The organism is Pseudomonas sp. YNh (assembly GCF_037993085.1).
Taxonomy (GTDB): Bacteria; Pseudomonadota; Gammaproteobacteria; order Pseudomonadales; family Pseudomonadaceae; genus Aquipseudomonas; species Aquipseudomonas putida.
This window is the reverse complement of sequence record NZ_JBBMRJ010000005.1, coordinates 1-57,671: the sequence shown is the minus strand read 5'-3', so window position 1 is coordinate 57,671 and position 57,671 is coordinate 1. Positions and strand designations below refer to the sequence as shown.

Annotated in this window: 46 protein-coding genes, 1 rRNA gene and 2 pseudogenes (1 of these 49 running past the window's edge); 18 read left to right on the top strand and 31 right to left on the bottom strand. The window is 64.7% G+C overall.

Going from position 1 to position 57,671, the window contains the following annotated elements:
- A protein-coding gene (locus WF331_RS06100) for a sigma-54-dependent Fis family transcriptional regulator (RefSeq protein ID WP_174370493.1) crosses the window boundary here: on the top strand, positions 1-51 show its final stretch. The gene continues 1,698 nt to the left of window position 1, outside the view; only the last 51 of its 1,749 coding nucleotides appear in the window; the start codon falls outside the window, past its left edge; its stop codon occupies positions 49-51.
- Positions 52-144: 93 nt separating this feature from the next.
- Here WF331_RS06100 and WF331_RS06095 read toward each other — a convergent pair whose 3' ends face one another.
- The 3 genes and pseudogenes from WF331_RS06095 to WF331_RS29250 all read right to left on the bottom strand — a co-directional run.
- Positions 145-1,833, bottom strand: a complete 1,689-nt coding sequence (locus tag WF331_RS06095; RefSeq protein WP_059395697.1) for a putative bifunctional diguanylate cyclase/phosphodiesterase — start codon at positions 1,831-1,833, stop codon at positions 145-147.
- A gap of 13 nt (positions 1,834-1,846) precedes the next feature.
- A pseudogene (locus WF331_RS29255) lies at positions 1,847-2,332 on the bottom strand (methyl-accepting chemotaxis protein); the annotation flags it as partial.
- A gap of 750 nt (positions 2,333-3,082) precedes the next feature.
- A pseudogene (locus WF331_RS29250) lies at positions 3,083-3,412 on the bottom strand (PAS domain-containing protein); the annotation flags it as partial.
- Between the two features lie 455 nt (positions 3,413-3,867).
- Between WF331_RS29250 and WF331_RS06085 the strand changes: the two are divergent.
- The 4 genes from WF331_RS06085 (at position 3,868) to WF331_RS06070 (ending at position 7,889) form a co-directional block, all read left to right on the top strand.
- Complete coding sequence (locus WF331_RS06085; RefSeq protein WP_016485879.1) at positions 3,868-5,181, top strand: C4-dicarboxylate transporter DctA; 1,314 nt, start codon at positions 3,868-3,870, stop codon at positions 5,179-5,181.
- Between the two features lie 44 nt (positions 5,182-5,225).
- Positions 5,226-5,930, top strand: coding sequence for a FadR/GntR family transcriptional regulator (locus WF331_RS06080; protein WP_284363848.1), 705 nt, complete (start codon positions 5,226-5,228; stop codon positions 5,928-5,930).
- Between the two features lie 16 nt (positions 5,931-5,946).
- Positions 5,947-6,615 carry a GntR family transcriptional regulator gene (locus WF331_RS06075; protein ID WP_016500574.1) on the top strand — a complete coding sequence of 223 codons (669 nt, stop codon included), beginning with the start codon at positions 5,947-5,949 and terminating at the stop codon, positions 6,613-6,615.
- A 212-nt stretch (positions 6,616-6,827) separates the two neighbouring features.
- Positions 6,828-7,889, top strand: coding sequence for a hypothetical protein (locus WF331_RS06070; RefSeq protein WP_016500575.1), 1,062 nt, complete (start codon positions 6,828-6,830; stop codon positions 7,887-7,889).
- On the opposite strand, the gene WF331_RS06065 is transcribed toward WF331_RS06070, so the two are convergent.
- A complete protein-coding gene (locus WF331_RS06065) occupies positions 7,886-8,314 on the bottom strand; it encodes a PACE efflux transporter (protein WP_016500576.1) in 429 nt (142 codons plus the stop codon). The two genes, WF331_RS06070 and WF331_RS06065, sit on opposite strands and share 4 nt — an antisense overlap.
- 102 nt (positions 8,315-8,416) lie before the next feature.
- On the opposite strand from WF331_RS06065, the gene WF331_RS06060 reads away from it, so the two are divergent.
- Positions 8,417-9,295, top strand: coding sequence for a LysR family transcriptional regulator (locus WF331_RS06060; protein WP_284363852.1), 879 nt, complete (start codon positions 8,417-8,419; stop codon positions 9,293-9,295).
- Between the two features lie 142 nt (positions 9,296-9,437).
- Positions 9,438-11,324, top strand: coding sequence for a methyl-accepting chemotaxis protein McpA (mcpA, locus tag WF331_RS06055; protein WP_016500578.1), 1,887 nt, complete (start codon positions 9,438-9,440; stop codon positions 11,322-11,324).
- A 110-nt stretch (positions 11,325-11,434) separates the two neighbouring features.
- On the opposite strand, the gene WF331_RS06050 is transcribed toward mcpA, so the two are convergent.
- The 3 genes from WF331_RS06050 to WF331_RS06040 form a co-directional block, all read right to left on the bottom strand.
- The gene (locus WF331_RS06050) at positions 11,435-12,499 is read right to left on the bottom strand and encodes a YkvI family membrane protein (RefSeq protein ID WP_284363855.1); all 1,065 of its coding nucleotides are present in this window, start codon (positions 12,497-12,499) and stop codon (positions 11,435-11,437) included.
- Between the two features lie 94 nt (positions 12,500-12,593).
- Positions 12,594-12,971, bottom strand: a complete 378-nt coding sequence (locus WF331_RS06045; RefSeq protein WP_016500580.1) for a RidA family protein — start codon at positions 12,969-12,971, stop codon at positions 12,594-12,596.
- Positions 12,972-12,983: 12 nt separating this feature from the next.
- Positions 12,984-14,120, bottom strand: coding sequence for an NAD(P)/FAD-dependent oxidoreductase (locus WF331_RS06040; protein ID WP_340622733.1), 1,137 nt, complete (start codon positions 14,118-14,120; stop codon positions 12,984-12,986).
- Between the two features lie 115 nt (positions 14,121-14,235).
- Here WF331_RS06040 and WF331_RS06035 point away from each other — a divergent pair, with 115 nt between their 5' ends.
- Together WF331_RS06035 and WF331_RS06030 are read left to right on the top strand one after the other, a co-directional pair.
- The gene (locus WF331_RS06035; RefSeq protein ID WP_049275195.1) at positions 14,236-14,829 is read left to right on the top strand and encodes a helix-turn-helix domain-containing protein; all 594 of its coding nucleotides are present in this window, start codon (positions 14,236-14,238) and stop codon (positions 14,827-14,829) included.
- Between the two features lie 105 nt (positions 14,830-14,934).
- A complete protein-coding gene (locus tag WF331_RS06030) occupies positions 14,935-15,720 on the top strand; it encodes a sulfite exporter TauE/SafE family protein (protein WP_016500583.1) in 786 nt (261 codons plus the stop codon).
- Between the two features lie 3 nt (positions 15,721-15,723).
- Here WF331_RS06030 and WF331_RS06025 read toward each other — a convergent pair whose 3' ends face one another.
- From WF331_RS06025 to WF331_RS06005, 5 genes are all read right to left on the bottom strand, one after another.
- On the bottom strand, positions 15,724-16,263 hold the full coding sequence (locus WF331_RS06025; protein WP_016500584.1) for a histidine phosphatase family protein: 540 nt from the start codon (positions 16,261-16,263) through the stop codon (positions 15,724-15,726).
- A 111-nt stretch (positions 16,264-16,374) separates the two neighbouring features.
- A complete protein-coding gene (locus tag WF331_RS06020) occupies positions 16,375-16,713 on the bottom strand; it encodes a DUF3325 domain-containing protein (protein WP_041167796.1) in 339 nt (112 codons plus the stop codon).
- Positions 16,710-18,230: a PepSY-associated TM helix domain-containing protein gene (locus tag WF331_RS06015; protein WP_284363862.1), complete on the bottom strand. Its 1,521-nt coding sequence runs from the start codon at positions 18,228-18,230 to the stop codon at positions 16,710-16,712. The genes WF331_RS06020 and WF331_RS06015 overlap by 4 nt, the downstream gene beginning before the upstream one ends.
- Positions 18,227-18,514 (bottom strand): hypothetical protein, encoded by a 288-nt coding sequence (locus tag WF331_RS06010; protein ID WP_016500587.1) that lies wholly within the window; start codon positions 18,512-18,514, stop codon positions 18,227-18,229. Before WF331_RS06010 ends, WF331_RS06015 begins: the two co-directional genes overlap by 4 nt.
- A gap of 50 nt (positions 18,515-18,564) precedes the next feature.
- Positions 18,565-20,805: a TonB-dependent siderophore receptor gene (locus WF331_RS06005; RefSeq protein ID WP_174370483.1), complete on the bottom strand. Its 2,241-nt coding sequence runs from the start codon at positions 20,803-20,805 to the stop codon at positions 18,565-18,567.
- Positions 20,806-21,094: 289 nt separating this feature from the next.
- Between WF331_RS06005 and WF331_RS06000 the strand changes: the two genes are divergently transcribed.
- Positions 21,095-22,378, top strand: a complete 1,284-nt coding sequence (locus WF331_RS06000) for an arsenic transporter (protein WP_284363867.1) — start codon at positions 21,095-21,097, stop codon at positions 22,376-22,378.
- Positions 22,379-22,450: 72 nt separating this feature from the next.
- Here WF331_RS06000 and WF331_RS05995 read toward each other — a convergent pair whose 3' ends face one another.
- The 7 genes from WF331_RS05995 to WF331_RS05965 form a co-directional block, all read right to left on the bottom strand.
- The gene (locus WF331_RS05995) at positions 22,451-23,527 is read right to left on the bottom strand and encodes a BKACE family enzyme (protein ID WP_049275186.1); all 1,077 of its coding nucleotides are present in this window, start codon (positions 23,525-23,527) and stop codon (positions 22,451-22,453) included.
- Between the two features lie 63 nt (positions 23,528-23,590).
- Positions 23,591-25,231: a fatty acid--CoA ligase gene (locus WF331_RS05990; protein WP_041167797.1), complete on the bottom strand. Its 1,641-nt coding sequence runs from the start codon at positions 25,229-25,231 to the stop codon at positions 23,591-23,593.
- A 43-nt stretch (positions 25,232-25,274) separates the two neighbouring features.
- A complete protein-coding gene (locus tag WF331_RS05985; protein ID WP_049275183.1) occupies positions 25,275-27,800 on the bottom strand; it encodes an efflux RND transporter permease subunit in 2,526 nt (841 codons plus the stop codon).
- Positions 27,801-27,830: 30 nt separating this feature from the next.
- Complete coding sequence (locus WF331_RS05980) at positions 27,831-28,907, bottom strand: WD40/YVTN/BNR-like repeat-containing protein (protein WP_016500595.1); 1,077 nt, start codon at positions 28,905-28,907, stop codon at positions 27,831-27,833.
- Positions 28,908-28,970: 63 nt separating this feature from the next.
- Positions 28,971-30,329 (bottom strand): DUF1329 domain-containing protein, encoded by a 1,359-nt coding sequence (locus tag WF331_RS05975; protein ID WP_016500596.1) that lies wholly within the window; start codon positions 30,327-30,329, stop codon positions 28,971-28,973.
- Positions 30,330-30,362: 33 nt separating this feature from the next.
- Entirely contained in the window at positions 30,363-32,228 is a 1,866-nt protein-coding gene (locus WF331_RS05970) for a DUF1302 domain-containing protein (RefSeq protein WP_061203057.1), read from the bottom strand.
- Between the two features lie 82 nt (positions 32,229-32,310).
- Positions 32,311-32,877: an RBBP9/YdeN family alpha/beta hydrolase gene (locus tag WF331_RS05965; RefSeq protein WP_016500598.1), complete on the bottom strand. Its 567-nt coding sequence runs from the start codon at positions 32,875-32,877 to the stop codon at positions 32,311-32,313.
- Between the two features lie 244 nt (positions 32,878-33,121).
- Here WF331_RS05965 and WF331_RS05960 point away from each other — a divergent pair, with 244 nt between their 5' ends.
- Positions 33,122-34,177, top strand: a complete 1,056-nt coding sequence (locus WF331_RS05960) for an AraC family transcriptional regulator (RefSeq protein ID WP_016500599.1) — start codon at positions 33,122-33,124, stop codon at positions 34,175-34,177.
- Positions 34,178-34,195: 18 nt separating this feature from the next.
- Here WF331_RS05960 and WF331_RS05955 read toward each other — a convergent pair whose 3' ends face one another.
- The 10 genes from WF331_RS05955 to WF331_RS05910 form a co-directional block, all read right to left on the bottom strand.
- A complete protein-coding gene (locus WF331_RS05955) occupies positions 34,196-35,206 on the bottom strand; it encodes a YeiH family protein (RefSeq protein ID WP_016500600.1) in 1,011 nt (336 codons plus the stop codon).
- Entirely contained in the window at positions 35,203-35,865 is a 663-nt protein-coding gene (locus WF331_RS05950) for a DsbA family oxidoreductase (protein WP_016500601.1), read from the bottom strand. Before WF331_RS05950 ends, WF331_RS05955 begins: the two co-directional genes overlap by 4 nt.
- Positions 35,862-37,196: an MFS transporter gene (locus tag WF331_RS05945; protein ID WP_016485854.1), complete on the bottom strand. Its 1,335-nt coding sequence runs from the start codon at positions 37,194-37,196 to the stop codon at positions 35,862-35,864. Before WF331_RS05945 ends, WF331_RS05950 begins: the two co-directional genes overlap by 4 nt.
- Before the next feature lie 97 nt (positions 37,197-37,293).
- Positions 37,294-38,142 (bottom strand): TauD/TfdA dioxygenase family protein, encoded by an 849-nt coding sequence (locus WF331_RS05940; protein WP_016500602.1) that lies wholly within the window; start codon positions 38,140-38,142, stop codon positions 37,294-37,296.
- A gap of 13 nt (positions 38,143-38,155) precedes the next feature.
- Entirely contained in the window at positions 38,156-39,136 is a 981-nt protein-coding gene (locus tag WF331_RS05935) for a quinone oxidoreductase family protein (RefSeq protein WP_016500603.1), read from the bottom strand.
- A 157-nt stretch (positions 39,137-39,293) separates the two neighbouring features.
- Positions 39,294-40,052 (bottom strand): SDR family NAD(P)-dependent oxidoreductase, encoded by a 759-nt coding sequence (locus WF331_RS05930; RefSeq protein ID WP_340622732.1) that lies wholly within the window; start codon positions 40,050-40,052, stop codon positions 39,294-39,296.
- Complete coding sequence (locus tag WF331_RS05925) at positions 40,049-41,227, bottom strand: acyl-CoA dehydrogenase family protein (protein WP_340622731.1); 1,179 nt, start codon at positions 41,225-41,227, stop codon at positions 40,049-40,051. The genes WF331_RS05930 and WF331_RS05925 overlap by 4 nt, the downstream gene beginning before the upstream one ends.
- A gap of 30 nt (positions 41,228-41,257) precedes the next feature.
- Positions 41,258-41,977 (bottom strand): histidine phosphatase family protein, encoded by a 720-nt coding sequence (locus tag WF331_RS05920; RefSeq protein ID WP_084966942.1) that lies wholly within the window; start codon positions 41,975-41,977, stop codon positions 41,258-41,260.
- Positions 41,970-42,332, bottom strand: coding sequence for a DUF6285 domain-containing protein (locus WF331_RS05915; RefSeq protein WP_016500607.1), 363 nt, complete (start codon positions 42,330-42,332; stop codon positions 41,970-41,972). Before WF331_RS05915 ends, WF331_RS05920 begins: the two co-directional genes overlap by 8 nt.
- Positions 42,329-43,378, bottom strand: coding sequence for a phosphotransferase family protein (locus tag WF331_RS05910; protein ID WP_174370470.1), 1,050 nt, complete (start codon positions 43,376-43,378; stop codon positions 42,329-42,331). Before WF331_RS05910 ends, WF331_RS05915 begins: the two co-directional genes overlap by 4 nt.
- 275 nt (positions 43,379-43,653) lie before the next feature.
- Between WF331_RS05910 and WF331_RS05905 the strand changes: the two genes are divergently transcribed.
- The 7 genes from WF331_RS05905 to WF331_RS05875 all read left to right on the top strand — a co-directional run bounded on the left by WF331_RS05905 (position 43,654) and on the right by WF331_RS05875 (position 55,441).
- Complete coding sequence (locus WF331_RS05905) at positions 43,654-46,311, top strand: LuxR C-terminal-related transcriptional regulator (RefSeq protein WP_284363880.1); 2,658 nt, start codon at positions 43,654-43,656, stop codon at positions 46,309-46,311.
- Between the two features lie 111 nt (positions 46,312-46,422).
- Positions 46,423-48,210 carry an acyl-CoA dehydrogenase C-terminal domain-containing protein gene (locus WF331_RS05900; protein WP_284363882.1) on the top strand — a complete coding sequence of 596 codons (1,788 nt, stop codon included), beginning with the start codon at positions 46,423-46,425 and terminating at the stop codon, positions 48,208-48,210.
- 172 nt (positions 48,211-48,382) lie between these two features.
- Positions 48,383-50,485 carry a 3-hydroxyacyl-CoA dehydrogenase NAD-binding domain-containing protein gene (locus tag WF331_RS05895; protein WP_340622730.1) on the top strand — a complete coding sequence of 701 codons (2,103 nt, stop codon included), beginning with the start codon at positions 48,383-48,385 and terminating at the stop codon, positions 50,483-50,485.
- A gap of 33 nt (positions 50,486-50,518) precedes the next feature.
- A complete protein-coding gene (locus WF331_RS05890) occupies positions 50,519-51,703 on the top strand; it encodes an acetyl-CoA C-acyltransferase (protein WP_016500612.1) in 1,185 nt (394 codons plus the stop codon).
- 15 nt (positions 51,704-51,718) lie between these two features.
- Positions 51,719-52,492, top strand: coding sequence for an SDR family NAD(P)-dependent oxidoreductase (locus WF331_RS05885; RefSeq protein WP_049275167.1), 774 nt, complete (start codon positions 51,719-51,721; stop codon positions 52,490-52,492).
- Positions 52,493-52,522: 30 nt separating this feature from the next.
- On the top strand, positions 52,523-54,163 hold the full coding sequence (prpR, locus tag WF331_RS05880) for a propionate catabolism operon regulatory protein PrpR (RefSeq protein WP_284363887.1): 1,641 nt from the start codon (positions 52,523-52,525) through the stop codon (positions 54,161-54,163).
- 75 nt (positions 54,164-54,238) lie between these two features.
- On the top strand, positions 54,239-55,441 hold the full coding sequence (locus tag WF331_RS05875; RefSeq protein ID WP_284363888.1) for an MFS transporter: 1,203 nt from the start codon (positions 54,239-54,241) through the stop codon (positions 55,439-55,441).
- 10 nt (positions 55,442-55,451) lie between these two features.
- Here WF331_RS05875 and WF331_RS05870 read toward each other — a convergent pair whose 3' ends face one another.
- Together WF331_RS05870 and rrf are read right to left on the bottom strand one after the other, a co-directional pair.
- Positions 55,452-57,260 (bottom strand): ABC transporter ATP-binding protein/permease, encoded by a 1,809-nt coding sequence (locus tag WF331_RS05870; RefSeq protein ID WP_174370464.1) that lies wholly within the window; start codon positions 57,258-57,260, stop codon positions 55,452-55,454.
- A 281-nt stretch (positions 57,261-57,541) separates the two neighbouring features.
- A 5S ribosomal RNA gene (gene rrf, locus WF331_RS05865) occupies positions 57,542-57,657 on the bottom strand.
- Between the last annotated feature and the right edge of the window lie 14 nt (positions 57,658-57,671).

Here is a 57,671-nt window from a genome sequence, read left to right as displayed (position 1 = left end):
CGGCTCGGGATCAGCCGCACCACGCTGTACAAGCGTTTGCGGGCGCGATGAAGCCATATTTGCACCAATGCTGCACTTGATCGCGTTCATTCAGCCAATTTGGCTGTTATTGCATCCAGGTCAGTCAGAGCGGCTGATTGCCGCTCAAGGGTCGCGCCACTGCACCGGCTGGCGGTAGGTCTGTGCCCAAGCTTGCACTTCACTGGCCGGCATCGGCCTGGCGATGCAATAGCCCTGCGCCAGCTCGCAGCCCAGGCCCATCAACACCCTGCCGTGCTCCACACTCTCCAGGCCTTCGGCTACGACCTCGCGGCCGAAGGCTCGCGCCAGGCCGATCACCGCGGCGGTCAGGGCAAGGTCATCCTGGTCGTGCAGGATGTCCCGCACGAACGATTTGTCGATCTTGATCGTCTGGGTCGGCAAGCGTTTGAGGTAACTCAACGACGAGTAACCGGTGCCGAAATCGTCCAGCGAAAAGCGCACGCCCAGCGCACGACAGGCGTCCAGGCAGCGGCTGACGTGCTGCAGGTTGTCGATGGCCACTGACTCGACGATTTCCAGGTCCAGCCGCGACGGGTCCACCTGCGGGTACGCTGCCAATAGCTGCTGCAGGCGCTCGGTAAAGTCACTGCGCTGTAGATGCCGTGCAGCGATGTTCACGCTCAATGACCAAGGCTGCCCCTGGCGCCCCCAGGCCTGCAGCTGGCTCAGGGCCTGGCCGATCACCCATTCGCCGATTTCGACGATCAGGTCGGTCTGCTCAACCCAGGGCAGAAAATCGCCGGGCGGCACCACGCCACGGCCTGGCCGCTGCCAGCGCAGCAAGCCCTCGAAACCTAGCACCTGGCCACTGCGCAGGTTGACCTTGGGCTGGTAATACAGGCACAGCTCGTGGTTGTTCAGGGCCCGTCGGACCCGCGCCACCGTCTGGTGGGTGGCCTTGAGTTCCTGCTCCTGCGATACGTCGAACAAGTGATAGCGGTTGCGCCCACGCTGCTTGGCCACATACATGGCCTGGTCGGCGTGGCGTACCAGCGTATCGGCATCTTCGTCATCCTGGGGGTACAGGGTCACGCCGATGCTGGCGCTGAGCGACAGCGTGTGTTCGCGTACCACACAGGGCGCCGCCAATGCCCGCAACACCCGCCTCAGGGCTGCATGCAGCTGGCGCTCATCATCGACATTGCGCAGGATCAGCACGAATTCGTCACCCGACAACCGGGCCACGGCATCAGCACCGCGCAAGATACTCTTCAAGCGCTGCGCCACCTCCACCAGCAGCAGGTCGCCCACGGCATGCCCGTAGCCGTCGTTGACCGCCTTGAAGCCATCCAGGTCGAGCATGCACACCGCCAGCGAGATGTCTTCGCGGCGCGAGTAGGCCAAGGCCTGGTTCAGCAGGTCGGACAGGTAGGCGCGGTTGGGCAGGCCAGTGAGCACATCGTGGCCCACCCGCCATTGCAAGGTATGCAGCAGCTGGCGCTTCTCGGTGACGTCAAAGCGGATCGACACATACTTGCGCACCTGGCCAGTCAGCGGGTCGACCAGTGGCACCATGGTGCTGTCGACCCAATAAAGCGAACCGTCCCGGGACCGGTTGCAGATTTCGCCCTTCCACACCCGCCCGGCGGTCAGGGCCTGCCACATGCCGACGAAGAACGCCGGCTCGTGCAGGCCGGAGTTGAGGATACGGTGGTTGGCACCCAGCAGTTCCTCGCGGCTGTAGCCCGAGATGCTGCAGAACTGCTGGTTGACGTACGTGATGTTCCCACGCAGGTCGGTTTCGGAAAAGATCGCGGCCGCGTCCACGGCCGCACGATAGTTATCATCCATGAAGCATCCTGCCTTAGCGGTTGAAGCGCTCCACCAGGGCGCGCAAGCCGACGCACACCTGTTCCAGTTCGGCCCCGCGCGAGGCGGCAGCGTTGGCGCTTTGAGCGCTGTGCTGGGCAATGCCGGCCACGCCATTGATCTGCCGCGAAACGTCCTCAGCCACTGCCGACTGCTGCTGCGAGGCGGTGGCCATCTGTTGGCTCATGTCACTGATACGCTGCACCGCATCACGAATGCCATGCAGTGCTTCGCGGGTTTCCTGTACCTGGGCAACACCCTGCTCTGCGCCCGTGATGCCCTGGCTGGCAATTGCCACGGCTTCCTCGGCGCCACTGCGCAAGGTGTCGATTATGGCCTGGATGTGCAGGGTCGACTGGCGGGTCTTGTCAGCCAGCGCCCTCACCTCATCGGCGACCACGGCAAAACCACGGCCCTGTTCGCCCGCACGCGCGGCTTCAATGGCTGCGTTCAGGGCCAGCAGGTTGGTCTGCTCGGCAATACCGCGGATCATCCCGGCCGCCTCGGCGATGGCACCGGTCTGACCGGCCAGGTGGCTGACTGCCTGGTTGATCTGGGTCACCGTGCTGGCCAAGGTGCGAATGGCCGCGCCGCTGGCATCGGCCACCTGGCTACCCTGTTCGGCCAGCTGGTGCGCCGTGTGGGCTTCGGCCGCAGTCAACTGCACGTGGTTGGCCACTTCACCGATGGAGGCCGCCATCTGGTTCATTGCCGTGGCGCTCAGGTCGGTTTCTGCGCGCTGCTCCAGCAACGCTGCCTCGGTGCTGCGTGACAACTGCCCGGCATCGTGGGCCGCCACGGCCATTTGCCCGGCCAGGTCGCTCAACCGCGTCAACGCAGTTTTCAACCGTGCCTCTTCGCTGATCAGCATCAGTTGCAGCTGCCCGGCAGCGCCAGGCAGGTCGCTGTAAGTCAACGCCGCGACCGGGTCGGCGAAGGTACCTTCGGCCCCCTCGACCACCTGCTGTATCTGGCGGCCGAGGGCGTTGCGTGCCCACAGGCCATACGCCATGAACAACCCCACGGTCAGCCCCTGTCCCACCAGGCCAGGCCACAGCTGGTTGGCGCCCAGCGCCAACAGCCCACCGGCCAGGGGCAACGCCAGGGCCTGCACCAGCAGGCTCAGCCGCCGCGGCGCCGACAGTACCGCCTGGCCGGTACGCATCCGCGCATACAGGGCCTCGGCGCGGGCGACCTGCTCACGCGTGGGGCACACCCGTACCGACTCATAGCCAACAACCCGCCCGCCTTCGAGGATAGGCGTGACGTAGGCGTTGACCCAGTAATAGTCGCCGTTACGGCAGCGGTTCTTGACGATGCCCATCCAGCTCTTGCCAGCCTTCAGGTAGCGCCACATCAACTCGTATACCGCCGGCGGCATGTCCGGGTGGCGCACCAGGTTGTGCGGGCTGCCGATCAGTTCGGCATCGCTGTAGCCGCTGATGGCGGCGAATTCAGGGTTGCAATAGGTGATCAGGCTGGCGGTATCGGTAGCGGAAATCAGCCGCTGGCCAGAGGGAAAACGTTGCTCGACCGGGGTTACCGGCAGGTTGAGGCGCACGATGAGACTCCATTCAAGGGGGTGCCAGGCGCCTGCTGCGAGCCTTTGCGGGAAAAAAATCCGTAAAAGCGCTCTTGGTGACTGCCCGGTCAGGCGCGGGATTCTACGAGTCCCGCCACATAAAGCAAATAAACCTTACGGATCATGGCGTTATCGATGATTCAACGTTCCCGGCCGCGCTTGGCAAGCTGATTGCAGCGGTATTCCCGGCAGTGGCCGGGCCCTGCACAAACGCGTACGGGATCCCCACACGGCACGCACCGAAGTAGAGCCTGGCAAGCCAAATTGCACCACAACTGGTCAGACCGGTAAGGCCAAAAACCCTTGCAATGTAGGATTTTTCGCGCTTTTATGGCTTCGCGCTGAACAAACCGGTAAGACCACAATAATTAAGTCCTGCGCTCTTTCGCCCCGTGCGGCTACCGAAGCAAGGACACCGATCAGAGACTCCCCCCATGCTCAAATGGTGCTCGCGTTCGATATTCCTGCAAGTCGTGCTCGGCCTTGCCCTCGGCATCGCCTGCGGTCTCAGTTTTCCCGACCTCTCCCTGCAACTCAAACCCCTCGGCGACGGCTTCATCAAGCTGATCAAGATGCTCATCGGCCTGATCGTGTTCTGCGTGGTGGTCAGCGGTATCTCGGGCGCGGGCGACCTGAAAAAGGTCGGGCGCATCGGCCTGAAGTCGGTGATCTACTTTGAAGTGCTGACCACCCTGGCGCTGGTGATCGGCCTGGTGTTCGCCTTCAGCAGCGGCATCGGCAGCGGTGCCAACATCCACCTGGACCAGTTGTCCAGCGCCGATGCCAACGGCCTGGCCGAGCGCGGCCAGCACATCCATGGCGCCACGGCGTTCTTCATGGACCTGATCCCCACCTCGGTGGTGGGTGCCTTCGCCGACAACAACATTCTCCAGGTGCTGCTGTTCTCGGTGCTTTTCGGTAGCGCACTGAACCTGGTGGGTGACTCGGCCGCTGGCATCTCAAGGCTGATCAACGAACTGAGCCATGTGATCTTCCGCATCATGGGCATGATCGTGCGCCTGGCCCCCATCGGCGTGTTCGGCGCAATCGCCTTCACCACCAGCAAGTATGGCCTGGAGTCGCTGCAGCACCTGGGCGGGTTGGTGGCACTGTTCTACCTGACCTGCGCCGGCTTCGTGCTGATCGTGCTGGGTACGGTGATGCGCCTGTCGGGCCTGAAGCTGCTGCCATTGATCAAGTACCTGCGTGAAGAGCTGACCATCGTCCTTGGCACCGCGTCGTCCGACGCCGTGCTGCCACAGATCATGCGCAAGCTGGAGCACCTGGGCATTGGCAGCTCCACGGTCGGCCTGGTCATCCCCACCGGCTACTCGTTCAACCTCGACGGCTTCTCCATCTACCTGACCCTGGCCATCGTGTTCATCGCCAACGCCACCGGCACACCGCTGGAAATGACCGACCTGCTGACCATCCTGCTGGTGTCGCTGGTGACTTCCAAGGGGGCTCACGGCATCCCAGGCTCGGCGCTGGTGATCCTCGCCGCCACCCTGACAGCCGTGCCGGCGATTCCGGTGGTGGGCCTGGTGCTGGTGCTGGCGGTGGACTGGTTCATGGGCATCGGCCGGGCATTGACCAACCTGATTGGCAACTGCGTGGCGACCGTGGCCATCGCTCGTTGGGAAAAGGACATTGACCTGGAGCGCGCGCAGAACGTGCTCGACGGCAAGCTCGGCTTTACCCCGACGCCGCGCAAACAGCCCAACACACATCATCAACAGGAATTTTGACCGAAAGTGGCCGGCGATGACGCCGGCCCTTGCAGGAGCGAACCGTGATCAGCTCATCGACCGTCGTCACCTCAGTGGTGGAAAAACTGCGCCAGGCCCTGGCCCGGGGCCAATGGCGCACCGGCGACATGCTGCCGGGCCAGCGTGAGCTGGCCGAACAGCTGGGCATCAGCCGCCCAAGCCTGCGCGAAGCGGTGACCGTACTGGAAACCCTGGGCCTGGTACGCTCGCTGCCGGGCAAGGGCGTACTGGTACTGGACGCCGACGCCGTCATCCCGGAACCAGGCATGGACACCAGCGCTTCGGCCAGCCTGGCCGATGTGCTGGAGCTGCGCTACACCCTCGAACCCTTCATCGTCGGGCTGGTGGCGCAGTCGGCCAACAGCCAGGACGTCGGCCAGTTGCGCCTCACCCTGATGGACATGCGTGAAGCGCTGGAGGCCGATGACAGCGAAGCCGGGGTAAAAGCCTACATCGCGTTCCATGAGGCGTTGTTCACCCTTACCACCAACCCGATCTTCCAGAGCGTGGTGCAGCAGACCGGCAATGCCTTGAAGCAAAGTGCCGACATGCTGCGCAATTCGCCGGAACACCTGGCCGCGCGGCTCAAGGAAAACGAAGCCGTGGTACGCGCCATTCGCGAACGCAACAGTGCCCAAGCCAGCGCCCAGATGCGCCAGCATATTCTGGCCGAAGGCCAGCGCATGGGCATCCCGTTGAACATCCCGGACGACCACCCGCGCCCATGACCCCAGGAGAGCGACCATGAACGCCGCCCCCCACCTGCCAGCCCTGCTGGCTGCTGGCGAAACCCGCCTGTCGGCCGAGCAGATCTACCCTCGGCTGTTCGACGCCATTCTCGAACAGCGCCTGCCACCGGGGGCCCTGTTGCCCGAGCAGGCGCTGGGCCATGCCTTTGGTGTCAGCCGCACCGTGATTCGGCGTGTACTTGGGCGCCTGTCCGACCAGCAGGTGGTGGTGCAGCGCCCCAGCCACACCGCGCACCTGGCCGCGCCCGACCCGGACCAGGCGCGCCAGGTGCTCAGTGCCCGGCGCCTGGCCGAAACCACACTGATCACCCTGGCTGCCCAGCGCGCCCGGCCGGCGCAGGTGCGCCAGCTGCGGCAACTGGTGGACCGCGAACGCCAGCACCATGAAAGCGGCGAACGTTGCGCGGCGATCCGCCTGGGCGGCGAGTTTCACCTCAAGCTGGCGCAGGTGGCAGCCAATGCGCCACTGGCGCGGTTTCTCAATGGCCTGGTTCCCATGACCTCGCTGATCATCGCCCGCTACGAATCGCCGTGCTGCGACCACTGCGCCTGGCAGGAACATGCGGCGATCATCGATGCCGTGGAGCAAGGCAATGCCGAGGCGGCGCTTGGGCTGATGCACAAGCACCTGGACCGCCTGGAAGAAAAGCTCGACCTGAAATAGCGGCTCATGCTGACGCGGTTCCTGTAGGAGCAGCCTCGTGCTGCGAAGAGGCCATAGCTGGCGAAGATGATCTTTTGCCTTGCCGGCCTCTTCGCAGTACAAGGCTGCTCCTACAGGGGCCGCGGTGGCCGGGCGATGGGCTGCACAGCAGCTCCAATAACCCCACCCTATACTGCGAGAACCACCCCAGCCTCTACCAGGGAGGCGGTTGCGTGAGTTCTCGAATCCCTCTGCTGCTGTGCCTTCTACTGGCGCTCGCCGGTTGCGCGGGCAAGCGCCCGCCTGCCCCGCCACCCCCTGCGGTGCTCACGCCTGCCGCCTGGCAACGCATCGACCAGGAACTGATCGATGCCTCGGTCGGCGCCGCCGGTTCGGCCAACGACTATGCCCGGCGCTCCATGCGGGTGTGGCGGGAGCAGGTACAACAGCGCACTGAAAGTGACTTCATCCCCTGGTTCACCGGCTACTGGACCCAGCAGTGGCTGACCCTCAAGGTGGCCTGGTACAAACTGGACAGTGGCAAAGGCCGGGAACCTGCGGAAAAGCGCTTGGCCCTGTACCTGCAGGAGCAGTACCACGAGCGGGTGATCGAGCCGGTGGCCGAACAGATCAACCCCGAGGGCATCCGCGACCGGGCCTGCGAGCTGTACCTGCAACTGTTCGGCCAGCAGCTGCCAGCCATCATCAGCCGCTACAACGCACCGCCCGAGCAGCTCAGCCAGCGCCTCAACCGGATCCCCGCCATCGCCCTGGGGCCACCGGATGCCCGCAATGCCAGCCTGTATCAACTGCTACGGGCCAAGCCGCTGGACCAGCAGCCGGCCTGGCAAGCCATGCGCCAGCACCTTCACCAACTGGCCAGCAAAGGCCCCGGGAAGACCGATGTCGGGCTGAATTCGGTGGCCACCCAGGCGAGCGACAAGCTCGGCGCTACCCTGGCCCCACGCGGCATCGCCAGCGCCGTGGCATCGGCAGTCGGGAAAGTGGCAGGGGCCATGATTTCGATCGCCGCGGCCGGCTACGGCATGATGACCCATGACCGCGAGCAGCCGCAGATGGTCGAGCAGTTGCGGGTGATCCTCAACGTGGCACTGAACCAGGAATGGCAGGAGTTGATGGAGAACCGCCAGAGCGGGGCAATGGCGGGGGTGTATTACCTGTCGGGGCAGGTTGAGGACAGCTTGCTGGCCAGCATGCCGCGGCCAGCCGAGCAACCGGCTGAGCAGCAGGTGAAGCAGCAGCAAGAACCTTTGATCATCCGCCTGCCGCCTTAGGCGGTAGCCATGGCCGAGCTGGGCAGCCCAAACACCCGGTCAAACGCCCAGTTGTAGGCAAAGGTGTAACACGGCACCAGAATGATGAACGCCATGTCCACCAGCAGCGCTTCAACCAGCGTCATGTCCAGCCACCAGGCAATCAGCGGGATCAGGTACACCACCAGGGTCAGCTGAAAACCGATGGCATGCGCCACTCGGCGCCCCACGCTGCGACCGCGCTTGGCCTGGCGGCTCTCCCAGTGTTCGAACAGGGTGTTGTAGACCAGGTTCCAGAGCATGGCGATGGTGGTGATCATGACCGCCAATGGCCCGGTATGCGACGCCTGGGTGTCCGACAGGTAGGCCAGCCCGAGGGTCGACATGCACAGCCCGATCAGTTCATAGAAAGTCACGTAGACCAGTTTGCGTTTCAGTCCCTGCACCCGGGGTTACCTCCAATGACAATAGCGATGGGGCGCGATCATGCTTCATCGTGCTTGACAGCAAAAGTCAGTAGCTGTCAGATCTACTGACAGGAGGCTGCCATGAACTTTTCCAGCGACAACATCCAGCTGTTTCTTGCCGTGCTCGACCGCGGCTCGTTTTCCGCCGCCGCACGCGCCCTGCAGCGGGTGCCCTCGGCCGTGAGCATGGCCATCGGCAACCTTGAGGCCGAGCTGGGCTACAGCCTGTTCGAACGCGGCTCACGCGAGGTCCGGCCTACCGCAAAGGCCTTGGCCCTGGAGCCACACGCCAGGCTGATTGCCGAACAGCTGGGGCTGCTTCAGGTACATGCCCTGGAGCTGTCCCAGGGGCTGGAAAGCAGCCTGAGCGTGGCCGTTGTGCCGGACATCGACCACCGCCCGTTGCTGGCCGCCATCGCCAGCCTCGGCGAGCGCCACCCGTTGCTGGACATCGCCCTGCTCAGCGCCCCGCACGAAGAAGCCCTGCATCTGCTGGACAGTGGGCGGGCCGACCTCTGTGTGGCCTTTGCCGGCCTGCAGGTCGATGCCCGCCGAGGCTTCCAGCACATCGGCATGGAGTCGCTGGTGGCGACGCTGTCGCCCACCCACCCAGCCTTGCGCGAGGGGCGCATCCACTACCTCGAAGACCTGACCCGGGTGCGCCAGATTCTTGTACGCAGCCGCGACTTGCCACTGGCCGACCCGCGCCCGCTGATTGGTGCAACGCATTGGTCCACCGACAGCTTCGACCTGGCATTACAGATGGTCGAAGCCGGCCTGGGCTGGGGCGACCTGCCGCTGTCGCGGGTCGCGCCGCTGCTGGCCAGCGGGCGCCTTGTACGCCTGGATTTTCGCAATACGCGCAACGAGTTGCAGCTGCCGGTACACATTTTTTGGCGCAGACAACAACCGCTGCAGCAGGCTGCACGGCTGTTGATCGAACAGCTGGCGAATCAGTGACTGCCGTCTGTCGAAACGCCCCTAAGAAATTACTGTAAGTGCTTCAATCTTTTACCTCTTGGGCCGATATCCCGGTCGACAGGCCCCGCATCGCGTCATGAGCGTGCTGCGCCCTCCCCTCATTGGCTCAAGGTCTCGAAACATGAACCTGAAATTTCGCCACAAGATCCTGCTCAGCGCCTGCGGCGTCGTGGTCCTGGCATTTGCCCTGTTCACGCTCTACAACGACTACCTGCAACGCAACACTATTCGCCAGAACATCGAAGCCTCGGTGCAGCAGTCCGGTGCACTGACCGCCAGCAGCGTGCAAAACTGGATGAGCGGGCGCATCCTGGTGCTGGAAAACCTGGCCCAGGACATCGGCCAGCAAGGTGCCGGCGATACCTTGGCCGGGCTGATCGAGCAGCCTTCCTACACGCGCAATTTCCTGTTCACCTACCTGGGCCAGGCCAACGGGGTGTTCACCCAGCGCCCGGACACCCAGATGCCTGCCGGTTACGACCCCCGCCAGCGCCCGTGGTATGGCGCCGCCGCCAACGCCGGGCAAACCGTGCTGACAGCCCCTTACCAGGGCGCCGTCGGTGGCCTGATGGTGACCATCGCCACCCCGGTGAAGAGCAAGAACAATGGCGAACTGCTGGGTGTGGTCGGTGGTGACGTGACCCTCGACACCCTGGTCGAAATCATCAACTCGGTGGATTTCGGTGGCATCGGCCATGCCTTCCTGGCCGACGCCAATGGCCAGGTGATTGTCAGCCCAGACAAAGACCAGGTGATGAAGAACCTCAAGGACATCTACCCCGGCAGCAATCTGCGGGTTGCCGCTGGCATGCAGGATGTCACCCTGAACGGCCAGGACCGCATCATCTCCTTCGCCCCGGTGGCCGGGCTGCCGTCGGCGCAGTGGTACATCGGTCTGTCGATCGACAAAGACAAGGCTTACGCCGCGCTCAGCCAGTTCCGCACCTCGGCGATCATCGCCATGCTGATTGCCGTGGCGGCCATCGCCGGCCTGCTCGGCCTGCTGATCCCGGTGCTGATGAGCCCGCTCACCACCATGGGCCGCGCCATGCGCGACATCGCCGAGGGTGAAGGTGATCTTACCCGCCGCCTGACCGTGCAGAACAAGGACGAGTTCGGCGAGCTGGCCACCTCGTTCAACCGCTTTGTCGAGCGCATCCATGCCTCGATCAGCGAAGTGTCTTCGGCCACCCGCCTGGTGCATGACCTGTCGGAGAAAGTGGTCAGCGCCTCCAACGCCTCGATCAGTGGTTCTGAAGAACAGAGCATGCGCACCAACAGCGTGGCCGCCGCCATCAACGAGCTGGGTGCCGCCACCCAGGAAATCGCCCGCAACGCCGCCGATGCCTCGCAGCATGCCAGCGGCGCCAGTGAGCAGGCCCACGGCGGCCGTGAAGTGGTCGAGGAAGCGATCAGCGCCATGACCGCCCTGTCGCAGCGCATCAGCGAATCCTGCGCGCAGATCGAAACGCTTAACGCCAGCACCGACGAAATCGGCAAGATCCTCGACGTGATCAAGGGCATCTCGCAGCAAACCAACCTGCTGGCCCTGAACGCCGCCATCGAGGCGGCCCGTGCCGGTGAAGCTGGCCGTGGCTTTGCCGTGGTGGCCGACGAAGTGCGCAACCTGGCGCACCGCACCCAGGAATCGGCGGAAGAAATTCACCGCATGATCACCAGCCTGCAAGTAGGCTCGCGCGAAGCGGTGCACACCATGAACACCAGCCAGGTGTCCAGCGAGCAGACTGTGCAGGTGGCCAACCAGGCCGGTGTGCGCCTGGCCAGTGTGACCCAGCGCATTGGCGAAATCGATGGCATGAACCAGTCGGTGGCTACCGCCACCGAAGAACAGACTGCCGTGGTCGAGAGCCTTAACCTGGACATTACCCAGATTAACGCCCTGAACCAGCAGGGTGTGGAAAACCTCAACGACACCCTGCGCCATTGCGACCAGCTGGCCCAGCAGGCCGGGCGCTTGAAGCAACTGGTGGGCAGCTTCAGGATTTAATTGCCTGAGGGCGCTTTGCGCCCTAATCGCGACACAAGGCCGCTCCCACAAGTACCGCGTTATACCTGTGGGAGCGGCCTTGCGTCGCGATCGAACTCCTCAGCAGCCCCTTATGCCAACGCCGCCTTGGCGGCCCTGCCCCGCCGCACCCAGGCCAGCAACACCGCTGCCATGAGCACGAACCCCAGGTAGCCAAAGAACGGGTACACCTCCCCAACCAGGCTGATGAACCCCACCAGGCTGCAACCAAACGCCACCACCCCGGTAACCACCGAGCCCCAGCGGAACTTCGCCGTGCCCGCCGGAAGCAGCCGTGAAAGGAACGAGAACAACGTACCCACCGCGGTGTTGACGATCATGCCGAAGATGATCAGGCACATCACTAGCCCCAGCAGCGGCGACACCTCGCTGGCAATCGACAGCATCGGCATGGGCAAGTCGGCCACGCTGTCCAGGCGCGACAACAGCCCCGCGCTCATCACCAGCATCAGGCCACCCAGCGCCGCGCCACCGAGCAGGCCACCCCACATTGCGGTTTTCTCGCCCTTGGCCGAACCGCCCAGTATGGCCAGGATCGGCGCACCAGCCACAATGTTGTAAGACACATACAGGAACGCGCCCAGCAGCCAGTGGCGGGTGCCGGCTTGTTGCTGGCTGGCCAGGTGATCCAGCGCGGCGAAGCTCTGGTCGCGGGTGAATACGGCATACAACGCGATTGCCGACGCCACCAGGATCAACAGCGGGGTGATGGCGCCAATGGCCAGGATCACCTTGCGCACGTCAAGGCACACGATGCCCACCACCACCATCGTTACCAGCACGCTGCCGGTCAGTGCCGGAATGCCGAACTGCTGCTCCAGCAGCGCACCACCGCCGGCCAGCATGACCACGGTGACAGCGAACATGAAAAAGGTGATCAGCCAGTCGACGAACAGGCCCAGGTGGCGGCCGCAGATGGCCTGGATCACATCCTTGTGCGATGTGGCCTGCTGGCGGTTGCCCAACGCCGCCAGGGCCATGCCGAGGAAGGTGAACAGGGCGGCGCTGACCAGCGCGCCGACCAGCCCCCACACGCCGAAGTCGACAAAGAACAACAACAGTTCCCGCCCTGAAGCGAACCCTGCCCCCACGATCACGCCGACAAATGCGCCGGCAATCTTCAGTTGCTCTTGCATGTGAACCTCTGGATTTATTGTTGTTGTCTTACTGCCACCCCATATCTCTTGTAGGCGCAGCCTTGCGCTGCTCCTACAAAAGCTTCGTGCCTGGTTACTCGTCGCCGACAAACGCCTGCACTTCAATCTCCACGTCCACCCCCAGTGCCAACGCCGAGGCCACAGTCGAACGCACTGGCAGCGCCGCGCCGAAGAACTCTTTGTAGACCTCGTTGAAACCGGCGAAATGGCTCATGTCCGACAGCCATACCGTGGCCTTTACCACTTGGTCGAAACGCGCGCCGCACGCTGCCAGGCTTTCGGCGATGCGCTCGCAGGCGGCGCGGGTCTGGGTCTGGATATCACCGCGCACCACTTCGCCGCTGGCACTCATCGGCACCTGGCCGGAGAGGAACAGGAAACCACCCGCCTTCACCGCACGGGAAAACGGAAACGGCAGGCTGCTGGGGAAACGCTGGATGTCATTGCTCATGAGATGCTCCTTTCAGGATTGCTGGAAACGGGCCGGGGACAGGCGCTCGGGCGCCACGCCCTGGCTGACAAGACTAGGGCACAGGTGTTGGCCAAGCAGCAAGTCGGCGGCCAGGCGCGAGGCGCCGGCGGCGGACTGGATGCCATAGCCACCTTGCGCCGCCAGCCAGAAAAACGCGGGGGCGTGCGCATCGAAACCGATCACCAGGTCACCGTCGGCAACGAACGAGCGCAGCCCGGCCCAGGTGTGGCTGGGGCGTCGGATCGCCAAGGTGGTCATGGCTTCGATGTTGTAGATGCCCAAGGCGACGTCGAGCTCTTCGGGCGCGGCGTCCTGGGGTTCCACCGGGTCGGCATTGGCTGGCGACCCCAGCAACTGGCCGGCGTCGGGTTTGAAGTAGAAGCTTTCGTCGACGCCGATCACTGCCGGCCAGCGGGCGAAGTCCTGGTCTGCCGGGCCGGGGAAGGTGAACGCGCTGCGCCGGCAAGGTTGCAGGCCGATGCGCGCCACGCCGCACTGCTCGGCCACGCGGTCAGCCCAGGCGCCAGCAGCGTTCACCAACTGACGGGCCTGCACCCGGCTGCCGTCACCCAGCTCCACCTGCCACAGCCCGTCCAGGTACGAGGCCTGGACAAGCTCGGCGTTGCAGCGCAGCTCTCCGCCGGCGGCGCGTAAACCGCGCAAGAAGCCTTGGTGCAAGGCGTGAACATCCAGGTCCATGGCACCCGGTTCAAGCACTGCGCCGGCCAGGGCTTCGCAACGCAGGCTGGGCACCAGGGCCAGGGCGGCGTCACGGTCAAGCAGGCGGACTTCGGTGCCATTGGCCAGGTTCTGCGCATGGGTCTGCTCAAGCAGCTCGCGCTGCTCCACGCTGGCCACATACAGGCAGCCGCGCGGTTCCAGCAGCGGATGCTCACAGAAGCCTTGTGGCGGCGTTTCGTAAAAGGCCCGGCTGGCGCGGGTCAGTGCCTGGATCTGCGCGGTGCCGTAGGCCTCCATGAACATGGCCGCCGAGCGCCCGGTGGAGTGGTAACCAGGCTGTGATTCGCGCTCGAGCAGCAGTACGCGCTGCTGGCCCGCCAGGCGATAGCCCAGCGACGCACCGGCAATGCCGGCACCGATGATCAGGGTGTCGTAGGTTGGGGTCATGCACGCTCCTGCCAGGCTAATTATCATTTATGAGAATTCTAATATATGAGAATTTAGAAATACGCAAGTGTCCAAGGTAAGATGCCCGACCCACGCCGTATGCCGAGAGCCCTGAATGCCCGCTGCCCTACCCCTGCTTGACCGCACTGTAGTCGGCCAGCGCCTGCGCCAGGTGCGCAAGGCGCGCCAGATGACACTCAAGCAATTGTCCGAAGCCAGTGGCGTACCGGTGTCCACCCTGTCGAAGATGGAGCTGGCACAAGTCTCGGTCAGCTACGAGAAGCTGGCTGCCGCCGCACGGGCGTTGAATGTCGACATTGCCCAGTTGTTTCGCGCCGGCGGTACGGTCACCACCCCGGTACCGGTGACCGTGGTGGTCGACTCGCTACCTGCAGCGGCGGGGTACTCCACCGGCACCTACGACTACCACCCCATTGCTGGCGACTTCCCCGAGCGGCGCATGACCCCGGCCTATGCCCGCATCATCGCCCGCGAACGGGGCCAGTTTGACGACTTTATCCGCCACCCCGGGCAAGAGTTCGCCCTGGTGCTGAGCGGGCGCGTGCGCATCGAGTTCGAAACCGGGGAAGCCGTGAGCATCGGGCCGCAGGAAACCGCGTACTTCGACAGCCAGGTAGGGCACATCTACCTGTCGGAAAGCGAGGATGGCGGGGACGCGCATGTGATGGTGGTGATGACCGATCGCTGAAGGCGCCCGGTTATAACCTAATAACGAACAAGTCTATTTGGCTATAAAAAAATCTATATGCTGGCTGCATCCGATAACGGGCAAAGATGGGCAGTCGAGTAGCGTATGGATGTAGGTTCTTTCGGTTTCACCATTGCGGGCCTGGTCGTGGGTTTCATCGTCGGCATGACCGGCGTCGGTGGCGGCTCGCTGATGACCCCGATCCTGTTGTGGTTTGGCATCAGCCCGGCGACGGCCGTCGGTACCGACCTGCTCTATGCGGCAATCACCAAGGCCAGTGGCGTCTGGGTGCATGCGCGCCACAAGAACATCGACTGGAAGATCACCGGCCTGCTCAGCCTGGGCAGCGTGCCCGCCGCAGCGCTGACGCTGTGGTTCCTCAACACCCTGCACACCGACACCTCGGCGCTCAACGCCATCATCAAGCAGGGCCTGGCGGTGGTACTGATCCTGACCGCGCTGGCCATCCTGTTCAAATCGCGCCTGCAGGCTTTCGCCAGCCGCCATGCCGGTGACCACTACCACCTCAGCGACCGTAGCCTGAACACCCTTACCGTGTTTACTGGCGTGGTACTGGGGGTAATGGTTACCCTCACCTCCATCGGTGCTGGCGCACTGGGTACGGTGGCGCTGTTCCTGTTGTACCCGTTTCTGGTCACGCGCCGCCTGGTCGGTACCGAAATCGCTCACGCCGTGCCGCTCACCCTGGTAGCAGGCCTGGGCCACGCCGGCATGGGCAACATGGACTGGTCGTTGCTGGGTTACCTGCTGCTGGGCTCGCTGCCGGGCATTTACCTGGGCAGCCACCTCACCGGACGGATCTCCGACCGCGTGCTGCGTCCATGCCTGGCGGCGATGCTGCTGCTGATCGGCTACAAGCTGGCGTTCTGACCTTCAGCCCAGGCGCAGGCGCCACTGCCCGGTAAAGCTCAGCTCAAGGCGCGAAAGCGGCAGCACGTCGATACGCTGGCTGGCCTGCATCGGGCACCCCAACACCTGTACCAGCACGGCGCGCATGACCATCGGGTGAGTCACCGCCAGCCACTCACCCGGCGTGTCGAAAGCCGCCAGCCAGCTGGCCACACGCTGGCATAGCGCAGCAAACGACTCCCCACCATGGACCGCACTGGCCGGGTCCTGCAGCCAGTCTGCCAACGCCTGCGGTTGTTCAGATTGCAACTGCTTCAACGGCAAACCCTGCCAACGCCCCAGGTCGCAATCGGCCAATGCCGGCTCGCTCTGCGCCAGCCCCGACAACCACGCCGCCGTCTCGCAGGCTCGCCGCTCTGGCGCAGTCAGCACCTGCATGCCGGGCACGATGGCGTCGGGGTGTTGGGTCAACGGCAAGATGCCGTCATCTGCACGGTGCAGGCGCCCAGTCTTCTGGGCCTGGGTCAGAGCATGGCAGATCAGGGTCAGGCGGACGGCTTTCACCGGGGCTCTCTCGCAGCGGGCAGGGGCCCATGGTTTAGCATGCTGCGAGGCTTTTGGCTGCAACAATGTCGCCGCCCGCACAAACGCGTATACATTGCAGGCCCGTTCAGTTCAGAGATGGGTAACCACCTGCACCAAACCCCACACCGGCAGCGCCCCCACCAATCCCACCGCCAGCCGCGGCCAGTACGGCAACAACATCACCAGCACCAACCCCGCCAGCGACAGCACGCCGAACCAGGCCACCGGCCCCATGGCCCAGCCCCAGGCCTGGGCACATAGCTTCAGGCTCGCCAGCAACGCCAACCAACCGGCACTGCGCAGGCCGATCCTCCACGCGCGCGGGCAGGTGCGATTCCACACCTGTTTGTAATGCCGCTCCAGCCCCTGGCACAGCCCGAGCATACCGGCATAAGCGAACAACACTGCGCCTGCAATCCACATCATCATGCCTCGGCCTCCTGTCGCCGCCCTGCCCGGGCCTTCTGCTGCACCGGTTGTGCTTGCCGCACCCGCCAGGCCACCAGCCCAACCAACACGCCCAGTACCAAGGCACAGGCCGCTACGCCCAGGCGCATGGCATCTTCGAGGCCGCCAAACGCACCCAGGCCGATGCACAGCAACGCCGTCAGCAACAGTTGCTCGGCCCATGCCCGGCGTGCCGGCCTGACACCCGCATGCAACAGCGCCAGCAGCCATACACCAAAGAACGCACGTACTTCCCAGCTCTCCCGCTGTGCCAGTTCCACCGGCAACAAGCGGCTGGCCCACAGCAGCCCGACACACGCCAGCAGCAAACCGCTGATGAAGCCCACGTTGCACACCTCGGCCACCCGGTACCAGCGCCGTGCCGAAGCATCGGCAGTGGCGCTGGCATACTTGCGCCCGCGCTTCACGCAGAACAGCACCAGGCCGCTGGCGATCATCAGGCAGCTGACCAGCCCGCACACGAAGTACAGCCAACGCATCGGATAGCCGCCGAACTGCGCGAAGTGCAGGCCAACCATGACCCGCTGGGTCAAAGGCACCGCGCGCCACTCAGGCACGTCGCTGAGCAATTGCCCGCTGACGCCATCGAAGACCATGGCTTGCCCCTTGGCCAGCGCGATGCGGTTGCCCAGTTCGGGGCGGATTTCGACGCGCGCCGCCGCCGTGTTCGGGTTGCGGATATTCAAGCCGCCAATCGGCCCCAGCCGGGCCTCGGCCTGGGCCAGCAGCGGTGCTACGTCCACCAGCGCGGCCGGCTGCCTGGCCAAGCCACGGGGCTGTTCCACGCGAGCATTGCCTTGGGCCTGGAAGTAGGCGCGTGCGTCGCCGGCAAAGAGCGCATCGACCCCGGCGGGGATGTAGATGAGCATGAAGATCACCAGGCCGGTGTAGGTGATCATCAGGTGGAACGGCAGCAACAGCACCGCACTGGCGTTGTGGAAATCCAGCCACGAGCGCTGGCCCTTGTTCGGCCGGAAGGTGAAGAATTCCTTGAAGATCTTCTTGTGGATGACGATGCCGGTCACCAGTGCCGCAAGCATCACCAGCGCCAGCGCACCGACCACGAAAATACCCCAGTTGCGTGGCAGGTCGAGGGTGAAGTGGAAGCGGAAGAAGAAGTTGCCGCCGACACTGTCGCGCACCTCGATGGCCTCGCCGGTGCGCGGGTCCAGCTGCACGCCACCGCCGTGGCGGCGCTCGCCGGTAGAAACGCGCAGCCCTGGCGCGCGCTCGCTCGGCAGGCTGATACCCCAGTTGCCAGCCTGTGGTTCATGGGCCTGCAGGTAGTTGATAGCGCGCCGGGCAGCGTCGGCCTGGGACACCTGGGTGGCCGGGATTTCCGGCTGCATCCAGTGGTTGAGCTCCTTGTCGAACACCGCCAGGGTGCCGGTGACGAAGATGGCGAACAACAGCCAGCCGAAGATCAGCCCGGCCCAGGTGTGCAGCCAGGCCATCGATTGGGTGAAAGTGTTCTTCATGCCAGCCGCTCCATTACCTGCGGCCAGAAACCGATCAGGGCAAGGGGCGCAGCCAGTGCCAGTGGCGCCCAGGCGCGCAGGGCATCACGGCAGGCGAAGGCCCAGAGGATGGCGACGGTGTAAAAAATGAACGACGGCAGGGTCGCAACAATGACCGCATCGGCCGCAGATAGCGGCAGGATGCGGGCCAGGCAGGCACTGGCGGCGTAGCTGAGGGCGTAGCCGCCGAGCAACGCGGCGGCGCTGCGGGAGAGTAGTTGTAGCCAGGCAGGGGCTTTGATCATCGGAGGGTTCCTTGAGGTCCGGCGATTGGGCCGCATAGCGGCCCCTTGGATCAGAAGTTGATATTCAGCGCGGCAAACACCGCCCTGCCCGGCTGGTTATACGTGTTGGCCCCCGAACTGCTGGCGTTGCCGCCACGCAGGATCTGCTTGTCGAACACGTTGTTCACGCCCACCCGCACGTCGTAGTTGGCGTTGAACTTGTACCCCGCGCTCACGTCCACCAGGCCATAGGCCTCGACGTCCTGCTGCGCGGCCTGGTCGTAGTCTTGCTGGGTGCGGTAGTTGTAGGTCGGCGACTTCTGTTTACCGAAGTAAGTACCCGCCACCTGGAACGACAGCTGCTCGGTGGCGCGCCAGTCCAAGGTGGTGTTGACGGTATATTCCGGGATCACCGACAGCGGTTCGCCAGTCTCGCGATTGTCGTTGTCGAGCATCCAGGTCAGGTTGGTGTTCCAGTCCAGGGTCGGCGTCAGCTCGATGAAGAAGTTGCCCTCGATACCTTCCACCCGCGCCTTGCCTGCGTTTTCCCACTGGGTCACGCGGCGGCCGCTGTTGATGGCATAGAGCACATCGGTACCGCCGATGATCTTGTTCTTGTAGTCATTGCGGAAGTAGGTGGCGCTGGTACGCCAGGTGCCGCGGTCGTACAGCAGGCCAATCTCCTTGTTGACGCTGATTTCCGGCTTGAGGTCGGCGTTACCCTGCAGGTAGCAACCACCGGAGTTGGTCTGCTCCACACTGCAGCCGTTACCGCGGCTGTACAGCAGGTAATTGGGGTTGGACTGGTACAGGTTTGGCACCTTGTACGCGCGAGCAATGCCGCCTTTGACCGACAGCGCCTCGGTGAGCTTGTGCGACAGGTTCAGGCTGGGGCTGAAGTTGTCGCCAAACATCTCGTGATGGTCAAAACGCAAGCCAGGCGTCACCGTCGTGTCGCCGATGACGATATTGTCCTCGACGAACAACGCGTAACTTTTGGCGGTCATCTTCGATTCGCTGCGGTCGAAACCGCTGATCGCGTCATTGCCCGAGCCACTCGGGTCGAAGCTCTGCGGACGGAACGAGCCCTGGTCGTTGAGCGACTCGTACAGGTACTCGCCCCCCAGGGTCAGCACATGCTCGGTGCTGCCCAGGGCGAACGGCAAGTTGACCTCACTGTTCAAGCGCGTGTTGCGCAACCGCGACATCGCCGCGCCGCTGTCGTTGATCGCCCCTTCCGGGCCACCGGCCAAACCCTCGTTGAGGCGCCAGTTGCGCACGTATTCGTAGGCCAGCGTGGTCTTGCTGGTACCCCAGGTGAAGTCGCCCAGGTGGGTCAGGTCGTAGGTGCTGCGCTGCATGACGTTGGTTTCGTGGCCATACAGGCTGGAAATCAGTGCGACGTCGCTGCCGCCGTTGCTGTTCATGGTGTCGCCAGCATAGATATTGCCCTGCCGGCTGTAGCCTGCACTGGCTTCGAAGCGGTGCTCATCGTTCAGCTTCCAGCTGAGCAGGCCGTTGATGTCCTTGTTGCGCACACCCTCACGGCCGGCAACCAGTGCGCTGTTGGCGTGGCTGGCGTTGATATCGAGGTCGTCAGCGTCAGTCTTGGCCAGGCCGCCGAACAGCCGGAAACCAAGGTTATCGGTGAGGCCGCCACCGAGGTTGAAGTTGGCGCGGCGGCTGGCACCCTCGGCACTGTCTTCCGGCAACTGGGTGAACAGGCTGACGCTGCCCTTGAGCTCGTCGGTGGGGCGTTTGGTGATGATATTCACCACCCCACCCATGGCGCCGGAGCCGTAGCGAGCGGCGGCCGGGCCGCGCAGGATCTCGATACGCTCAACTGCCTCGGCGGGCACCCAGTTGGTTTCACCCCGGGTATCACGGTCACCGTTCCAGCCATAACGCACCGCGTTGCGGGCGCTGGAGGGCTTGCCATCGATGAGGATCAGGGTGTTTTCCGGGCCCATGCCGCGCAGGTCGATCTGGCGGTTGTTGCCGCGTGCGCCGCTGGCGCTGTTGCCGGTCAGGTTGACGCCGGGCTCGCGGCGGATGATATCGGACAGGTCATTGGATGGCGGGTGGCGCTTGATGTCGTCGGCGGTGATGATCGACGAACCCAAGGCCTGACGCGCCTCGCGCTCGGCGGTGATCAGGGTGTCCTGAATCACCAGCGCGTTGTCGGCAACCGGCACTTCCAGCACCTCACCCGTGCGCTGCTCTTCAGCCTGGGCCGCGGTGGCGACCATGGCCGGTGACGCCAGCGCAACGAACGCCAAGGCCAGGCTGTTGGGTGAAGTTCTGCACTGCATGGGTACATCTCCTGCGATTCATGAGCGAAACGGCACATCCCTGTCGGAAACCGGGAGCTCTCGCCCACCGGCCTCGCAAACACAGTCTGGTGGCCAACAGGGGTGGTAAATATAGGGAATCGCGAATGAGAGTAAATCGTATTTACGAAGTTTACATGTTTGTAACCGAACTTTGCTGAAGCGCGCGGTAGAGCGCCGTATTCCCGCTCACACAGAATCCTGGTCATGCTGGAGTAATTGGCTCCTGCACTGGCTACAATTGCCTTCCTCTAACCCGAGCCATCTGTTCATGCTCCCAGCCACGCTGATTTTCCTGTTCACCCTGACCCTGGTCATCTGGCAACCCAAAGGCCTCGGCGTCGGCTGGAGCGCCACCTTCGGTGCGCTTCTGGCCCTGCTGTGCGGTGTGGTGTCACTGCACGATATCCCCACCGTCTGGGCAATCATCTGGAACGCCACCGCCACCTTCATCGCCCTGATCGTCATCAGCCTGTTGCTGGACGAAGCCGGTTTCTTCGCCTGGACGGCGCTGCATGTGGCGCGTTGGGCCCGAGGCGACGGGCGTCGCCTGTTTGCCTTCATGGTGCTGCTGGGGGCAGCGGTATCCGCGCTGTTCGCCAACGATGGCGCAGCACTGATCCTTACCCCCATCGTCATGTCGATGCTGCTGGCGCTGCGCTTTTCCCCCACGGCAACCCTGGCCTTCGTGATGGGCGCCGGTTTTATCGCCGACACCGCAAGCCTGCCATTGGTGGTATCGAACCTGGTAAACATCGTGTCGGCGGACTACTTCGGGCTCGGCTTCAACGCCTACGCCGCCGTGATGGTGCCGGTGAACCTGGTGGCGGTAGCGGCCACGCTGCTGGTGCTGTGGCTGTATTTTCGCCGTGACATCCCGTTGCGGTACGCCACCGACGACCTGCAGTTGCCTGCCCTGGCAGTGCGCGATCGCGCCACGTTCCGTGCGGGCTGGGTGGTACTGGTGGTGTTGCTGGCCGCGCTGTTCGTGCTGGAGCCGCTGGGCATCCCGGTCAGCGCGGTGGCCGCGGCCTGCGCCGCCGTGCTGTTTGCCGTGGCCGCCCGCGGCCACGTGATTTCAACCCGCCGCGTGCTGCGCGAAGCACCGTGGCAGATCGTGGTGTTCTCGCTGGGGATGTACCTGGTGGTGTACGGACTGCGCAATGCCGGCCTGACTGACGCCCTTGCCGGGGTACTGGACTGGCTCGCCGGGCATGGGCTGTGGGCGGCTACGCTGGGCACCGGGCTGATTGCGGCGCTGCTCTCGTCGCTGATGAACAACCTGCCCAGTGTGCTGATCGGCGCCTTGTCCATCCATGCCAGCGAAGCCCAGGGCGTGGTGCGCGAGGCGATGATCTACGCCAATGTCATCGGCTGCGACCTGGGGCCGAAGATCACCCCGATCGGCAGCCTGGCCACGTTGCTGTGGCTGCATGTGCTGGCGCGTAAAGGGGTGGTGATCGGCTGGGGGTATTACTTCAAGGTCGGCGTACTGCTGACCGTGCCAGTGCTGCTGGCGACCTTGGCGGCCCTGGCACTGTGGTTGAGTTTTTGAGGTTGCCGAGCAGCTGGCTCCAATCCTTGGAGCACAGCTTCAGCCAGCGCAAAACCTCTCTTCAACCAATACTCAGTTGCCGTCAGCGGTTTCAGCCGTCTTGCGCAAGAAGCCCTGCTGGCCACCGTTGCGGTTTGGCGCGAAACCATTGGCCTGCAGGCTCTCTTCGACGGTGTCGTAGAACACGCCGATCTTGCTGATTTCACGAGCCTCTTTGGCGGTGGCGATCGGCCGACCGAACTCGCGCGAAATGCGCACCAGCTGTTCGATCTGCTGCACCGTGGACATCTTCTCGGTCTGCGCCTGGTTCCACAGGTTGTCCTCGATGCCGCAGCGCACGTGCAGGCCCATGGCGATGCCCATCATGTTGATCGGCAACACGTTGCGCATCGAGCTTTCCACGGTGAGCACGGCGCCGTCCGGCACGGCCCGCACGATGTTGGCCAGGCTGTAGATGTTCGGTACGTCCATGCCGCCGCCGATGGCCACCCAGTTCATCACCAGCGGGCCTTTGTAGATGCCACGACGCATCAGGCGCTCGACCGACTCGAAACTGTTCAGGTTGTAGCACTGGAAGGCACTCTGGATACCGGCGGCGCTCAGGCGGCGCACGTGCTCCTCGACCCAGCCGGGCTGCGCGGGCACGGTCATTTCCTTGTAGGCCTCATACACCGCCGGGTCTTCCATCGAAGTCCCGCGCACATCCTGGTAGCCCCAGTGCTCGACCACGTTCATCTGCGAGGTGTTGACCGTCACCGTGACCTGATCGGGCTTGGGGTCGAGTTCGGCCAGCATGTGGCGGGTATCGTCGCTCAGCCACTTGGCCGCAGCGCCTTCGGTCTCAGGGGCAAAGCTGATCGAGCCACCCACCTGGATGATCATTTCCGGTACCGCTTCACGCACACCGGCAATCAACTCGTTGAACTTGGACAGGCGCTTGGAGCCCTTGCCATCCAGCTCGCGCACATGCAGGTGGAGTACCGTGGCACCGGCGTTGTAGCAATCCACGGCCTTCTGTACCTGCTCGGCCATGGTCACCGGAATGTCCTCGGGGAAGTCGGACGGCACCCAGGAAGGCGCGTAGGGCGCTGCGGTGATGATCAACGGCTGCTGGTTCTCGGTGAACAGGTGGCCATCAAGGAAGTTCATGGGGGTGTTCCTTATATTGTGATTATTGGAAAAGTGTCGGTACAGACCGACGGCTATCGGGTTTCAGCAATGCATCTCGCGGATCAGCTTCTTGTTGATCTTGCCGACACTGGTCTTGGGTATGTCCGCCACGAAGTGCACCTGACGCGGAATCGCCCACTTGTTGATCTGGCCACTGTCGACAAACTGCTTCAGGTGCGCTTCGAGCCCTACCTGGTCGAGGCTGTCACCCGGCATGCACACCACCAGCGCAATCGGCCGCTCGCCCCAGTGCTCGTCGGGAATGCCCACCACCGCCACGGCATTGACCGCCGCGTGCTGGCTGATCAGGTTTTCCAGCGCCAGCGAGCTGATCCACTCACCGCCGGTCTTGATCACGTCCTTGATGCGGTCCTTGATCTCCAGCACCCCGTGGCGGTCGATCGAGCCCATGTCGCCGGTGTGCAGCCAACCGTCCTGCCACAGTTCGGCACCCTTTTCCGGCTCGTGCAGGTACCCCTGGGTCAGCCACGGCGAACGCACCACGATCTCGCCCAGCGACTCACCGTCGTGGGCCACCTCGACGCCCGCCGCATCGACGATGCGCAGGTCGACCATCGCCACCGGGGCGCCAGTCTTGATCCGCTGCGCCACCTGCTCGCCCATGGGCAAGGCCAGGTCTTCGTCGCGCAGGTGGGTCAGGGTCAGCAGCGGGCAGGTTTCCGACATGCCGTAACCGCTGAAGATCAGCATGCCGCGCTCGCTGGCCTGGCGCGCCAGGCCGTGGGTAAGCGCGCTGCCACCGAGCAGGATCTTCCAGCGGCTGAAATCGGTGTGCCGGCCTTGCTCGCTGTCGAGCATCATCTGCAGCAAGGTGGGTACGCAGTGGGAGAACGTCACCCCCTCATCGCGGTACAGGCGCACCAGCTTGTCCGGCTCGTAGCGGCCCGGATACACCTGCTTGATGCCCAGCATCGTGGCCGTGTAGGGCACGCCCCAGGCGTGCACATGGAACATCGGGGTGATCGGCATGTACACGTCGCTGGAGCGCAGCAAAGGCTGGCCGTCGTAGGCGGCGAAGGTGCCTAACTGGTTAAGGGTGTGCAGCACCAGCTGGCGGTGCGAGAAGTACACCCCCTTGGGGTTGCCGGTGGTGCCGGTGGTGTAGAACAGCGTGGCCACCGACTGCTCGTCGAAGTCCTCGAAATCGGCCTCGGCGCTGGCTGCATCCAGCAGCGCTTCGTACTCGCCGAGCACCGGCAGCGACGTGGCCGCAGCCTCCCCGTCCGTCAGTTGCAGGTAGCCTTTGACCGTGCCCAGCTGGCCGTGCAGCTGCTCCAGCAGCGGCACGAAGTCGTCATGCACCAGCACCAGGTCATCCCCTGCGTGGTTCATGGTGTAGGCCACCTGCTCCGGCGACAGGCGAATGTTCACTGTGTGCAGCACCGCGCCAATCATCGGCACGGCGAAGAAGCATTCCAGCGAACGGTGGCTGTCCCAGTCCAGCAGCGCAACGGTGTCACCGGCCTGCACGCCGGCCGCGCGCAGCACGTTGGCCAGGCGCCGCACCCGCTGCTCGAGCTCGCGGTAGCTGTAGCGCAGCGTGTCGGCGTAGACGATCTGCTGGTCCGGCTGGTGCCGCACACCCGACATCAGCAGGCGTTTGATCAGCAAGGGGTAGGCATAGGCGCCGGCTGCCGGCGGCATTATTTTTGTCTTGGCCATGACGTTGGTTCCAGTTTCCATGTTCGAATCGACTAAGAGCTGACTACGCCTGCACCCGCGCTTGCGCGCGTGGTACCGGGGCACTGTCACGAGGCGCAGGTGCGGCTTCGCAATGCGCGGGGGCCGCTGCGACAAAGCGCTTGTCCGGCAGCAGGAAGTGCGACAGGGCCGGGATCAGCAGCAGTGCGCCGAGCATGTTCCAGAGGAACATGAAGGTCAGCAGGATGCCCATGTCGGCCTGGAACTTGATCGGCGACCACGCCCAGGCGACCACGCCGGCGGCCAGGGTGATACCCACCAGCCCGACCACCCGGCCGGTGAAGGCCACGGCGTTCTGGTAGGCCTCGCCCAGGGTGCGGCCCTGCCGCTGGTAGTGCAGCTGCACACTGAGCAGGTACAGCGCGTAGTCCACGCCGATGCCGACGCCCAGGGCGATCACCGGCAAGGTGGCCACTTTCACGCCAATGCCCATGGCCACCATCAGCGCTTCGCACAGCACTGAAGTCAGCACCAGAGGCAACAGCGCCACCAAGGTCGCGCGCCAGCTGCGGAAGGTGATCAGACAGAACAGCGTGACCGCCAGGTAGACAAACAGCAGCATGGTGCGGTTGGCTTCGCGCACCACGATGTTGGTGGCAGCTTCGATACCGGCGCTGCCGGCGGCCAGCAGAAACTGCCGGTCGGGGCTGCTGTTTTCGCGGGCGAAGCGGTCGGCGATGGCCACCACGTCGTCCAGGGTCTGGGCCTTGTGGTCCTTGAGGTAGGCGATCACCGGCATCATCGAGCAATCGGTGTTGAACAGCTCCGGGGCGTTGACCGAGGCCTGCTGGGCGGCGTAGTTGAGCATGTCCTGGTTGCGCTGCAGGCTGCTCATCTTCGGGTTGCCTTCGAAGGAGCCTGCGGTGATCTGGCGCACGGCGTTGACCAGCGACACTGTGGTCTGCACCCCGGGGTACTGCTGCAACTGCCAGGCCAGGCGATCGGCAAGGATCAGCGTCTTGTAGCTCAGGCAGCCTTCCGGCGGGGTCTTGATCATCACCGCGAACAGGTCGCTGGACAGCGCGTAGTGGCTGGTGATGTAGGCGTTGTCGCGGTTGTAGCGCGAATCGGCGCGCAGCTCCGGCGCGCCGCTGTCGAGGTCGCCGATCTTCAGCTGCAGGCTCACCCAGAACCCGCCCAGGCCCAGCAATGTGGCCACCAGCACCGCGCCGGTGGCCCACTTGCGCGTGGTAAAGCGGTCGAGGGCATCCCACAGCTTGCCAAAGCCCCGGTGCTCGGCGGCGCGCTGGTCGATACGCAAGGCACGCTCCGACGCCTTGCGGCCAACGCCAACGTAAGAAAGCGACACCGGAATCAACAGCAGCGAAGTGAAGATCAATACCGCCACGCCGATGCTGGCGGTGATCGCCAGGTCCTTGATCACCGGAATGTCGATCAGCATCAGCACGGCAAAGCCCACGGCGTCCGCCAGCAGCGCCGTAACCCCGGCCACGAACAGGCGGCGGAAGGTATAGCGCGCCGCCACCAGCTTGTGGGTGCCACGGCCGATGTCCTGCATGATGCCGTTCATCTTCTGCGCCGCGTGCGACACGCCGATGGCGAAGATCAGGAACGGCACCAGGATCGAGTAGGGGTCGATGGCATAGCCCAGCCAACCGACAATGCCCAACTGCCACACCACCGCCGCCAGGGAGCAGAACACCACCAAGAGGGTACTGCGCACGCAGCGGGTGTAAAGGAAGATGATCACCAGGGAGGTGACCACCGCCAGGGCGAAGAACATCATCACCTGGATCAGGCCGTCGATCAGGTCGCCCATCAGCTTGGCAAACCCGATGACCCGCACCTTGTACTTGCCCTCGCCTTCCTTGCCAGACGCGCGCGCCTTGCTGTCACCGCCGTATTCGTACGTGTCGCGCAACTGCTGTTCGAGCATCTGCGAGAACTGCCGGTAGTCGATACCGCGCCCGGTGGCCAGGTCGTGGTCGAGCAGCGGCACCACCAGCATGCTGGACTTGAAGTCGCTCGCCACCAGGCTGCCGACAATACCGGCACGGTTGATGTTCTGGCGCAGCTGCTCGATGTCGGCCGGTTTGCCCTGGTAGTCATCGGGCATCACCGCGCCACCCTGGAAGCCCTCTTCCGTGACCTCGGTCCAGCGCACACCAGGGCTCCACAACGACTTCATCCAGGCACGGTCGACGCCCTGGGCAAGGAACAGCTCGTCGTTGATCTTTTTCAGCACGTCCAGGTACTCGGGGTCGAAGATATCGCCCTGGGTGTTCTCCACCACCACCCGCACCGAGTTGCCCAGGCCGCGCAGCGACTTGCGGTTGTCCAGGTAGTTCTGGATGTAGGGCTGGCTCTGCGGGATCATTTTTTCGAAGCTGGGCCGCAGTTCCAGGCGGGTGACAGCCACATAGCCGAGCACCAGCGTGGCCAGCACCATGAACAGCATGAACAGCGGGCGATAGTTGAAGATCATGCGTTCGAGCAGGTTGCCGGAACGTGGATCGAAATCCCGCAGGTCGCGGATCACCGGCATGGTGTCTTGCTTGATGTTGGCCATCACGAGGCTCTCTTGGAATACTTGTGGGTCTTAGCGGGCTGGCAGCACGCGCACGCCGCGCTCACCTACCAGCACGGTGCCGTTGCCGCGGGTCTGCAGGGCAGCCGCCACGGGTGCCATTGGCACCTGCGGTTGCAGGGCGAAGCTCTGGCCGCCGTCGTGGCTGCGCAGCACATGCCCGGCCTGGCTGAACAGCCAGTAGTCACCCTGGCTGTCGAGGCTGGCGGCGGTGATGCTCTGGCCCAGCCCGGTGTCCACCTTGATCCAGCTCTGGCCGCCGTCGACGCTACGTGCCACATGGCCACGCAGGCCGTAGGCAAGCACTTCGCCGGGCTTGCCGAGAATGCCGAACCAGGTGCCCTGGTAAGGGCCAGGCAGGGCGACGAAGCGCTGCTGCCCGGTGTTCCACTTGAGCAGCAGGCCCTGTTCGCCGGCCACGTAAAGGTCATCGCCGACCGCCCGGATGGCATTGAGATGCAGGCCTTGCGGGTTGTCGGTGCGGTCCTGCATCGGCACCCAGTTTTCGCCGCCATCGTCGGTGCGCAAGATCAGGTTGAACACACCCACTACGTAGCCGTGCCGGGCGTCGGTGAACCACACACCCAGAAACGGCTTGTCGGCGCCCTCTTGCTCCAGGCGCTGGCCTTCGGCGGCGAACTGCGGCCATTGCGCATCGTCGGGGTGGGCCTGTGCCAAGGCCTGGTAATGGGCCGTGACCAGTGCACCGATCTGCCGGCCATCGAGCTGCACGGCCCAGTTCATACCGCCGTCACGGCTGTGCAGCACCACGCCATCGTTGCCTACCGCCCAACCCTCCTGGGGGGTTGGAAACGTCAGGGCATTGAGGTCGGCGCTCACCGGCACACTCGCCTGGCGCCAGTCCTGGCCCTGGTTGTCGGAATACACGATGTGCCCACGGGGCCCCACCGCGACCAGCCGCTCACCGGCCCGCACCACATCGCGCAGGGCGCTGTGCACGGCTAGCGCGCTAGGCTCGGCCGGCAGATCCAGCACATCGACATAGGCCGCCTGGGCAACACCGCAGCTGCCGCCCAGGGCGAGCGTGATTGCCAACGCCCACGGCGCATATTTGTTCAAAGAAGCCATGCCACATCCTCTGCAAAACCTGACGGCGGCCACGTGAGGCCGCCGCCAGACGGGTCGTCGGGATCAGCGAATGCCGGCGCCGGCCAGGGCTTCCGGCGACCACTGCGCCTTGGACAGAGGGGCGATGTACTCGATACCGCCGTGCGGGCCGATCAGGCCGTTGACGTTGTAGGTGCCACCGACCAGGTCGTAGACCACGTGCGGGTTGTTGTTGGGAATCTGCACGTCGTAGCTCTGGGTGAAGAAGCTGAACGAGCCGCGATACAACTGGCCACGGGCGTCGTACTGGTCGGAAGCCAGCGCGAACCAGCTGTCCTCGTCGAGGTAGAAGCGGCGCTTGGCATAGATGTGGCGGGCATTGCCCTTGAGAGTGCCTTCCACTACCCAGACACGGTGTTTTTCCCAGCGCACCTGGTCGGGCGAGAGGTGGTTCGGCGTGGTCAGGGACTTCGGGTCGTGAATGTAGGTGAGCTTGTAGGTGTTGTACGGCACGTACATTTCTTTCTTGCCGAGCAGTTGCCAGTCGTACCGGTCCAGCGCACCGTTGAACACGTACACATCGTCGAAGGTACCGGAGCCTGCGGTGCCTGGGTTGGGTGTGTCGTAGGCCAGGTTCGGCGCCAGCTTCACCCGGCGCTGCCCAGGCAGGTACTGCCAGGCGCGGCGCTCTTGTACCAGCGGGTTGGCGGCGTCCTTGAGCATCATCGACTCACCGGCGCGACGTGCCGGGCCTTCGAAGTACAGCTTGGTCTGGAAGTAGATGTCCTTGGGCTCGATGACTTTGTTCAAGTCTTCGTAGATCGGGTAGGCGTTGTACGCCAGGCCCGTGGTGGCCAGGGCCGCGACGCCGGCGGAGTCGACGTTCCAGGAGTCATACTTGGCCTTCTGTGCCACGCCCTGGTAGCGCAGCAGGTGGTTCCACATGGCCTCGGCGCCCGACTGCGGGATCGGGAACGGCACGCCGGGCAGCACATTTTCGATGGCCATGCCGTCCTGCAGGGACTTGGCATTGGCGGCATTTTTCAGGGTGTTGTCGAGCAGCACCTTGGGCAACGCCGCGGTGCGGTGGCTCGGGTACACATCGATGTGGAAGCTCGGGAAGCGCTTGGCCAGCTCTACGGTGGTAGCGGTCAGCGAATCCTTGTACTGGTCGACGTTCTTGCCGTCGATCACCAGCAGCGGTTTCTCCGAGGCGAAGGGGTCCGGGCGCAGGGTATCGCCCTGCTTGAAGCTGGCAGGCGGGGTGTTCAGGCCACCCTGGTAGGCCGGGATCGCGCCGTCGGCACTGGCGGCCTTGTCGGCGCCGACCATGGTCAGGTCCTTGCCCAGCCGGGCGACGTCCTGGGCCGGGGCGGCCGCATGGGCATTACCGGCAATAACGACCGCAAGCGAGGCCGACAGCAGGCTATTGAGATACTTCATCGCGTTTCTCCGCTTGTTGTTGTACTAGGAGCTTCAGAAGGTGGTCTTGAACGAGGCCGTGACCATGCCGCGATCTTTCAGCAGCGGTGCAAGCCCAGCCTGCGAAGTGATCTGCCCGGGGATGCACTGGTAGCGCCCGTTGGTGCCCGGGGTGTTGTTGTCGGTGCCGGTTTCGCAGGTATCGAACTTGCCGAAGGAGTCGACGTACTTCAGGTCGAACTTGTACTTCTGGTAAACGTCGGCGGCGATCCCGATCGAGTAGCTGCCGGAGTCTTCGTTACCGCCCAGCTGCACGGCCGAGTTGCCCTTGAGGCCAACGTTGTAGGACAGCGGCAGTGTGATATCGACCCCTGGCAGCGCCTGGAACCAGGTCGGGGTGAAGTTGACTGCCAGGGTGTAGGCGTTGGTGGTGACCTTGTCGACGCCTTCGTAGCTGGCGTCGCCCTTGAAGGTCTGCTCGCCCTTGTCGACGCTGACCAGATGGGTCATGGCGCCTTCCACGGCCAGCGACGACGCGTTCCACAACGGCGTGGCGCCGAACGACACCAGGCCGTTGAGTACCACATGCAAGGTCTTGCCGCGGGCCAGCCCGGTTTCACCGTGGCCTGGCACTTCGCCGATCAGGTTGGTGCCGCCGGCGGTGCCGGCCAGGGCACCGTACAGCGGCCCGTTGATCGTGGTGAAGTTGCTGATCAGCGGCATGTTTTCGCGGTAGTTGACGTCCAGCCCCACGCTCACCGGGCCGACGCTCTTGGCCAGGCTGATGCCGTAGATATCGATATCGTCGGCATAGGCCGTCATGTAGCTGGTGCCTTCCAGGCTGCCCGTGTGCAGGTTGGGGGCATTGATCAACACCGCGGGGGTCGGGTCGGAGGTGTTGCGGTAGTAGAAGCCCAGGGTGCCGTCGAGCCATTCCGGGCTCCACTTGGCCATTACACCGAAGTCGCCGCTGTTGCGCGGGCGGATGTCATGCCCGCGGGGTGCGCCATAGAAGGCACCAGCACCGCCGACCGCGTTGGGCACCGGCAGCCAGAAAATGTCGGCACCGTCGCCAAGCATGTCGTAGGCGCCCATGTAGGTGCCCCCTTCAGGCAGGCGCGAGTTTTCGAATTCGAGAAAGTACTGGGCCGCCAGGGTCAGTTCCGGGTTGATCGTGTAGCTCAGCGACAGCTGCTTGCGCGGCAGGAACAGTTCCTTGGTTTCGGTGCCGGGCACGTTGTACAGCTTGGCCAGGTCCAGTGCCGACTGGCCATAGTTGATGCCGTTGGCGGCGTTGAACAAGGTCTCGCCCCAGTACACCGAGTGCCAGCCGAGCTTGCCGCTCAGCATCGACTCATCACCGATTTCGGTGCTGTAGAACACGAAGGCATCGAGGAATTCACCAGACGGGCCGTTGTAGTACCGGTCGCTGTAATTGCTCAGGCCATGGCGCCTGGACGGGCCGCCCTGCAGCACAGTGCCGGCCGGCAGGCCACCGGCCGGGCGCGCCAGCACCAGGTTGCCGGCATTGCCCGCCTGGCCGGGAAACGGGTTGGAGTTGGAGCCCACGTCGTCATAAGCGTGGTCGTACCAGCTCGCAGCACTGACGCGCATACCCATGTTGCCCTGATACACCACGTCCAGTTCGGTCAGCAGGTCGACCCGCTGGGTCACGGCGCTGCCGACGCTGAAGTTCTTGTCACCGTCGTTGAGGTTGGCGGTGCGGGCGACCTTGGCGTTCTGGCCCTCGACCCGCTGGCCGTAGCTGAGCTTGGCGGTGTTGTCGAAGCGCACGTTCCAGTCAGGGTCGGCGAGGTCAAGCTGAAATGCTTGGGCAGCCGGCGCCCCGGCGACCAGCACCAGCGTTGCCAACAGATTGCGGCGGTGAAGGCAGAAGAGAACGTTCTTATTGTTGTTCATGCGGTATCTCTGCTTGGGATGTGCAAGGTGCCAGCAACGATCGGGCGCCGGCCTTACCCTGAGTGCGCGTGCCCCGCGCGGTTTAGCGATCGAGTTGCTGGATCAAGGCCTCGGCGTGTGGCCACGGGCCGAAGCCAGAGGCCGGGTTGAGGTGGCCAACGGCGCCGAGATCGACCAGCTCGCTGCCCCACTCGTCGGCCATGCGGGCGACGGCTTCGAAGCCCGCCAGGTGATCGTTGCGGCTGGCCGCGACCAGGCTCGGGAATGGCAGCCGGCCGCTTGGCAGCGGCGCCCAGCCGTTGGCGCGCAGGGTGTCGGGGGTGGGGTAACTGGCCGGCCAATCGGTATCCAGGTCCGGTGGGGCGGCCAGCAAGGCGCCCTTGATCGGGCGTTGATAGCGGGCGGCCCAGTGCGCCACCATCAGCACACCGGCGCTGTGCGCGACCAGGATCACCGGGCCATCGATGCTGGCCAGTTCGCGCTCGATCGCTTCGACGCGGGCGCTGCAACTGAGCTTGTCGATTTGCAGCGGTGGTACTGAGCGAACCTTGCCCAGGCGCGCTTGCAGCAGGGTTTGCCAATGTTCGGGTACATGGTCGCGCAAGCCAGGCACGATCAGCACGGTTGCGGCGGTTTGCAGTTTTTCCACGTCAGGGCCCTTGCTCTGGTCAACTCGGTCGATTGCCGACTGCTTGAAGCCAGAGTAAAGAGTCGCCCTGCCAGCCGCTTTACATTGCGCGTCACGAACTTTTCAGTTGATGACACGGCTGCTGTGCCGCCCGGCCCCGGGCTCCGCTGCTCGGAAATGGCTTTGCATCTGACGACACAACCGCTATAAAAGACCACCCGCCAGCGCAGCGGAAGCTCATCAAGATCACGTGGAAAACAATAAAATGACCGTGCTCGCCCGTGCTGCAACCCTCACCAATTACCTGGAAGTTTCACGCCATCTGGGCCTCAACGGCCATGGCCTGCTGGCTCAGGCCGGCCTCAGTGCATCGCTGCTGGAAACCCCCGATCAACGCATCCCGGTGGCGGCCGCCATCAACGTGCTGGAGGAGTCGGCGCGGCTGAGCGGCTGCGAAGCCTTCGGCCTGCGCATGGCCGAACTGCGCCAGTTGTCGGACTTTGGCCAGGTCAGCCTGCTGATCAGCCATCAGCACTCGCTGCGTGACGCCCTGCAGGTGATCGTGCAGTACCGCCACCTGCTCAACAACGCACTGGCCATCCACATCGAGGAAATCGGCAAGACGGTGATCATCCGCCAGGAGGTCATCACCGACCAGCCGATGCACAGCCGCCAGGCCATCGAGCTGGCCATCGGCGTGATGCACCGCTTCTGCTCGGCGCTACTGGGCTCGCACTGGCACCCGATCAGCGCCAACTTCACCCACGCCGCCCCCGCTGACCTGGCCATCCACCGGCGCATCTTCGGCTGCAAGCTGGAGTTCAACACCGACTTCAATGGCATCGTCTGCTCGGCGGCCGACCTGGACACCGCCAACCCCCAGGCCAACGAAGGCATGGCGCGGCTGGCGCAACGTTATGTGGGGTTGCTGCAGGACGAAAACCTGCCATCGCTCACGCTGGAAGTGCGCAAGGCGATCTTCCTGCTGATGCCCATGGGCCGCGCCACCATCGAGCACATCGCGCAAACCCAGGGCATGAACGTGCGCACCTTGCAGCGGCGCCTGGAAGAAGAAGGCGCGACCTTCAGCGAGCTGGTCAACGGCGTACGCCGCGACCTGGTGGTGCGCTATCTGGAAAGCCCTGGCTATTCGCTGGGGCGCATCGCCGACATGCTCGGTTATTCCATGCACAGCTCGTTCACCCGCTGGTTCATCAGCCAGTTCGGCCAGCCGCCAGCCACCTGGCGTGCGCAGCATGAGCCGCACACACAAACCAGACGCAACCGCAGCGCCGCCCAGGCAACCACCAGCGCACGCTGACGGCCCTGGGCCTCTGGGCTAAATGCCGACGTGCATCAGGCCCAGCACCAGCAGCACCAGGAACACCGTCTCGCCCACCATCAGCAAAATCGGCTTGATGCCTACGGCGGCCAGCTCCTTGAGCTGGGTTTTCATGCCCAGGGCTGCGATCGATACCACCAGGCACCCACGCGACAATTCGTTGATACTGCCCTGCACAGCCAGCGGCACCCAGCCGGTGCTGTTGACGCAGGCAAGGATCAGGAAGCCGACCGCGAACCATGGCAGCAACGGCGGGCGCTTGCCGGTACTGTCGATACCCTGGCGACGGGCGATCATGGCCGCGACGACGATCACCGGCACCAGCATGGCCACGCGCATCAGCTTGACCACCGTGGCGGTATCGCCGGTTTCGGTGGACATGCTGTAGCCCGCCCCCACCACCTGCGCCACATCATGGATGGTGGCGCCGAGGAACACGCCGGCGGCTTGCGGCGACAGGCCCAAGGCATTGGCGATCATCGGGTAGAGGATCATCGCCAGGGTCGACAGCGCCGACACGCCGATCACCGTGAACAGCGTGGCCCGTTCCTTCTGCGGGTGGCTGGGCAGTGCAGCAGCCAGCGCCAGCGCCGCCGAAGCACCGCAGATCGCCGTGGCGCCACCAGTAAGCATGCCGAACAGGCGCTGGAAGCCCATGGCCTTGGCCGCCACCATCGACACGCCGATGGTCACCACCACCAATATCACCACCAGCGCCACCGCCTTCCAGCCAAGGCCAGCCATCTGCTCCAGGGTGATGCGCATGCCCAGCAGCGCGACGCCCAGGCGCAGCACACTGCGCGCGGTAAACTCGATGCCGGCCTTGCACTTGCCGTCCGCGCTAAGAAAGTTCAGCGCCAACCCCAGCAACAGGGCGAACAGCATCACCGGCGCGCCGTAATGTTCGGCCAGGAAGCTCGCCGCACCCGCAGCGATCAAGCTGACGATCAGCCCCGGGGCCAGGTCGCGCACCCGGTTGTTGACCTGGGCAAACGCCAGCGTGCTCATGCCTCCCTCTCCGCCAGGCCCGACACCGCCAGATGCATGGCCTCCAGCAAGGCCTCGGCCGGCTGCGCGCCAACCACTTGCAGTCGGTCATCGAAAACGAAGCACGGCACGCCGCGCCCGGCGATGTCGGCGCTGGCACTGACGAACGGCAGGCCGTCGCCACGCAAGCTGCCGGCCAGGGCCTCTGGGGCAAAGCCGCACTGCTCGGCGATGCGCAACAGCGTAGCGCGGTCGCCCAGGTCTTCACCCTGCTTGAAATACGCAGCCAGTAACCGCTCCAGCAGTGCCTCTACCTGTGCTTCACTGCCCAGCTCACTGGCGTGAAGCAACAGGCGATGGGCGTCGGCGGTATTGGGCATGCGCTCGATGCGGCTGAATTCGATCTGCTCGCCGACGGCGCTGGCCGCTGCGCGCACCTGGGCCTGACGTTGCCGCACCGCCTGATCGCTGCCGAGGCGTCGCCGGTAGAACTCGGCGAACGGCTGGCCATCGAATGGCAGCTCAGGCAACAGTTGCACGCCCTGCCAGGCCAGGTTGACCTCGACCTCTGGCTGCGCTGCCTTGAACTGCGCCAGGGCGGCTTGCAATTGCCGGCGGCCTATCAAGCACCACGGGCAGATGAAATCGAAGTACACATCAATCGACAACGAACGCTTCACGAACGGGCCTCCAGTTCTGGCTGGACAGGTGCCTGGGCAGTTTCACCGAGCTGCAGGCGCGCCATGTCCAGGTGATAGTGACGCTTGGCATAAATGAACACCGCTGCAGCGCCGATGCTGATCAACGGCACCAGCTGGAATGCCGACTGCAAGCCGATCAGGTCAGACACCTTGCCGGTGATCAGCGGGCCGGTGGCCAACCCGAGCAGGTTGTTGCACAAGGTCAGCGTGGCAAACGCGGTGCCGTGCACCGTGTAGTGGGTGAGGTTGGCGACCATGGCGCTGGACGGGCCATTGGTGCCGGCGGCGATCATCATGCCCAGGCAAATCAGCACCAGTTGCGGCATGCCGGGCGGCAAGGCAAAGGCCACTGACAGCAGCACACAGCTGCCCAGGCAGTAGGCGATGGCCAGGCTGATTTTGTGGTCCGGGCGCTTGCGCCCCATGCGGTCGCAAAGCATGCCGCACAGCACGATGCCCACCCCGCTGCACAGCACGATAATCGCAGCCACGGCGCCGGCGCGGTCAGTGCTCATGGCGTAGTAGCGGTTCAGGTAGCTGGGGAACCACACGATCACCGTGCCACCGACGAACAACTGCAAACCGCTGCCGACATAGGCGCTGATGACCGAGCGGCTTGAATACAGGGTACGCAGTGGCCGCATGGCCTTGAGCGCAGCCTTGTCGGGCGTTGCTGCCAGGCCTTTGGGGGCAATGCGCGCCTCGCGCACGATGAGCGGATACAGCAGCGCCAGCGCCAGGCCGAAGAAGGCCATGCCGGCGAATGCCCAGCGCCAACCCAGGTGCTGGGCCATCACACCGCCCAGGCCCATGCCAAGTACCGAACCAAACATGCCACCGGCCATGAACGAGCCGGCCAGGGTGGCTCGCATCTCACGCGGGAACACCGCCACCACCACGGCAATACCGACGCTGCCATAGGCTGCCTCGCCGACACCAACCAGAAAGCGTGCGATGAACATCTGCTGGTAGTTTTCCGCCAGGGCGCAACCCAAGGTAGCCAGGCTCCACATCACGGCCATGAACGTCAGGCTCTTGATCCGGCCAATGCGGTCGGCCAGCAACGACAGGGGGAAGGTCAGCAAACCGACCATCAGCGCAACGATGCCACTGAGCAGCCCGAGCTGGCTGTCGCTGAGCTGCCATTCCTGCTTGAGCAGCGGGAATACGGCGTTGAGCACTTGCCGCGACATGTAGTCGGAAATCAGCAGGCCGAAGGTCAGGGCGAAAACGATCCAGGCGTAGCGCCGTGGAATGCCGAGCGAAGTATCAGTGCCTGGTTCTGCCGCACTGGCGTGATAGGTGGCCATGCTGCCTCCTCGGATATCTGAGTTTTTTTGTTTTTATTGCTTACAGGCTATCGCGTAGCGATTGGGGCCGCATTGCGGCCCCAACGTGTCTGGCGGGTCAGAAAGTCGCATCCCCCATGATCCCGGCGCGCTCCATCTTGCGGTGGCAGGCTGGGTAATCCATGACGGCGTAATGCTGGGTACTGCGGTTGTCCCAGATGGCAATGCTGTTGGGCTTCCAGCGCCAGCGCACCTGGTACTCGGGGATGTAGGCCTGGCTGATCAGGTAGCGCAGCAATTCGCCCGCGCCGGGGTTGGCGTCCTGGCCGAAACGCACGCGCTCGGGGGTGTGGTAGTTGCTGAAATGGGTGGCGAAGGCGTTGACGAACAGCACCTTCTCGCCGGTCTCGGGGTGAGTACGCACCACCGGATGCTCGGCATCCGGGAAGCGCGCCTTTAGTGCCAGGCGTTTTTCGATCGGCATGGCCGCGCCAAAAGTGGCCTCGATGCTATGTCGCGCCCGCAGCCCTTCGATACGCGTCTTGATCTCGGTCGGCAGGTTGGCGTACGCCAGCACCATGTTGGTCCACAGGGTGTCGCCGCCCACCATAGGGCTTTCCACGCAGCGCAGCACGCAACCCATCGGCGGCTTTTCACGCCAGGTGGCGTCGGTGTGCCAAGCGTTTTCATAGCGGTCAACCGGCGTTTCCGGCGACTTGTAGATCTGCACCAAGCCCGGGTGGTCCGGGTCGCTGCCGACGACGGGGTGGTCCTCCAGCTCGCCAAAGCGGCGGGCGAACGCCACATGGTCGGCGCGGCTGATGTCCTGGTCGCGCAGGAACAGCACCCGGTGCTTGAGCAACTGGGCACGGACCTCTGCAAACAGGCCGTCATCATGAATCGCATCGGCCAGCCTGACGCCAAGCAGTTCGGCACCGATGGCGCAGGTCAATTGTTCGACTTGCATGGCAGTGCCCTCCTCAGATGACGAAGATCGACGAGCCGGTGGTCTTGCGCGACTCCAGATCACGGTGCGCCTGAACTGCGTCCTGCAAGGCGTAGTGCTGGTTGATCTCGATCTTGATGCGGCCACTGCCCACATGGCCGAACAGCTCGCCTGCCAGGGCGGCTTTCTCGGCAGGGTCGGCGATATAGTCGGCCAGGGCCGGGCGGGTCAGGAACAACGAGCCCTTGATCGCCAGGATCTGCGGGTCGAACGGCTCGATGGTGCCAGAAGCGGTGCCCACGCAGACCATCAGGCCACGGCGCTTGAGCGAGTCCAGCGAGCCCATGAAGGTAGTGCGCCCGACGCTGTCGAACACCACGTTGACCCCAACCCCGTCGGTCAGCTCGCGCACGCGTTTGGCCACGTCTTCGTGGCTGTAGTTGATGGTGTGGTCGCAACCATGGGCACGCGCCAATTCGGCCTTGGCGTCGGTGGACACGGTACCGATCACGGTCAGCCCCAGCAGCTTGGCCCACTGCGAGACGATCAACCCGACACCACCCGCAGCGGCGTGCAGCAGGATGCTGTCCCCTGGTTTGAAGTCGTACAGGCGACGCATCAGGTACGAGGCCGTGAGGCCGCGCATGGTCATGGCCGCGGCCGTTTCGAACGCGATGGTTTCCGGCAGCTTGATCAGCGGCGCGGCAGGGATCAGGCGCTCGGTGCTGTAGGCGCCGAGGGTATTCATGAAGCCGGTGTAGGTCACCCGGTCGCCAACCGCGACGTGGCTGACACCCTCGCCCACCGCCTGGACCACGCCGGACGCTTCCACGCCCATGCCGTTGGCCAGCGGGATCGGGTAGGTGCCGTTACGGAAATAGGTGTCGGCGTAGTTCAAGCCGACCGCCACATGGCGCAGGCGCACCTGCCCAGGGCCCGGTTCGCCGACTTCGACGTCTTCGTAGCGCAGGACCTCAGGCCCTCCGGTTTCGTAGAAACGTACCGCTTTGGCCATGCCAATCTCCCTTCTTGTAGTTTTTGTTGAACAGCAATATTCGTCTTGAAGGGCAATTTAGGCCGTTGCGCAATGCGCCGCTTATCATCGGACGACAACGGTTTTTCAGTTCATGACAGCGCCCCCGGTTTCAGTGCCGGGGCGCGGCTGGCATGGCTCAGAACGCCGAAATACCGCCATCCACGGCGATTGCCTGGCCGGTCATGTAGCTGTTTTCGCGGGCGCACAGCATCAGCATGGCCGCAACGATTTCGTCGGGGGTACCCAAGCGCTTCATCGGCGAGCCCTGGGCGAGAAACGCCTGTTCCTCGCCCACATCGCTCCCGGTAACCATGGGCGTGGCGCTGTAGAACGGGCACAGCGCATTGACGCGGATGCCTCGGCGGGCGTATTCGACCGCCGCGGTTCGGGTCAGTCCCACCACTGCATGCTTGGCAGCGGCGTAGGCGGCCAACCTGGGCGCACCGCCAAGCCCGGCCATGGAAGCGATGTTGAGGATGACCCCGCCGCCTTGCGGCAACATCTGGCGGAGCTGTTGCTGCATGCAGAAGAACACGCCCTTGGTGTTGACCGCGTGGCTGCGGTCCAGCTCTTCTTCGGTGGTGTCGACGAAGCGCTTCATCGGCGTAAGGATGCCGGCGTTGTTCACCCCCACATCGAGGCGGCCGAAGTTGGCCATGGCCGCGTCCACCAGCGCCTTGACCTGCACCTCACGGGTCACGTCGCACGGCACCGCCAGCACTGTGGCGCCGGCCTCGCGCAAGGCGCCGGCCACCTGCTCCAGGCCCGTGACGTTGCGGTCGCCGAGCACCAGGCGGGCGCCCAACCCGGCCAGGCGCTCGGCCAACAATGCGCCAAAACCGCTGGCGGCGCCGGTGATCATCACCACCTGGTTGCGATAGCTGTCCAGGTTCATCCGGCCACCCCCGGCGCGGTACGGGCGAGGATCTTCTTCGCCAGGCTCATGCGGTGCACTTCGTTGGGGCCGTCATAGATGCGGAAACTGCGCGCATCGCGGAAAATCCGCTCGACGATAGACTCGCCGGTAACGCCCTGCCCGCCGAGCACCTGCACACAACGGTCGATCACCCGCCAGATGGCCTCGGAGCTGAGCACCTTGGCCATGCTCGACTCGAAATTGCCGCGCTCGCCCTGGTCCAGTACCCAGGCGCAGTGCCAGATCGACAGGCGCGTGGTGTGCAGGTCCATTTCGTTGTCGGCGAGCATGAAGCCCACGCCCTGATGCTCGCCCAGCGGCTTGCCGAACGACACCCGGTGGCTTGCGTAGTGGCAGGCTTCGTCATGGGCACGACGGGCCTGGCCGAGCCAGCGCATGCAATGGGTCAGGCGCGCCGGGGCCAGGCGCACCTGGGCGTAACGGAAGCCTTTGCCCACTTCGCCAAGCACATCGCTGGCGGGAATGCGCAGGTTGTCGAAGCGCAGCACCGCGTGGCCGCCGGCGAAACAACTGTCGAGCGAGTCCATCATGCGCTCGAGGATGAAACCGGGGCGGTCGGTGTCGGTGAGGAACATGGTCGCGTTGCCGTCTTCCATGCGCGCCATGATGATTGCCACTTGCGCGCCTTCGGCACCGGTGATGAACCACTTCTGGCCATTGATGACGTAGTCGTCGCCGTCGCGTACGGCCTGGGTGGTGAGCATCGACGGATCGGAGCCGGCACCCGGGCTTGGCTCGGTCATGGCGAAGCAGGAGCGGATCCGGCCCTGCACCAGTGGCTTGAGCCAGCGGTCTTTTTGCGCAGGCGTTGCCACTTGTTCCATCAGGTGTATGTTGCCTTCGTCGGGGGCATGGATGTTCAGGGCCACCGGCCCAAGCGGCGAATAGCCGGCCTCTTCGAAGCTGATCGCCTTCTCGATGTGGCTCAGGCCCAGCCCGCCCATCTCACGCGAGGCATGCGGAGTGAGCAGGCCGTGTTCACGGGCGCGCTCGATCAGCACCTGGCGCAGCTCGGGCGACGGACCGTGGGGTGTCTGGCGCGGGTCGCGCTCCAGGGGGATGACGACGTCAGCAACGAACTGCCGTACTTTGGCTTGCAGGGCAGTCAACTCGGCAGACAGGGCGAAATGCATGGCGGTATTCCTTAACAGGGTCATCAGGGGTCAGGCGAGCAGGCGACGCGGGTCGATGGAGGCGTGCACGTGTTCCATGACGGTCCGGTCGATCGTTGCCTTGGCAGGGTCGTAGGCTGAGTAGTTGAGGGTGCGGATGTAGGCACGCAGCACCTGCGGGCCAGCCATGTCGATGTCGACGATGTTCAGGCAGGCCGGGTCTTGCTCGAAGGCAGCCAAGGCACCAAGGCCGGCGCCGCAGGCCCAGGCCAGAAGAATGCGGTTGACCGCATCGTGGCTGACCAGCAGCAGCGCGCTCCAGTCAGGTGCTTCCAGCAACTGCTGGAAGCTGCCCAGCACGCGTTGCCGGAACGCGGCCCAAGGCTCGCCGCGCAAGAAGGCTGCGTCGGGGCGATCGGCGAGCTGATAAGCCTGGGCCACTTCACGATGCAGGTATTCACGGGGGATTTCCCGCAAGCGGCCGGCACGGATTTCACGAAACCCGGCGCGCTCCTCCACAGGCTGGACGCGGCCGCCCAGGAGCTGGTCGAGGGTTTGCCGGGTGCGCGGGTAGTCTGAGCACACGGCGCGGTCGAATGGCGTGTGCGCCAGCACCTGGCCCAGCGCCTGGGCCTGGGCTACGCCCTTGGCCGACAACGCCACGCTGCGGGGGTCGAGGGGGCGGCCGCTGGCGTCGAAGTAGTCGACATGGCCATGGCGCACCAGGTAGCAGCGGCGTCGGCGCACGGGCTGGGCAGGCTGTTCAGTCATGGGCCAATACCTTGGGGTTAGTGATGCTCAGTTGTGCACGGTTGATGGTGCGCAGTGCCGCCATCAGGCGGGCGCGGGGCTCGCCGGCCTGGTCGTAGGCACCCTGGCGAATATGCTGGGCGAGTTCGCTGCGGGCTTGCTCGAGCGAGGCCTGGCCTTGCAGCAGACCGGCCATGGCCTGGCGTTCGATGTCGGCACAGGCCGCACCCTGGGCGGCCTCGCGGCTGGCGATCAGCAAGGCGCTGGCCACCATCCGCGCCTCGTAGTGCAAGTGCGCCGGCAATGCGGGCAACAACTGTCTGAGCACGGCGTCACGCGCCGTCAGCAGCAAATCCTGGGCATCGGGCTGGTTCATGCGCGGCCTCCTTGGGTGAGCAACAGCAGTTCCTGTTCGAGCTCGCTGACCATGCGCCCGGTCAACGCCAGTTCCAGCGAGCGTTGCTGGCCTGAGGCATGGCGTTCGGCCTGCTGCAGGGCGATTACCGCCCAGCGCAGGTGGGCCATGACCTGCCAGAAACGCAGCGTTTCTTTGTCCAGGTCGAGTGGCGAGACGCTGCGGTAGCCGGCGAGCAGGTCGTCCAGGCGGCCGATGCCGCCCGCCGCCAGGTCCGGCCGGGTAAACCGCCAGCAGCGTGCGGTGAACCAGCCCAGGTCTTCGCGGGGGTCGCCCCAGCCGGCGAATTCCCAGTCCAGCACACCGCAGAGCTCCCCTCCCTCGACCATGTAGTTGCCTGTGCGGTAGTCGCGGTGGATCAGGCAGGAGGCAAGGGGCGCAGGCTTGTTCAGCTCGCACCAGCGCAGGCCCCATTCGATGATCGGGTGGCTGCCCGGCAAAGCATCGAGGAACAGGCGGTACTGGTCGACGCTGGCCTGCACGGCGTCGGCCACCGGTGCAGGCAGGAACGCCAGCGCCGCTTGCGGTGGGCGCAGTTGGTGCAAGCGTGCGAGGTTGGCCCCAAGCGCCCGGCACAGCCCCGGGTTGCCCTCGGGGCCGCCTTGGCTGCTGGTCAAGCGGTGGCCGCCAGCGTGGCCGGCCAGGGCCTGCATGATGAAGAAATCGCGGCCGATCACCTGTGGCGTCTGGCACAGCCACAGTGGCTTGGGCACCTTCACACCCACGTGGTGAGCAGCGCTGAGCACGGCGAACTCCTGCTCGCGGCTCATGCTGGCGGCCACGGCGGAAGCCGCATCGGTGCGCAGTACCCAACGCTGCGGCACTCCGGCAACCTCGGCCTTTATCAACCAGTTCTCCTGGATGGCGCCACCCGACAATCGCTCGCTGTGGGTGATGCGCACCGGCTGGCCGTGCAGGCGCTCCTGTAGATAGGCAGACAGCACCTCATGGGCGTCTGATACGTCGATGCGAGCACTGGATTGCTGCGCGAAATGGCTGCTTGGCATGGTCGGTCCAACTCACTGTTCACGAGTGCGGTGGCTCTAAGCAAGATGGTTGCCAGCTTCCTAAAAATTAAATATTCACTTAAAAATCAATAGGTTGAATCTAATTTTCCAGCGCACTCAACGCCATTCAAGTCAAACTTGAACAGTGCCATCGCACAGCTGAAACCGCCGTTCAATTCTGCACAGCAGGCCACTGCCCTCCCCCAGCAGAATTTCCCCGCGCCGGGCGTGCGCTCGGCTAGGATGTCTGGCCAAACCGATGGAACCTGCTAGCCATGCATCTTCCCGCGCTCAAACCGAACCAGCTGCGCCCCCCCGCCGAGCCGACCAAGGGGATGGTGCGAGCGCGGCTGCTCGAGCAGCTGGCCAATGCCCTGGACGAAGGTAGCGTCGTGCTCCTGCAAGCACCGCTGGGCTACGGCAAGAGCACACTGCTTGGCCAGTTCACCCGCAGCCTGGCCGGGCCCTGGGCATGGCTGCGCCTGACCCGCGCCGAGAACCAGCCACTGGCCCTGCTGCTGCACCTGCACGCTGCGCTGCAACTGCCTGCGCAACAACGCGACACACCGCAGGCCGAGCACCTGTGGAGCCTGATCCTGGCCGACCTGGAGGCCCGCCAGGCGCCGCTGACGCTGCTGCTCGACGACCTGCACCTGCTCAACGCCGCGCCCGCCTGGCAGTACCTGGACACGCTGCTGCATTACCCGCCGCCTGCGCTGCGCCTGGTCGCCGCCAGCGAAGGGCCGCCCCCGCTGCCGCTGGCCCACTTGCGCCGCGATGGTCGACTGATTGTGCTGGGCGCCCGTGACCTGGCCCTGGACAGCGAAGAGACGCGCCAGTTGGCACAGGCCCGGGACGTCAACCTGGGCAGCGATGCGCTGTACCAGCTGCGCGCCGGCAGCGAGGGCTGGCCCAGCGGTGTGCTGTTCTGGTTCGAGGCCTACCGCGAGGCGCTGCACAGCACCGGCCAGGCCCCCGCTGACCTGCGCCCGATCACCCGCCAGGCCTATGCCCATGCCCGGCAGTTTCTCGAAGAAGAACGGCTGCAGCGCCTGCCCATGCCGTTGCGCGCATTTCTCGAACACACTGCCGTGGCCCAGGTGTTCGATGCGGGCCTTGCCAGCGAACTGGCCGCCAATCCCGATGTGCCCGCCGCGCTGCGCCAGCTGCAGCGCCTTGACCTGATCATCGAAGTCCCCCAGGGCAGCCATGCCGAGTACCGCTACCACCCTGCCTTGCGCAACAGCCTCTACCAACGCCTGGAACAACGCGACCCCCAACGCCTGCGCCAACTGCATCGCCAGGCTGCCCGCTGGCTGCTGGCCCAGCGCCGCTACACCGAAGCGATCTACCAGTTTGGCCGGGCACGCGACCTGGATGCCGTGCTCAACATCGTCGACCGGCACGGTTTCGAGCTGCTGCGCGAGGGCAAGGTCAACACCCTGGTCGATGTGCTCGACGAGGTCGCCGGCCATACCGGCAACGACAGCTTCACCTTGGCGGTGACCGAGGCCTCCACGGTGATGGTCACCAACGATATCGCCCAGGCCTGCCAGTGCCTGCACCAGCTACACGCCTTGCAGCGCCGCCAGGCAGTGCCGCGCCACCCCGAGCGGGTGCAGCAGACGGTGATGTTTTTGCGCAGCCGCCTGGCCTACCTGGGGGGCAACCTGGGGCACGCCCTGGCCCTCGCGGCGCGGGCACTGCAGCGGTTTCCCCAGCACAACGCAGCGCGCTCGGTGCTGTATTTCGACCGCGCCAACTGCCTGGCTGCGCTCGGCCAACTGGAGCAGGCCCACACCGAAGGCAGCCGCGCCCTGCGCGAGCTGCAGGGCTTTGGCCTGAGCGGCTACACCAACCTGCTGCAATTGTTGCTGGCGCAGATCGAACTGGCCCAGGGCGCCAACGATGCTGCATGGGCGCGCCTGCAAGGCATGGCCGAGCTGCCTGCCGCCGGCAGTTCGGGGCGCTTCTATGAACTGTTCCGCCACCTGGGCAAAGGCCTGGCACTGCTGCAAGCCAACCGCCTGGCCCAGGCACGCCAAGCCCTGGCCCAGGCCGAGGTGCTGGCACTGGGCTTCCCCCACAGCGCTGCCCTGCCGTGGGTGTTCCACCACCAGGCATGCCTGCACTGGGCGCTGGGCGAGACCGGCCAGGCCAAGGCACGCTGGGCAGAGGTACGCCGGCTGGCCCGCCAGAACCGTTTGCTCACCCTCTACCGCCAGGCCGGCGCCTGGCTCGCGCGCCTGGCCTTGCGCGACAATGACCAGGACTACCTGCCCGACTGGCTCGACCAATGGCACTGGTGCCGTCGCCAATATGGCGAGCAACTCTTACCGGAAGAGTGGCTTGCCTATGCCTGGGTGCAACGCCACCTCGGCCAGCGCGACAAGGCCTGGCAGATCCAGCAGAGCTTGCAGGCTCAAGCGCAGGCCCAAGGCAACCGCCGCCTGCTGCTCGACGTACTGCTGCTCGATGCTGCCCTGCTACTGGACCGTGGCGCCCGCGACGACGCCCTGCTCTGCCTCGAACAGGCGCTGCAACTGGCCTGCACCTACGGCTTCGGCCAACTGCTGCAGTACGAAGGTGACGCCTGCCTGGAGTCCCTGCGCCAACTGCTGCTGCCCCAGGTGCGCGAACGCCTGGGCCTGGAGGCTCCAGCGCCCTCGCGCGAGCACCTGAATGCGCTGTTCCGGCCATTGCTGGCAAACAAGGAAAACGTGGAAAGCGCCTTGATCGTGCCGCTCTCGCGCCGTGAGCTGGAAGTGTTGCAGCGCATGGCCCGCGGGCAGAGCAACGGCCAGATCGCCGAGGCGATGTTCATCAGCCTGAGCACGGTCAAGACCCACATCAACAACCTGTTCCGCAAGCTCGACGTGGCCGACCGCGACAGCGCCCTGTGTTCGGCGCGCGAACTGCAACTGCTGGGCTGACCTCCACCTGGCCCTCGCCGCGATTCCACCCGCCATTCCACCCGGGGGGTGGACGCGGCGCCCGGGCCTGCCTGTTACAACATGCCGAGTCCACCCAGCCAGGAGTTCGGCATGCCCAGCTACACCGCCCCATTGCGCGATATCACCTTTGTTGCCCAGGAGCTGCTCGGCCTGAGCCGCCACTACCAACAACTGACAGGCTGTGAAGCCCCGGACGCGGCTACCTTCGCCGCCATCGTCGAAGAAGGCGCCAAATTCGCCGAACAGCAGCTGGCCCCGCTCAACGCCGTGGGCGACCAGCACGGCTGCCAGTGGCAGGACGGAAAGGTCACCACCCCGCCCGGCTTTGCCGATGCCTACAAACGCTTCGCCGACAACGGCTGGCTGGGCCTGGACAAGAACCCGGCCTTCGGTGGCCAGGGCCTGCCGCCGTCGCTGGGGTTCGTCAATTACGAGATGGTGTGCAGCGCCAACCACGCCTGGGGCATGTACGGCAACCTCGCTGGTGGCGCCATCAGCACCCTCAGCGAGCACGCTGACGAAGCCCTGCAGCAGCGCTTGCTGCCACCGATGATCGCCGGCCGCTGGGGCGGCACCATGTGCCTGACCGAGGCCCACTGCGGGTCGGACCTCGGCCTGCTGCGTACCAGCGCCAGGCCCCAGGCCGACGGCAGCTACCAGGTCAGCGGCAGCAAGATGTTCATCTCCGCCGGTGAACACGACATGACCGAGAACATCATCCACCTGGTGCTGGCGCGCATCGAAGGCGCACCCGCAGGGGTCAAAGGCATTTCGCTGTTCGCCGTGCCAAAGATCCAGGTCGACGCCCAAGGCCAGCTTGGCGAGCCCAACGGTGTGAGCTGCGGCTCCATCGAACACAAGATGGGCATCCACGGCAACGCTACCTGCGTGCTCAACTTCGACAGCGCCACAGGCTACCTGCTGGGCGAGGCCAACCGTGGCCTGAACGCCATGTTCACCTACATCAACGAGTCGCGCCTGGCGGTGTCCCAGCAGGCCCAGGCCCACGCCGAAGCATCGTTCCAGGGTGCCTTGGCCTATGCCCGCGACCGCGTGCAGATGCGCGCCACACCCCGCTTGCGCAGTGACCAGCCAGCCGACCCGATCATCGGCCATGCCGATGTACGGCGCATGCTGCTGACGCAAAAAGCCTATGCCGAAGGTGGCCGCATGCTTGCCTACACCTGCGCCAAGGGCGTCGACCAGCTGCACCACGGCGCCAGCGCCGGCCTGCGCGAGGCCGCGGCGCGCCGCCTGGCGTTGCTCACGCCGATTGCCAAAGGCTTCCTCACCGAAACCGGCAACGAGGCCGCGCAACTGGGTATCCAGGTATTCGGTGGCCACGGCTACATCCGCGAGTGGGGCATGGAGCAGATTGCACGCGACGTGCGCATCACCGCGATCTACGAAGGCACCAACACCATCCAGGGCCTCGACCTGCTGACCCGCAAGGTGCTGGCCGATGGCGGCGAAGCCCTGGGCGAACTGCTCGGTGAAATCGAAGACTTCATCCAGAGCACAAGTGCCCCGGTCCACCTGGCCCAGGCTCTGCTCAAGCAAGTGATTGCCTGGCGCGAAGTCAGTGCCTGGCTGCGTGACGCCAGCGCAGGCGATGCCAACCTGATCGGCGCCAGCGCCTACGACTACCTGATGCTCAGCGGTTACACCCTGCTCGGCTACCTCTGGCTGCGCGCTGCCTGCGTGGCGGAACGGGCCCTGGCTGCCGGCAGCGACGAGGCTGCCTTCTACCAAGGCAAGCGCGAGACCGCGCGCTTCTACCTGCAGCGCCTGCTGCCACGCGCCAACCTGCACGAAACGCTGATTCGCACCGGTAGCAACAACCTGATGGACATCAGCGAGGCCGCATTCGCCCGCTGATACCACCGCGCCGGTCAAAACCCCGGCAAGCGGCGCTTTACCCTGTGGGAGCGGGCTTGCCCGCGAAGAAAACACCGCGGTGCATGGCACCGGCTTCGCCGGTGTTCGCGGGCGAGCCCGCTCCCACAGGGTCGGCCGAGCGCCCACGGCCCACCAACAGAAAGGTTACCCCATGCAACTCATCGACTATCGCCGCGAAAACCAGCTGGCCCTGATCGGCCTGCGCCACGCGCCGGTCAACGCCCTTGGCCATGACTTGCGCCAGGCACTGATGCAGGCCTGCAGCCGGGCCGCTGCTGACCCCGAAGTGCAGGCCATCATCCTGCACGGTCAGCAACTGCCGTTCAGTGCCGGTGCCGACATCAGCGAGTTCGGCAGCCCACGCACCTGGGAGGCGCCGGCACTGCCCGAACTCCTCGATGCCCTGACCCGCATCGAAAAACCCCTGATTGCCGCCATCGACGGGGTGGCCCTGGGCGGCGGCCTGGAACTGGCCTTGGCTTGCAGCCATCGTCTGGCTACCGCCACCGCACGCCTGGGGCTGCCCGAAGTCCGCCTCGGCCTGCTGCCCGGTGCTGGCGGCACCCAGCGCCTGCCGCGCCTTATCGGCGTAGCCCCGGCGTTGGAGATGATGCTCAGCGGCGACCCGATCGATGGCCGCCAGGGCCTTGCCCTAGGTCTGATCGATCGCCTGGTCGAAAGCCGGCAGGACTTACTCGAAGCAGCCTGCACTTTGGCTCGCGAGCAACTGGCCCAACCGGCCCTGCCAAGCGCCCCTGCAACACCTTTGGCCGCTGGCCTGGAAAGCGACTTCTTCGCCAGCCGCGAGGCACAGCTGATCGCCCGCAAGCCCGGCCAGACTGCGCCCCTGCGCGTGCTCGCCGCGGTCCGCGCCGCCTGCGAGATGCCCCTGGCCGAGGGCCTGGCCCGCGAGCAGGTCCTGTTCCGCGAAGCCCTGCAAGACCCACAGGCCACCGCCCTGCGCCACCAGTTCTTCGCCGAGCGCGAGGCGCTGCGCGTACCCGGCATCGACGCCAGCACGGCGCTGCGCAGCATTGACCGGGTGGCGGTGATCGGCGCCGGCACCATGGGCGCCGGCATCGCCATGAACTTTATCAACGCCGGTATCCCGGTGCGCCTGCTGGAGCTCAAGCCCGAAGCACTGGACCGGGGCCTGGCGCACATCCGCAAGACCTACGAAGGCAGCATCAAGCGCGGCAAGCTTGGCGCCGGGCAGCTCGAACAACGTATGACCCTGCTGCGAGGCACCCTCGACTATGCCGACCTGGCCGACGCCGACCTGGTGATCGAGGCGGTGTTCGAGGACCTGTCGATCAAGCAGCAGGTATTCCGCACCCTGGACCGGGTGTGCAAGCCGGGCGCGATTCTCGCCAGCAACACCTCGACTCTGGACGTCGACCGCATCGCCGCCTGTACCCGCCGACCGCAGGACGTGGTCGGCCTGCATTTCTTCAGCCCGGCGAACGTCATGCGCCTGCTCGAAGTGGTGCGCGGCCGGCTGACGGCGCCCGACGTGCTGGCCACCACGCTGCAGGTCGCCAGGCGCATCGGCAAATTGCCAGTGGTGTCGGGCGTGTGCTTTGGCTTCATCGGCAACCGCATGCTTGAACCCTATGCCCGCGAAGCCCATCGCCTGGTGCTTGAAGGCGCCTCGCCAGCCCAGGTTGACAAGGTGCTCACCGGCCTGGGCCTGGCCATGGGCGTGTTCGCCATGTGCGACCTGGCCGGCATCGATGTCGGCTACCTGGTGCGTCAGGCACGGCGCAGTGAAATCGCCCACGACCCGAGCTACTTCCGCCTGGCCGACGAGCTCTACAGCCTGGGCCGCTACGGCCAGAAGAGCGGGCGGGGGTTCTACCGCTACGAAGGCCGCGAACGCATCGAAGACCCGGAAGTGGAGCAGATTGCGGCGCAACTGGCGGCCAGGCTGGGCATCACCCGGCGCACCATCAGCGACGCCGAAATCCACGACCGCTGCCTGTTCATGCTGGTCAACGAGGGCCTGCAGTTGCTCGATGAAGGCATTGCCCTGAGAAGTGGCGACATCGACCTGGTGTGGACCAACGGCTACGGCTTCCCGGCCTGGCGTGGGGGCCCGCTGCACTATGCCCGCGAGCTGGGCCTGGACAACGTGCTGGCGGGCATCGAGCAACAGCGCGAAGCGCTCGGCGCCTATGGCCAAATGTGGCTGCAGCCAGCCCCGTTGCTGCGGCGCCTGGCTTCCAGTGCGAAGTTGCGCACGGCCAGCCTCTGAGCCGTTCTCCCCTGTCATCAAGGACCCCCGGACATGAAAGAAGCCGTCATTCTCTCCACCGCCCGTACGCCGATCGGCAAGGCCTTTCGCGGCGCGCTGAACAACACCCGCTCGCCAAGCCTGGCCGCACAGGCCATCCAGGCGGCAGTTGCCCGCGCCGGCATCGCCGGTGATGAAATCGAAGACTTGGTAATGGGTACCGCGATGCCCTCCGGCACCGCTGGCTGGAACCTGGGCCGCATGAGCGCGCTGGCTGCCGGCCTGCCGGTGTCGGTCAGCGGCCAGACCCTGGACCGCCAGTGCGCCTCCGGGCTGATGGCAATCGCCACCGCCGCCAAACAGATCATGGTCGATGGCATGCAGGTGACCGTCGGCGCCGGCCAGGAAAACATCAGCGCGGTACAGGCGCGTAACCTGGAATGGGCATTGGCCGAGCAGGACATCAGCGTGATCCAACGTGTCCCACACGCCTACATGCCGATGCTGCAGACTGCCGAGCACGTGGCCAAGCGCTATGGCATCAGCCGCGACGCCCAGGACGCCTACGCCCTGCAGTCACAGCTGCGCACCGCCGCCGCCCAGCGCAGCGGGTTGTTCGAGACCGAAATCGTGCCCGTGACAGCGCAGCAGTTGATCAAAGACAAGCAGACCGGCGAGGTCAGTTACCGCGAGGTGACCTTGACGCAGGACGAAGGCAACCGCCCGCAGACACGCCTGGAGGACCTGACCGGCTTGAAACCCGTGCTCGAAGGCGGCTGCATCACCGCCGGCAATGCCAGCCAGCTGTCCGACGGTGCCAGCGCCTGCGTACTGATGGACGCGCGCCTGGCCGAGCAGCGCAACCTTGAGCCGCTCGGCCTGTACCGGGGCATCGCGGTGGCCGGCCTGGCCCCGGAAGAGATGGGCATTGGCCCTGTGTACGCCGTACCGCGCCTGCTCCAGCAGCATGGGCTGAAGGTGGGCGACATCGGCCTGTGGGAACTCAACGAAGCGTTCGCCTGCCAGGTGCTGTATTGCCGCGACAAGCTGGGTATCGACCCCGCGCGGCTGAACGTCAACGGCGGCGCCATCGCCATCGGCCATCCCTATGGCATGAGCGGTGCGCGGATGGTCGGGCATGCCTTGCTCGAAGGCAAACGGCGCGGGGTGCGCTTCGTGGTGGTGACCATGTGCGTGGGCGGTGGCATGGGTGCCGCCGGCCTGTTCGAAGTACTTTGACCAAGGGCCGACAGCATGCTTGCAAACACATTTTCCCTGGCTGATAAGACCGTGCTGGTCACCGGGGCCTCCAGCGGCCTGGGCGCGCATTTCGCACGCCTGGCCCAGGCTGCTGGCGCCCGGGTAGTGCTGGCAGCGCGCCGGGTCGAGCGCCTGCAGGTGCTGGCCGAAGCACTGCAGGCCAACGGCGGTGAAGCACTTGCCATAGCTCTGGACGTGACCCGCCGCGACAGCGTCGAACAGGCCTTCGACCAAGCCGAGGCACGCTTTGGCGTGGTCGACGTGATCATCAACAATGCCGGTATCGGCGACCCCGGGCGCTTTCTCGATATGAGGGAGCAGGACTGGCAACGCATGCTCTCGACCAACCTCGACGGTGTGTTTCATGTCGCCCAGTGCGCAGCCCAGCGCCTGGTCAAGGCCGGGCAGCCAGGCAGCATCGTCAACATCGCCTCGATCCTCGGCCTGCGGGTCGGCAGCGGCCTGAGCCACTACTGCACGGCCAAGGCCGCCGTGGTGCAACTGACCAAGGCCATGGCACTGGAGCTGGCCCGTTACCGGATCCGCGTCAATGCCATTGCCCCAGGCTACTTCAGGACCGAAATGAATGAAGATTACTTCGACAGCGAGGACGGCCAGGGCTACATCAAAAACCACGTGCCGATGCGCCGCCTGGGGCAACTGCACGAACTGGACGGGCCTTTGCTGTTGCTGGCCAGTGATGCCGGCGCATTCATGACCGGCAGCATCGTGGCCGTGGATGGCGGGCACCTGGTAAACCCTCTGTAATGCCCCAGTTGCTATAGACAAGGAGCCTGTATGCCCGTCACCGCTTACCTGCCCCGCGTGGTTGCGCTGGTTACCCACCTGCATCGCCCCGCCGCTCCCAGCCGCATGGCGCAATTGATCGAGCAAGTAAGCGCCGACTACCGGCAACAAGCCCGTATAGAGGTCATCGAAACCACCCTGGCCGACCTGCTGCCACTGGCGCGCGATCTGGAAAGCCACCAGCAGGCAGACGTCATTCTGTGTTCCGGTGCTGCCGCCGATTACTTGCGACAGCACCTGATTACCTCGGTGCGGACCCTGCACCTGGGCGAGTTCGACCTGATCCGTGCCCTGGTGCAGGCCCGCGACCGGGCCAGCCGGGTGGGTATCCTCAGTTTCGGCCAGCCGTATCCGGAACTGGCGGCGATGCAGGCGCTGTTCACCCTGCAGATTCGCGAGCAGACCTACACCAGCCTGGAGCAGGCCCGGGATCAGGTCGAACGCTTGGTCGCGGATGGATTCGAGGTGATCATCGGCTCGCCAACGGTATGCCAGTTGGCCGACGCAGCAGGTGCCCAAGGGGTCCTGGCGCTGGATGCCGAAAGCCTGCGCCATACATTCGACAGCCTGGTGACCCTGAGTGCCAAGGCTGGTGGCGCCCCCACACGCCGCCTGCCACGGCGCAGCCTTGAACAGCCCGATACGCGCCCGTTCAAGGCGCGCCATCGCTTCGAGCAACTGCTCGGTGACGCGCCGGCATTTCGCGCCATCCTCAGCCTGGCTCAGCGTTACGCACAGGCTGACGCCACGGTGCTGATCACTGGCGAAAGCGGTACCGGCAAGGAGTTGCTGGCGCAGAGCATGCACCATGCCAGCCCGCGCCAACAGGGGCCGTTCGTGGCGATCAACTGTGCTGCGCTGCCCGAGTCGCTGCTTGAAAGTGAACTGTTCGGCTACGAGGACGGTGCCTTCACCGGTTCGCGCAAAGGCGGCAAGCCCGGCCTGATCGAGCTGGCGCACACCGGTACTTTGTTCCTCGACGAGATAGGCGACATGCCGGTGGCGCTGCAGACCCGCCTGCTGCGTGTGTTGCAAGAGCGCGAGGTGCTGCGCCTGGGTGCCTGCGAGCCGACCCCGGTTGACATCCGGGTGATTGCCGCCACCCATTGCGACCTGCCCGCGCGCATCGCCGACCAGCGCTTTCGCCAAGACCTGTATTACCGCCTGAACATCCTGCGCCTGGCCGTACCGCCGCTACGCGAGAGGATCGCGGACATCGTGCCGCTGTTCAATGCCCTGCTTGCGCGTCACTGCCGTGCCAATGGCTTGCCGTCTTCAAGCGACGAGCACGTGCAGCAGCTTATGCCACTGATGTTGCGTCACCCTTGGCCGGGTAACATTCGTGAACTGGAGAACATCGCCGAGCGCGCGGCCTTTTGCCTGAGTACGCAGGGGCACGATGACGAGGTCGATCTGGCCACCCTGTTCCCGGAGTTCTTCGAGGCCGGCGCGGCTGCAGCGGCGAAGCGGCCCCTTGCCGCCACCGACAACCTGCGTAGCCTGGGCAAAGCAGCCGAAACGGCCCATGCGCGTCAGGTGCTGGACGGCTGCGACGGCAACATGGACGAGGCCGCACGGCGCCTGGGGGTCAGCCGCAGCACCGTCTGGCGGCGGGTGCGCAGCCTGGCCTGACCGGTCGTGGTTCCGGTTTGCATCCTGCACGTGGGCTCCTACAGTTTGAACGTAGCAACACCGACGAGACCCCAGATGCGCAGCAATGAAGAAAGCGGCGCCGTTAATGCCAGCCGATCCTTGCCAAAGATCCCGCGCAGTGTCTGGGCGCTGGGCTTCGTGTCGATGTTCATGGACATTTCCTCGGAGATGATCCACGCCCTGCTGCCACTTTACATGGTCACCGTGCTCGGCACCTCGGTGGTGGCGGTGGGCGTTATCGAAGGTATCGCCGAGGCAACCGCCTCGATCACCAAAGTGTTTTCCGGTGCGCTCAGCGACCGGCTGGGCAAGCGCAAGCTGCTGACCGTGCTCGGCTATGGCCTGGGCGCGTTAACCAAGCCGGTATTCCCCATGGCTTGCGGGCTGGAGTGGCTGATCGCAGCACGTTTCGTCGACCGGGTCGGCAAAGGCATCCGTGGGGCGCCGCGTGATGCGCTGGTGGCTGATGTCACGCCCCCCGAGTTGCGTGGTGCCGCCTTTGGCCTGCGTCAGGCGCTGGATACGGTTGGTGCTTTCCTCGGGCCATTGCTGGCAATCATGCTGATGTGGCTGACCGCGAGCCACTTCCAGATGGTGTTCTGGGTGTCGGTGATCCCGGCGTTCGTGGCGGTGTACATCCTCATCGCCTTCGTGCGCGAACCTGAAACGCCGGCCACGACAAGGCCCGTGCGCGCACCGCTGGCGGTGCACGAACTGGTCCGGCTGGGCCCGGCCTACTGGCGGCTGATCGGCCTGGCCACATTGTTCACCCTTGCCCGCTTCAGCGAGGCATTCCTGTTACTGCGCGCCCAGGACATGGGCCTGGCGCCGATGTGGGCGCCGGCGGTGCTGGTGCTGATGGCGCTGGCCTATTCGGTGTCGGCCTACCCTGCCGGGGTGCTGTCGGACCGCCTGGGGCGCCGCGGCGTGCTGATGACGGGACTGGGGATGCTGATCGCCGCCGACCTGTTGCTGGCCCTGCTGCCTGGCTGGGCGGGGTTGGCCCTGGGGGTTGCCGCCTGGGGTCTGCACCTGGGCTTTACCCAAGGCATCTTCGCGGCCATGATCGCCGACAGCGCACCCGCCAACCTGCGCGGCACCGCCTTCGGCCTGTTCAACCTGCTGACCGGGGTGGCACTGCTGGCGGCCAGCGTGGTGGCAGGGTTGTTGTGGGATGGTGCGGGTTTCCAGGCAACCTTCCTGGTCGGCGCAGGGCTTGCCAGCACCACCCTGGTGGGGGTGATGCTGTTTCGTTGAGCACACCGGGCTAGGCCAATGCCGGTTCCTGCTTGAGCAACGACCAGCCCCCGTGCCCATCCACCTCCAGCCGGTGAGTATGGAACCCCGCCAGTGTGCTGCGATGGCCAACACTGACCAGCAGCGCACCCGGCATTTCCGTGCGCAGCAGCGAATACAGGGCGTGCTCGAGCCCTTCGTCCATCGCCGAAGTGGACTCGTCGAGGAAAACTACCTGAGGCCGGTTGAACAGCACCCGTGCGAACGCCAGGCGCTGCTGCTCGCCCACCGAGAGAATATGCGACCAGTCGCAACTGACCTCCAGCCGATCCGCCAGATGAGCCAGATTGACCTGGCGCAAGGCCTGTTGCATACGTACTTCGTCCTCGGGCTTGCTGGCTGCCGGGTAGGCGATGACCGCCCGCAAGTCACCCAGCGGCAGGTAGGGACGCTGCGACAGGAACAGCGCCTGATGGCCTGGCGGGCGCCTGACCTTACCTTCAGCATATGGCCAGAGGCCCGCCAGGGCCCGCAGCAGCGTGGTTTTACCACTGCCCGACGGGCCCTTGATCAATAGTGCCTGACCGGCGTGCAGGCTCAGGTCAAGGTCAGCGACAAGGGCATGCCCGTCTGGCCGAAGTACCTGCAGATCAGTGATTTCCAGCGCATGTTGCTGAGCCTCGGTGGTGACACGCGGCAAGGCGCTCGCCTGCTCGTTGGCATCAAGAAAACCGGTCAGACGGTCGAGGGTGGCCCGGTATTGAGCGAACGCATCGTAAGATTCGCGGAAGAACGACAATGAATCCTGCACCTGGCCAAAGGCCTGGGCGGTCTGCATGACGTCACCCAACTTGATCGCACCGCTGAAGAAGCGTGGCGCCTGGAGTATAAACGGGAACACCACGGCAACCTGGCTAACACCCAAGTTGAAACCACTGAATTTCAGGTTCCGGAACACCAGCGCCCAGGCGTTGACGATCAAGGCGCCAAAGCGGCCCAGCAACGTGCCACGCTCCACCAAGGCGCCTTGGTAGAAGGCAATGTTCTCGGCATTCTCGCGCAGGCGCATCAGCGCATAGCGAAAGTTGGCGGTGAGTTTTTCATTGAGGAAGTTCAGGCGGATCAACGGGCGCCCCAGGCGGAAGGCAATCCAGGTGGCAACGATGACATACAGGTACACGGCAAACACCATCGCCCGGGGGACTTCCACACCGGCAACCGCCAGCGGTGCCGACAGCGACCAGAGGATCCCGGTGAACGCTACCAGCGACACCAGTGCACTGACAGCGCCCAAGGCCAGGGTGACCGAGTTGGTGACAAATGCATTGGCATCCAGCTCGATACGCTGATCAGGGTTGTCCACCGGCTCGGCCAGAAACTGACCACGGTAGTAGGCATCGCCGTGCATCCAGTCGTGGGTCAGGCGCTCGGTGAGCCAGACCCGCCAACGAATGCTGAATGCCTGGGTTACATAGAAGGTGAACAGCGAGCGCAGCACGTGGATGGTGGCCAGTACGGCAAAGACGCCGAGCATGTACCAGAAGGCGGATTGATCCAGGCCTTGCAAGGCACTGTAGAAGCCGTTGTACCAGAACGAGAACAGGACGTTCAGGCGCACCGAGAACAGCGTCAACACCAGCAACAGCGCAAACACCAACAGTGGCCGCCAACTGCGCCTGAAACTGAAGTAGGGCCCGGCAAGCTGCCAGAATTGGCTGCCCCAGCGTGTGCAACGGACAGCCAGTGTCGCGGCAGCGGTAAAGCAGACAAGGGTGATGAACGAAGCGATTGCCAGCCATCTCAGGCTCTCTTGCAGGGCCTGGTGCCAGTTCATGTCCATGGTGGGTATCCGTGCTGAGTATTTCCGCGAGCGTAGCATTGCCCTACGGTTCATCAGGTATAGATGACGCACATTTCATGAACCTGACCTGTTGCCGCGGCCCCTGTAGGAGCAGCCTTGTGCTGCGAAGAGGCCATTGCAACCCAAGATAATCTTTAGCCTTACCGGCCTCTTCGCAGCACAAGGCTGCTCCTACAGGGCTTCAGGCAGGGCTGGGGATATTTTGGCGAAAAAGACAAAACCCCTACCTGCATGCGCAGATAGGGGTTTTGCGAAATGAATCTTGACGATGACCTACTCTCACATGGGGAAACCCCACACTACCATCGGCGATGCATCGTTTCACTACTGAGTTCGGGATGGGATCAGGTGGTTCCAATGCTCTATGGTCGTCAAGAAATTCTGTAGCCA

Bases quoted from the DNA above. Each gene is read 5' to 3' on its own strand.
- WF331_RS06095 (WP_059395697.1), bottom strand. From the start codon at position 1,833: ATGGATGATAACTATCGTGCGGCCGTGGACGCGGCCGCGATCTTTTCC.
- WF331_RS06085 (WP_016485879.1), top strand. From the start codon at position 3,868: ATGCTCAAATGGTGCTCGCGTTCGATATTCCTGCAAGTCGTGCTCGGC.
- WF331_RS06075 (WP_016500574.1), top strand. From the start codon at position 5,947: ATGAACGCCGCCCCCCACCTGCCAGCCCTGCTGGCTGCTGGCGAAACC.
- WF331_RS06060 (WP_284363852.1), top strand. From the start codon at position 8,417: ATGAACTTTTCCAGCGACAACATCCAGCTGTTTCTTGCCGTGCTCGAC.
- mcpA (WP_016500578.1), top strand. From the start codon at position 9,438: ATGAACCTGAAATTTCGCCACAAGATCCTGCTCAGCGCCTGCGGCGTC.
- WF331_RS06050 (WP_284363855.1), bottom strand. From the start codon at position 12,499: ATGCAAGAGCAACTGAAGATTGCCGGCGCATTTGTCGGCGTGATCGTG.
- WF331_RS06045 (WP_016500580.1), bottom strand. From the start codon at position 12,971: ATGAGCAATGACATCCAGCGTTTCCCCAGCAGCCTGCCGTTTCCGTTT.
- WF331_RS06040 (WP_340622733.1), bottom strand. From the start codon at position 14,120: ATGACCCCAACCTACGACACCCTGATCATCGGTGCCGGCATTGCCGGT.
- WF331_RS06035 (WP_049275195.1), top strand. From the start codon at position 14,236: ATGCCCGCTGCCCTACCCCTGCTTGACCGCACTGTAGTCGGCCAGCGC.
- WF331_RS06030 (WP_016500583.1), top strand. From the start codon at position 14,935: ATGGATGTAGGTTCTTTCGGTTTCACCATTGCGGGCCTGGTCGTGGGT.
- WF331_RS06020 (WP_041167796.1), bottom strand. From the start codon at position 16,713: ATGATGATGTGGATTGCAGGCGCAGTGTTGTTCGCTTATGCCGGTATG.
- WF331_RS06015 (WP_284363862.1), bottom strand. From the start codon at position 18,230: ATGAAGAACACTTTCACCCAATCGATGGCCTGGCTGCACACCTGGGCC.
- WF331_RS06010 (WP_016500587.1), bottom strand. From the start codon at position 18,514: ATGATCAAAGCCCCTGCCTGGCTACAACTACTCTCCCGCAGCGCCGCC.
- WF331_RS06005 (WP_174370483.1), bottom strand. From the start codon at position 20,805: ATGCAGTGCAGAACTTCACCCAACAGCCTGGCCTTGGCGTTCGTTGCG.
- WF331_RS06000 (WP_284363867.1), top strand. From the start codon at position 21,095: ATGCTCCCAGCCACGCTGATTTTCCTGTTCACCCTGACCCTGGTCATC.
- WF331_RS05995 (WP_049275186.1), bottom strand. From the start codon at position 23,527: ATGAACTTCCTTGATGGCCACCTGTTCACCGAGAACCAGCAGCCGTTG.
- WF331_RS05990 (WP_041167797.1), bottom strand. From the start codon at position 25,231: ATGGCCAAGACAAAAATAATGCCGCCGGCAGCCGGCGCCTATGCCTAC.
- WF331_RS05985 (WP_049275183.1), bottom strand. From the start codon at position 27,800: ATGGCCAACATCAAGCAAGACACCATGCCGGTGATCCGCGACCTGCGG.
- WF331_RS05980 (WP_016500595.1), bottom strand. From the start codon at position 28,907: ATGGCTTCTTTGAACAAATATGCGCCGTGGGCGTTGGCAATCACGCTC.
- WF331_RS05975 (WP_016500596.1), bottom strand. From the start codon at position 30,329: ATGAAGTATCTCAATAGCCTGCTGTCGGCCTCGCTTGCGGTCGTTATT.
- WF331_RS05970 (WP_061203057.1), bottom strand. From the start codon at position 32,228: ATGAACAACAATAAGAACGTTCTCTTCTGCCTTCACCGCCGCAATCTG.
- WF331_RS05960 (WP_016500599.1), top strand. From the start codon at position 33,122: ATGACCGTGCTCGCCCGTGCTGCAACCCTCACCAATTACCTGGAAGTT.
- WF331_RS05955 (WP_016500600.1), bottom strand. From the start codon at position 35,206: ATGAGCACGCTGGCGTTTGCCCAGGTCAACAACCGGGTGCGCGACCTG.
- WF331_RS05945 (WP_016485854.1), bottom strand. From the start codon at position 37,196: ATGGCCACCTATCACGCCAGTGCGGCAGAACCAGGCACTGATACTTCG.
- WF331_RS05940 (WP_016500602.1), bottom strand. From the start codon at position 38,142: ATGCAAGTCGAACAATTGACCTGCGCCATCGGTGCCGAACTGCTTGGC.
- WF331_RS05935 (WP_016500603.1), bottom strand. From the start codon at position 39,136: ATGGCCAAAGCGGTACGTTTCTACGAAACCGGAGGGCCTGAGGTCCTG.
- WF331_RS05930 (WP_340622732.1), bottom strand. From the start codon at position 40,052: ATGAACCTGGACAGCTATCGCAACCAGGTGGTGATGATCACCGGCGCC.
- WF331_RS05925 (WP_340622731.1), bottom strand. From the start codon at position 41,227: ATGCATTTCGCCCTGTCTGCCGAGTTGACTGCCCTGCAAGCCAAAGTA.
- WF331_RS05920 (WP_084966942.1), bottom strand. From the start codon at position 41,977: ATGACTGAACAGCCTGCCCAGCCCGTGCGCCGACGCCGCTGCTACCTG.
- WF331_RS05915 (WP_016500607.1), bottom strand. From the start codon at position 42,332: ATGAACCAGCCCGATGCCCAGGATTTGCTGCTGACGGCGCGTGACGCC.
- WF331_RS05910 (WP_174370470.1), bottom strand. From the start codon at position 43,378: ATGCCAAGCAGCCATTTCGCGCAGCAATCCAGTGCTCGCATCGACGTA.
- WF331_RS05905 (WP_284363880.1), top strand. From the start codon at position 43,654: ATGCATCTTCCCGCGCTCAAACCGAACCAGCTGCGCCCCCCCGCCGAG.
- WF331_RS05900 (WP_284363882.1), top strand. From the start codon at position 46,423: ATGCCCAGCTACACCGCCCCATTGCGCGATATCACCTTTGTTGCCCAG.
- WF331_RS05895 (WP_340622730.1), top strand. From the start codon at position 48,383: ATGCAACTCATCGACTATCGCCGCGAAAACCAGCTGGCCCTGATCGGC.
- WF331_RS05890 (WP_016500612.1), top strand. From the start codon at position 50,519: ATGAAAGAAGCCGTCATTCTCTCCACCGCCCGTACGCCGATCGGCAAG.
- WF331_RS05885 (WP_049275167.1), top strand. From the start codon at position 51,719: ATGCTTGCAAACACATTTTCCCTGGCTGATAAGACCGTGCTGGTCACC.
- prpR (WP_284363887.1), top strand. From the start codon at position 52,523: ATGCCCGTCACCGCTTACCTGCCCCGCGTGGTTGCGCTGGTTACCCAC.
- WF331_RS05875 (WP_284363888.1), top strand. From the start codon at position 54,239: ATGCGCAGCAATGAAGAAAGCGGCGCCGTTAATGCCAGCCGATCCTTG.
- WF331_RS05870 (WP_174370464.1), bottom strand. From the start codon at position 57,260: ATGGACATGAACTGGCACCAGGCCCTGCAAGAGAGCCTGAGATGGCTG.